Here is a 57,671-nt window from a genome sequence, read left to right on the forward strand (position 1 = left end):
CCCTCGCATACTATCTAAGATAGGTTGTATTAACATATAAATGTAGCGCCGTATACGAGACCCGTACGTACGGTGCAATGAGAGGGGCGAAGATTAATTTCTTCCCTCTACTCTATTTTCTATTAATACATTCCTGGTGCCATTGGAGCAGGAACTGGATTATCTTCTTTAATTTGTGCAACACCTGCTTCAGTTGTAATAAATAAAGCAGAAATACTTGCAGCATTTAATAAAGCACTACGTGTAACTTTTGTTGGGTCAATAATACCTTTATCAAACATTGATACCCATTCACCATCTTTAGCATCAAATCCTTGTCCATCAGCAACTTTCATTTGTTGTTCTACAATTTCATCACTATTGAAACCAGCATTTTCAGCAATTTGTCCCATTGGAGCAAGTAATGCATCTAAGACAACTTTAATACCTTTTTGTTTATCTACGTTAGAATCTTTTAACTGGTCTTTTAAAGCTACATAAGCGTTAACTAATGTAACACCACCACCCATAACGATTCCTTCACTAACAGCAGCTTTTGTGGCATTTAAAGCATCTTCAATTCTTAATTTCTTTTCTTTCAATTCAGATTCAGTAGCTCCACCAACTTTGATAATAGCAACACCATTACTTAATTTACCTAATCTTTCAGCATAATTCTTTTTATCATAATCACTCTTAGAATTATTCATTTGTTCAGTGATTTCTTTAACACGTTGATCAATAGCAGTCTTATCACCACTACCACCAATCATTGTTGTATGATCTTTAGTAATGTGTATTTTCTTAGCAGATCCTAAATCAGTCATTTGCATGTCTTTTAAATTCATATTTAAATCTTTACTATAGAATTTAGCATTTGTTAAAATGGCAATATCTTGTAAGATTTCTTTTTGATTATCACCAAAACCAGGAGCTTTTGTAGCCACAACATTAAATGTTCCTCTTAATTTATTAACAACTAATGTTGAAATAACTTCTTGTTCAAAATCATCAGCAATTAATAATAAAGGTTTATTAGATTGCATAACTTGTTCAAGAATTGGTAAGATTTCTTGAACTGTATTAATTTTTTGATCAGTAACCATGATTAATGGGTTATCTAAATCAACAGTCATTTTTTCTCTATCAGAAACCATATATGGAGAAACATAACCTTTATCATATTGCATACCTTCAGCAACTTCTAATTCTGTATCAAAGCTGTTAGATTCATCAACACTGATGACACCATCTCTACCAACTTTTTCCATGGCTTGAGCAATATATTGACCAATTTCTTTATCTCCAGAAGAGATTGTCGCAACACTTTCAATATCATTGCTTGTTTCTACTTTATGAGATTTATCTAAAATATATTTTGCAACTTCCTTACTTGCATAATCAATACCTTCACGCATTAAAACAGGGTTTGCACCTTTTTCAACAGCTTTTAAACCATTTTGAATCATACTTTGAGCTAAGATTGTTGCTGTAGTTGTTCCATCACCAGCAACATCATTTGTTTTATTGGCTACTTCATATACAAGTTTTGCACCCATGTTTTCAAATGCATCTTCTAGTTCGATTTCTTTAGCAATTGAAACACCATCATTTGTAATTAAAGGTGATCCAAACCCTTTATCTAAAACAACATTACGTCCTTTAGGACCAATAGTGACTTTTACTGCATCTGCAAGAGTATTAACTCCATTTAACATTGCATCTCTGACATCTTTAGAAAAACGAATTTCTTTACTCATTATTTATTCCTCCTATTCAATAATAGCTAAAATATCTTCTTCTTCTAAAATCATATATTCGTCATCATTATCTTTAAATTTTGTTCCTGAATATTCTTTAAAGATAACAGTCATACCTTCTTTTAAGTGTTCATCACATTTAGGCCCAACAGAGACAACAGTCGCTTGATTGCTTGCTTGTTCTTTTGGACTTGTTAAAATGATTCCGCTTGCTGTTTGAGTTTCAGCTTTTTCTTTTTTTAATATCACATAATCATGTAATGGTTTCAACATTTTGTATTCCTCCTTATGTTTTAGCACTCATATATCTTGTTTGCTAACAACTATTATTATAGCATGATATATGAACTGAATATGAACTTTTAGCACTATGATTTTAAAAGTGCTAAAATCCTTAAAATATATGAAAAAATATTTTTATTTAGACTTCTCTTTTGTTATAATTAAAAAAAAGGAGAAGATTATGGCAAAAAAATATGAGAGATTTATAAAAACTTATAGTTCAGAAAAAATACTTCAAACTTCTGAAATATGGGTTGATAAAGAAACAGGTGTGAATTATCTTTTTCATAGTAATTCCGTTGGTGCAGGACTGACAGTATTAGTTGATAGAGAAGGAAGACCTATTATTACAACGGTATTTCCAGATGAAGAATAGGAGGACGACATGAAAGCTGTATTTAATCATTGTAATATTAATGTTACAAACTTAGAAAAAAGTATCGCATTTTATCAAAAAGCATTAGGACTTACTGTTGTCAGAGAAAAGGAAGCATCGGATGGAAGTTTTAAACTTGTTTATCTGACTGATAGTGAAGCCTCTTTTCAATTAGAATTGACATGGCTAAAAGATCATCCACAGGCTTATGAATTAGGTGAAAATGAAAGTCATATTTGTTTTGTTGTTGATGATTATGAAGCATATCATCAATTGCATCAAGACATGGGATGCATATGTTTTGAAAATGAAGCAATGGGACTTTATTTTATTCATGATCCTGATGATTACTGGCTGGAAATTGTACCACAAAAATAAGCAAAGAACCTTTGTGCGAAAGGTTCTTTTTATACGAGAATTTCAAATGTCTGATTTTGATGGGTAACAGGCAGGATTTGAGCATGATAGGGATTGTCTAAATGCTCTTGTAATAGGAGTTTTGTTGTTTCATAGTGTCCAAAATAGTGAATTGGTAAAATGTATTTTGTTGGAACATGTCTTAAAAAAGCATTTAAGCCTAATAAATAGTCTTTTTCTTGACGAATATCCACAACAACACAAGCAAGATCAACTGGTTCTTTGATAGAACAGATTTCTTGGAGGTAAGTCTGTTTTTGATATATATTGTCTTGTTCTGGTTCACCTTCCCAATGCCACCAATGAAGATCACCAGCATGATATATTGTCTGATTTTCCACATGGACAAGAAAAGCACATCCTTCATCGGTTGAAAGAAGCGTTTGAATCGACATGTCATCTATTTGATAAGTTTGGTGTGCATCAACATAATAAGCTTCATATTTATGGCGTAATGTGCTAGATAAAATATAAGTTATATGAGGATGATGAATTTTAAAAATATTGGGATTATAATGATCATAATGACGATGGGAAACAAATACATAAAGTGGTTTGTTATGATTAAGATTGAGCTGACCTTGATAATAATCAAATAGAAGAAGGTGCTCTTCCAACTCTACTAAACATCCACTATGATATAAATGTGTAACTTTCATATAAAAAAAGATAACATGCGAAACATGTTATTCTTCTTCTCCTTCATCATAATTTGAAACATTATGGTAAACTTCATCAACATCATCACAATCATTTAATAATCCCATTAATCTATCAAATAACATCATATCTTCACCTTCAAGTTCTACATAGTCTTGAGGTGTTGTTGTAATATCATCCACATCAAATTCAATATCTTCTTTAACAGCTTCAATAGCTGTTTTGATTTTATTTAAATCTGTTGGTTCACCTGTTATTTTAATACGTCCATCTTCTAATGTTGTAATGTCTTTAGCATCAACATCACCCATAACTAAAGCTTCTAAAACTTCGTCTTCGCTCATACCACTTAAAACAACAGTGCTTTCTACATTATATAAATAAGCGACAGAACCTTCAGCTCCTAATTTAGATTTTGCTTTCGTAAATGCAGGACGGACTTGAGAAATTGTACGATTAATATTATCAGTTAAACATTTTACAATTAATGTTGAGTTTCCTGGTCCAAAACCTTCAAATTGAATAGGTTCATAGTTTTCTGTTACACCACTTTTGACTTTATCAATAGCACGTTTAATAACATCAGCAGGAACTTGTTCTTTTTTTGCTTTATCTACTAAACGTCTTAATGCTAAATTTCCATCTAATTCAGGTCCACCAGCTTTTGCTGTTAAATAAATTTCTTTTCCATAGCGAGAATATAATTTCGCTTTTTTAGCTGCAGTTTTTGCCATTGCAACTTTACGCACTTCATGTGCTCTTCCCATGATAAAATTCCTCCTTTGAAAATTCCTTTAGTATTATAAACATTTTTTAGTGATTTTTCAATAAAAAATGGTATAATCACTATATTTCATATAGAATTGAATGAAGAAAGGAGAAATTATGAGAAAAATAGTGATTGTTGGAGCTGGAGCTTCAGGTGTCTATTTATCTGTTTTATTAAAACAAAAATATCCTCAAGATGATGTTATTGTTTTAGAACAAAATCAATCTCCCTTAAAGAAACTTTTAGCAACTGGAAATGGAAGATGTAATCTTTCTAATCAAAATATGGATCAACAATATTATGATAGTGATAATTTAGATATTGTTCAGTCGATTATTCAAGATTTTGATATGGTTAGTCAAATGAAAGAAATAGGACTATATTGTCTATATCAGGGTCATCTTTTGTATCCTAAAAGCGAGCAGGCTTTATCAGTAAAAAATGTATTGATGCAACGTGCTCAAGAAGCAGGGGTTTTATTTTTTTATGAACAGGAAGTTCATCGCATTGAATGTCAAAATCAATATAGAATTGTAACATCAAAACAAACATTTCATGCTGATATTGTTATTTTGGCCATGGGGAGTGAAGCAGGGAAACTTTCAGGCATGAATGAATCACGTTATCATATTTTAAAGCAGCTTCAATTAAAAGTGATTGAACCATTACCTTCTTTAGTTCAGTTTTATACATCACCTGTTTTAAAAGCTTTAAAAGGTGTAAGAGTGAAGGGGACTTTTTCGTTGATGGAAAATGACAAGTGTATTCATCAGGAAAAAGGTGAATTATTATTTACTGACTATGGTGTGAGTGGTATTGCTGTTATGCAATTGTCATCTTTTTATAAAAAACATCATCAATATCAATTATATATTGATTTTTTTGACGAATTAAGTCACAATCAGTTATGTCAATATTTATCTCAGCAATCTTCATTATTTTTAGAAGGTATGTTAAATCATAAAATTGCATCATATTTTCAAAAATATCAAGATCTTCCTATTCAAAAACTGGCTTTTTTATTAAAACATTATCGTTTAGATATTCAAGGTATCAGAGAAGCGCAGTATGCACAGGTGATGAAAGGAGGATTATCATTAGAAGATGTCACTTATGATTTAGAATTAAAAAGATATCCTAGTATGTTTGCTATAGGAGAAATATTAAATGTAGCAGGAATGTGTGGAGGATATAATTTGCATTTTGCATTGGCAAGTGCTTATCGTGTAGCGCAGGCTATAGAAAGGAATGTATATGTTAAGAATTCATAATGTCAAAGTCAAATTAGGAGAAAAACGTTATGCAAAAGTCATATCACAATATTTGAATGTTCGAGAAAAAGAAATTCGAAATGTAACTTTGGTCAAACAATCTATTGATGCAAGAAGACAAAATGTTCATTTTATATGTAGTTTTGATTTTCAGGTTCATGATGAAGAGCAGTATTTAAGAAAATTTCCACAGCTTCAACGTGTTCAACCATATCAATATCATTATTTACCATCAAATGATCAAAGTGTCATGATTGTAGGAAGTGGGCCAGCTGGTTTATTTTGTGCCTATGTTTTGGCTATGAGTGGTCAGAAAGTGACTGTTATTGAGCGTGGTCAGGAAATTGAAAAAAGAGAAAAAGCAGTGGCTGATTTGTTAGAAAATGGTTGCTTGCATTGTGAAAGTAATATTGCATTTGGTGAAGGTGGAGCTGGAACTTTTTCTGATGGGAAATTAACAACTGGTATAAAAAATGAACGTATTCGTTATGTATTGGAAACTTTTGTTCAATTTGGTGCGCCAGAGGATATTTTATATCTTCATAAACCTCATATTGGTACAGATTATTTACGTCAAGTTATTCAAAATATGCGTCAATTTTTAATTGAAAAAGGAGTCACATTTTTATTTGAAACACAAATGATTGATTTTAAACAGGAATCAGATAGTTATCATGTTACTGTTTTACATCATGGTCAGACTGAAGTGATGAATACTGATTTACTTGTATTGGCTATTGGTCATAGTGCACGTGATACTTATGAATTACTTTATCAAAAAGGTATGACTCTTGAACAAAAAGCTTTTGCAGTAGGCGTACGTATTGAACAATCACAACAAAAAATCAATCAAATTCAATATAAGAAAAGTGCTTCTTCACCATATTTAAAGGCAGCAACATATAAACTTGCTGTACAAAGTGGAAAACGAGGTGTTTATACATTTTGTATGTGTCCTGGTGGTTATGTTGTTCCATCACAACATGAAGATGGAACGCTATGTGTTAATGGGATGAGTTATTATGCACGTGATGGTCAAAATGCGAATAGTGCTATTTTAGTCACTGTTTCCACAGATGATTTTGGTAGTTCACATCCATTGGCAGGAATTGAATTTCAAAGACAATTAGAAAAGAAAGCATTTATGTTAGGTGGTGGGCATTTTCATGCTCCGGTACAAAAAGCTATGGATTATATAAATAATGAAGTCAATCCATTAGGTAAGATTAAGCCAACTTATCAGCCAGGATATCAGCTTTGTGATTTAAATCAGATATTTCCTGATTTCATTAATCATTCTTTAAAAGAAGGTTTGTTATTAATGAATCAAAAGATGCCTGGATTTATTGATGAGGACACAATTTTAACAGGAGTGGAATCAAGAAGTAGTGCACCAGTTAGAATTTTAAGAAATGAAAACTTTCAATCATCAATGAAAGGAATTTACCCAATTGGAGAGGGTGCTGGTTATGCTGGAGGTATTATGTCATCTGCAATTGATGGGATGATGTGTGCGGAACAGATCCTAAAGACATATAAATAGTGGGAGGAATTATGAATATTGTTATTATTGGATTAGGAAAAGTGGGACAGATGCTGACACATTATTTATCAAATGAAGGATATAATATTGTTGTTATTGATCAAAATAGTCAGAAAGTAGAAAATGTTGTTAACCAATATGATGTTTTAGGAATTAGTGGAAATGGGGCCAATTTTCAAGTCTTACAAGAAGCGGGTGTTGATAAAGCCAATGTTGTTATTTCAGTAACGACATCGGATGAATTGAATATTTTATCTTGTTTATTAGCTAAGCAATTAGGAGCTAAGCACATCATTGCGCGTGTTAGAAATCCTGACTATTCTTTACAAAGTGAAATCTTAAAAAATAAATTAGGATTTTCTATGATTATTAATCCTGAGTTGGAAGCTGCAAATGATATCAGAAGAACAATTTTGTTTGCATCAGCCATGCGTATAGATACTTTTGCGAAGGGAAAAGTAGAAATTATTGAATTGCGTATTTGTAATGGAATGAAACTAGATTCTATTGCTTTAAGTCAATTGTCTTCTGTTACAAAATCTCAAGTATTAATTTGTGCGGTGAAACGTAACGATAAGGTTATGATTCCCGATGGAGATTTTATTTTAAAGGGTCAAGATCATATTTATGTTGTTGGTTCACATAAAGATTTAACAAAGTTTTGTTTAGATGCTGGTTTTGTATCAGAAAAAATCAAACATGTTATGATTATTGGTGGAAGTAAAATTACTTATTATTTAGCAAGACAATTAGCTGTACATGGAATTAAGACAAAGATTTTTGAAAGAAATCATGAACGCTGTATTCAATTGTCTGAACAACTGCCATATTCTGTCATTATTGAAGGAGATGGTAGTGATGAAAATATTTTAATGGAAGAAGGCGTCAATAGAAGTGATGCCTTAGTCAGTTTAACGGGATTGGATGAAGAAAATATTGTTTTAGCCCTAGTAGCAAAACAATTGGGTGTAAAGAAATCTATCGCAAAAGTGAATCGTATGAATCTGAATGGTGTTATTGATCAATTAGGTATAGATAGTATTGTTGATCCAAAAGTTTTAGTAACTTCTCAAATTATTCGTTATTTACGTGTCAAAGAAAATCATGATCGTTCTTCTAGTGTTCAGACATTATATAAGATTGTCAATGAAGAAGTGGAAGCCGTTGAATTTATTGTTGATGAAAAAACAAAATATTGCAATATTCCATTAGCTCAAGTGAAAACAAAGAAAGATTTATTGATTGGTGGTATTATTCGTCAAAATCAGACAATTATTCCTAATGGTCAGGATGTTTTAAATGTTGGCGATCGTATTATAGTCATTGCTTACCATACCCCTCTTAAAGATATTAATGATATTTTTGAGGAAATTCACTGATGAATAGACGTATGATTTTTTATACGCTTGGTAAAATGCTCATGATTGAGGGGCTGTTGATGCTTTTACCATGCTTGACTGGTATGATTTATCATGAAAAGGAAGGTTTGGCATATTTTATTATTGCAATTTTATTATGCTTTATAGGAAAGCTTATGAGCTTACATAAACCTCAAAATAAAATCATTTATGCTAAAGAAGGTTTTGTAGTCGTTGCTGCAGCATGGATTTTTTTATCCATTTTTGGAGCTATTCCTTTTTGCTTGACAGGTGAAATTCCTTCTTATGTAGATGCCTTTTTTGAAATAGTTTCAGGTTTTACAACAACGGGTTCATCTATTTTAACAGATGTTGAGGCTTTATCACATGCCAGTCTATTCTGGCATAGCTTTTCACACTGGATTGGTGGTATGGGGATTCTGGTTTTTGTCGTGGCATTTTTACCAGATGCCAATGGTTCTACTTTACATATTTTAAAAGCGGAAATGCCAGGTCCTATTGTAGGAAAGTTAGTTTCTAAAATAACAGTATCTTCACAGATTTTATATCAGCTTTATACAGTTTTAACAATTCTTGAAGTCATACTTTTGATGTTGGGTGGAATGCCTTTCTTTGATAGTTTATTAAATAGTTTTGGAACTGCTGGAACAGGTGGATTTGCAATTAAAAATGCTTCAATAGCTTATTATAATAGTGCTTATTGTGATGGAATTATTACCTTTTTTATGATTTTATTTGGTATTAATTTTAATTTGATATATTTTGTTGCGATTAAGAAATTCAAAGCAGCTTTTAAAAGTGAAGAATTACGCTGGTATCTTATTATTATCTTTGCTTCAGCCATTGCGATATCGTTTAATATTTTACCTTTATATCATTCTATTTTTGAAGCTTTTCGTTATGCTATCTTTCAAGTTGGATCTATTATCACGACGACAGGTTACGTCACTGCTGATTATGGACAATGGCCATTATTTTCACAAACAATTTTAGTCTTGTTGATGTTTGTTGGAGCCTGTGCAGGTTCAACAGGTGGTGGGATGAAAGTTTCACGTATTATTATTGGAGTTAAAAGTGCTATTGCTGAAATGAAGCATATGCTCCATCCACATAGTGTTGTTTCAGTTGTATTTGAAGGGAAACATTTATCGTTATCTACTTTAAATAATATTCATGTTTATTGGGTGCTCTATTTCTTATTATTTGGTTTATCACTTTTATTTGTTTCTTTACAAAATATTGATTTTACATCAGCATTTAGTGCTGTTGCGACATGTTTTAATAATGTTGGGCCTGGTCTTGGTGTTGTTGGACCAACAGGAAATTTTTCTAGTTTAACAGATTTGTCAAAAATTGTTTTATCATTGGATATGCTGGCAGGTCGTTTGGAGATTTTCCCATTGTTAATGTTCTTTTCACGTTCTTTATGGAAAAAGTAAGAGTTGTTTGTAAAAAAAGCGACTCTTTTTTATTATGGAATTTTTTGTTATTCTTCACACCATATTTTTTTTTGTCATAAAATGTGATACACTAATAAAAAAGGTGGTTATAAAAATGAGTGCATTAATTGAATTTAAAAATATAGTTAAGAGCTATACAATGGGGGATATTACAATTAATGCCAGTGATGGTGTTGATTTTACTGTTGAAAAAGGGGAGTTTGTCGTTATTGTTGGTGCTTCGGGAGCCGGGAAAACGACAATTTTAAATTTACTTGGGGGTATGGATTCACCAACCAGTGGTTCGATTATCGTCGATGGTGAAAACATTGCCTTATATGATGAAAAAAAATTGACAGAATACAGACGTAATGATATTGGATTTGTCTTTCAATTTTACAATTTAGTTCAAAATTTAACAGCATTAGAAAATGTTGAATTGGCTTCTCAGATTTGTAAAAATCCATTAGATGCACGAAATGTGTTAGAAAGAGTTGGACTATCAGATCGTATGATGAATTTTCCAGCACAATTATCTGGAGGAGAACAGCAACGTGTGGCTATCGCCAGAGCGATTGCTAAAAATCCAAAACTTTTGTTATGTGATGAACCAACTGGAGCATTGGATTATCAGACGGGGAAGGCAATTTTATCTTTATTAAGGGAAATGTGTGATACTTATCAGATGACAGTCATTGTGATTACTCATAACTCTGCTTTAGCACCGATGGCAGATCGTGTGATTCATTTAAAAAATGGAAAGGTCAATGGGGTTGAAATCAATGAAAACCCACAACCAATCGAGGAAATTGAATGGTAAAAAGAAAGAAAAAAGCTTATTGGAAAAATCTCAGAAAAACAATTTTAACATCTAAAGCAAGATTTTTTTCCATTTTTGCGATTGTATTTTTAGGTGCGGCTTTTTTTGCAGGGTTAAGAAATACACCGGGAACAATGACTCAATCAATGGATCATTACTTGGACAAACACCATTATGCTGATTTAACATATATGGCATCATTAGGTTTTTCCAAAGATGATATTAGTGAAATTCAAAATATATCGGGTATTGAAGATATTCAATATGGTTATCAATTTGATGCTTTGATTCATCATAATGATTCACTGGCAGGAGTTACTGTTTACGCCAGTGAACAATATGATCAAGATATGCTTAATCAACCTTATCTGGTTGATGGGCGTTATCCTCAAAAAGACAATGAATGTGTCATTGATGAAGAAATGCTGGCAGAAGATTATCAGATTGGTGACGAGATTTCTATTCATAATGATCAAGGTGAAAAGACTTTTAAAATCGTTGGTGTTGTGAATGATGTTCGTTATATTGCTATTACGGATCGTGGAACGAATACTTTGGGTGATGGAACGAATGCTGGATATATTGAAATTTTAAATGAAAACAATGATTTTTTAGCTATGCCAGAAGATCTTTATGAATTACGTGATGAAGATATTTTATATAATCAGATTTCTGTCTGTGTAAAGGGAGCTAAAGAATATAATGTTTTCAGTGAGGCATATGATGATTATATTGAAGATGTGAATACAAAAATAAAAAGTACTTTATCATTAAAAATGAGTCGCTTGTATGAAGATTTGACAAGTGATGCCAAAACAAAATTAGATGAAGCCCAAAAAGAATATGATGAAGGTTATCAGACATATAGTGATTCTAAAGATTTGTTTGATGAAAAGATATTAGAGGCTAAAATTCAATTAACGAATGCGAAAATCACATTGGCTACAAAAGAAGCTGAATATTTAAAAGCTCAATCAACAGCATCTTCACAAATTCAAGACATGTTAGAAACAATTGAAAGTACGAGTGAGGAGTTAAAAGGAAATTTAGAAAGTTTACAAAAAGAACTTGAGAATTATCAAAATGAAAATACTGAAAATATTTCTCCAGAAGTGCAAAAATCAATAGCTAGTTTAGAAAAAATGCGAGATATTCTTAAAAATGCACCTTCCTCATTAGATGGATTGACGCAATTGAATGAAGCTTCTATTGCGATTGAAAAGGCTAAGCTTGAAATTCAACAACAAGAAAATCAATTGACTTTAGAAGAACTGAAAACAAATAATGAATTAGAAAAAGCTCAAGACAAATTAGATCAGGCAAAATCGCAGTTAGATGAAGCCAGAGATCAAGTGGATCAGATTCCTAAAGGAAGGCTTTATACTTTAACACGCCATGAAAATTCAGGACTTGTGAATTTTGATTCTAATAAGGATTCTATTTCTTCTATTGCAGATATTTTCCCATTAATGTTCTTCCTTGTATCAGCTTTGGTTTCATTAACAACAATGACGAGAATGGTGGAAGAACAAAGAAGTCAAAGTGGAACATTACGTGCTTTAGGTTATTCTAAATGGGATGTCATGAAGCAATATATCATATATGTTATTTTTGCAACCTTTTTTGCTTGTATTTTAGGAATTGTTTCAGGAACACAATTTTTCCCACGTATTATTTATTATTTATATAATTTAATGTTATTTCAAGTGGATGCACCTATTTCGATTTATGCCAGTACATGGGTTTTGCTGGAAACAGTTTTTATATCGGTATTTGTTATTTTGGCAGTCACACTCTTTGTTTGTATGAGTGAATTGAATTTGATGCCAGCGGTCTTAATGCGACCTAAAGCACCAAAAGTTGGAAAACGTATTCTTTTGGAAAGAATTCATTGGTTATGGCGTCGTTTGTCTTTCAATCAGAAAGTAACAATGCGTAATATTTTTAGGTATAAGAAACGCTTCTTTATGTCTGTGATTGGGATTGCTGGATGTACAGCTTTAATTATTACCGGCTTTGGTGTTAAATCTTCTGTATCACAGGTTGTTGATAAACAATATCAAGATGTTTTTACATATGATTATCTTGTTCGTTTAGAAGATAGTGTTTCAACCAAAACAGCACAGAATTATCAAAAAGATTTATTGAATCGTAGCGAAGTTGCAAATGTGGAATATGTTTTAAATAAGAGTATTAATATCTTAAAAGATAAAGAAGATTTATATGGTTCATTAATTGTTTATCAATCAATGGATAATATGAAGAACTTTGTTCAGTTTAGAAATTATCAGACATATAAAGATTTGGTTCTTGATGATGAAGGTGTTATTTTAACCGCAAAAGCAGCTGAATTGCTTGGTGTGGAAGATAATGATACAATTGATATTGAACTCAATGAAACAAAGTATAGTGTAAAGGTTTCAGGTATCACAGAAAACTATTTTATGAATTATATTTATATGTCCCAGACTTTATATGAATCATTGACATTACAGGATCTGGAAGTGAATAATGCGTTCTTGATTTTACAGGATGATCGTGCTTCGAGTCAAAAAACACTGGAAGCTTATATGCAGGACAAAGGTTATGGAAATTTAAGCAATGTATCATCAATTGGTGAAGAATTTGATAAACAGGTTCAAAGTGTAAATCTGGTTGTTGTTATTTTGATTGTCTGTGCAGGAGCTTTAAATTTCATTGTCCTTTATAACTTGACAAATATTAATATTCAAGAACGTAAAAGTGAGATTGCAACGATTAAAGTTTTAGGTTTTAGACGTAAAGAAGTTTATGACTATATCTTTAGAGAAAATGTTCTTTTATCAGTGATTGGTTCTTTACTGGGAATGATTTTTGGTTATTTCCTTCACAAGTTTATTATTTTGACGGTGGAATTGGATATGACAATGTTTGTTAGACAATTAAATATCAGTAGTTATATATATGCTATTATTATGACTTTAGGTTTTACTTATTTTATTAATTTTACAATGCGACATGTTTTAAATAAGGTTGATATGGTGGAATCTTTAAAGAGTATTGAATAGGGAGTGGAATCATCCACTCCTTGTTTTATAAAATAATATATTTTTTATTAAATAAATAAATATTTTTATGATTTTTAGAATATTTGAAAAAATAAAGTTATTTTTTGTTGACTTGTATCAAATGATAAGTATAATAATGAATATATTTAAAAAAAGGGGAGAGATATATGAATATAAAAAAAGTTATGTCTTTAATGGCTGTGTCAAGTATGTTGGTTGCTTGTGGTGGAGGAACTGGTGGTTCTTCAGCTACAGAATTAAAAGAAGGGGATACAATTAAAATTGGATTTGTTGGTCCATTAACTGGAGAAACATCAACTTATGGAATTCCAGTTAAAAATACTATTGAACTTGCCATAGAAGATTATAATAATTCTGATGATGCAAAATATAAAGTAGAATTACTAGCTGAAGATTCTCAAGGTAAGGAAACAGATGCTGTGAATGCTTATAAAAAATTAGTTGGTGAAAAGGTTGTTGGAATTGTTGGTCCTGTTATTACGGCTGAAGGTTTAGCTTTAGGAGAGGCTTCTAAAGCTGATGGAACACCAATTGTTTCACCAAGTACTTCTGGGGATAGTATTACTTTAAATAATGATGGAAGTACAAGAAGCAATTATTTTAGAACATGTTCTAATGACTCAATGGGTGGTCAGACAATTGCAACAGCTATTGGTGATGGTCGTATTAATGTTAAGAAAGTTGCTATTTTAACAAATAGTGGTAGTGATTATAGTCAGGGATGTACAGATTCATTTGTTGCTCAGGCAAATAAAGATGGCACACAAATTGTATTACAAGAAAAATATCCAAAGGATACAAAAGATTTTGGAAGCTATATTACAAAAGTAAAACAATCAGGAGCAGATGCTGTTTATATTCCAGATTATTATGAAATGATTGCAACTATGGTTGGTCAATTTAAAAATGCTGGTTACAATGGTACATTCTTAGGAACTGATGGTTGGGATGGTGTTTTATCAGTTAAAGATGTTGATAAATCTATTTTCAATGGAGCTTATTATACAAATACATTCGATGACCGAGTAGAAGATGTACAAAATTATGTAGCTAAATATAAAGAAAAATATAACAGTGATACAAACATGTTTGGAACAATGGCTTATGATGCAACTTGGGTATTATTGAAAGCAGTTGAAGCTGCTGGAACAACTGATTATGCTAAAATTTGTGAACAGTTAGAAAAGACAAATTATGATGGTATTACAGGTCATTTTGAATTTGATGATCAACATAATCCAACAAAAGAATTGGTTGTTAAAACTATTAAAAATGGTGAATATAGTTATTTAGATTAGAAGAAAAATAAAGGAGATTTTTCTCCTTTATTTTTTTAAGTCAGGAGGTTTACAAATGGAATTTTTAACGCAAATCATCAATGGATTGAGTACAGGTGGAATGTATGCACTTGTTGCCATTGGTTATACAATGGTATATGGGATTGCTAAAATGATCAATTTTGCTCATGGTGAAATTATTATGGTTGGCGCATATCTGGCTTATGTGATGACAACTATGGTGCAAGCACCCATTATTGTTAGTGTTTTAGTAGCCATTGCTGGATGTGCTTTATTAGGTGTTGTGACAGAAAAAGTGGCTTATAAACCCCTTAGAAATAGTGGGAGTTTAGCTGTTTTAATTACTGCTATTGGTGTCAGTTATCTGTTACAGAACTTATTTTTGATTTTATTTGGCTCTGCTGCCAGAACTTTTCCTCAATATATGCCTAGTGGTACAGTATCTTTTTTTGGCGCTCATATCACGTATGTCGCTTTGCTTTCGCTTATCTTAACTTTTATTTGTACTGGATTATTGCTTTTGTTTATAAACAAAACAAAATTGGGAAAAGCAATGCGTGCTGTCAGTGAAGATCGAGGAGCTGCAGAATTAATGGGAATCAATGTGAATACAACCATTTCTCTAACATTCGCCATTGGTTCTGGTTTAGGAGCTATTGCTGGTATTATTTATGGTATGAGTTATTCTTTGATTAATCCCTATTTAGGTGCCATGTTAGGTATCAAAGCTTTTATAGCAGCTGTTCTTGGTGGAATTGGAAGCATTCCAGGAGCAATGGTAGGTGGATTGATTATTGGTGTTGCTGAAGCATTTACAATTTCATATATTTCATCTGCTTTTTCAGATGCAGTTGTTTTTGGTATTTTAATCTTTATTTTATTAGTTAAACCAGCAGGATTGTTTGGTCAGAATATGAGAGAGAAAGTGTAGGTGATAGGGATGAAAAAGAAACAAATAAAAGATTTGATTATATCCTTTATCATGGCGCTGATTATTTATGGAATCATTATGTTTTTAATGAGTGCTGGAATTGTTGACTATTATTGGTCAGGAATTCTCATTATGGCTTGTATCAATGTTATTTTAGCAACAAGTTTGAATTTGGCGAGTGGTTATTTAGGACAGTTAACTTTAGGACATGCTGGATTTATGTCCGTAGGAGCTTATACATCTGCTTTATGTAGTTTATATCTTCATTTCCCATTTTTATTAAGCTTATTGATTGGTGCTATTGCTGCCTGTCTGATTGGCGTTGTTATTGGTATACCAACATTAAGATTAAAAGGTGATTATCTTTGTATCATTACTTTAGCATTTAATGAAATCATACGTGTTATTATGCTTAATTTAAGTATTACAAATGGTGCCAAAGGATTGATGGGATTTCAAGCAATGAATATTGATTTTTCTGTCTATTTTTTAAGTGCAGTCATTACAATCTATGTCATTTACTGTATTGTTAAATCACGTCATGGGCGTGCTATTATTTCTATTTGTGAAGATGAAACAGCCAGTGAATTATCTGGTATTCCTACATCGTATTATAAGATCTTAGCTTTTGCTATTTCTGCTTTCTTTGCTGGGATTGCAGGTGGATTATATGCTCAATATATGGGAATGCTGGTTCCTTCTACATTTGATTATAATAAATCAGTAGAAATTCTGGTTATGGTTGTATTAGGTGGATTAGGAAATTTAAAAGGTTCTATTATAGCAGCTATTATCATGACGATATTGCCAGAGTATTTAAGAGCATTTGCGGATTATCGTATGTTACTTTATGCAATTGTTTTAATTGCTGCAATGATTATCAAAGAAAAAAATTTAGTGCCTCGTATTAAAGCTAAATTTTTTAAGAATAAGACAGTGGAGGTGGATGACTGATGAGTTTGTTAAAAGCAGAGGGATTAGGAATCCAATTTGGAGGTTTAAAAGCTGTTGATGAGTTTAATTTTGAAATGGATAAAGACCAATTATATGGTTTGATTGGACCAAATGGAGCTGGAAAAACAACTGTATTTAATTTGTTGACAGGTGTTTATAAACCAACGAGTGGACAAATACTTTTTGATGGGAAGTCACTTTTAAAGATGACACCTACGCAAATAACACAATTAGGGATTGCAAGAACATTTCAAAATATTCGTTTGTTCAAAAAAATGAGTGTTATTGATAATGTTAAGGTTGGATTGCATCATTCTCAAAATTATTCATTATTATCATCTGTTCTTCATCTTCCAAGTTATTTTAAAGGTGAAGAGGCTATGCAGGAAATGGCTATGAGCTTACTTCGTGTTTTTGATCTAGAAAAATATGCTGATGTCAAAGCTGGAAATTTACCATATGGAAAACAACGTAAACTAGAAATAGCAAGAGCACTTGCAACGTCACCTAAACTTCTTTTGTTAGATGAACCTGCTGCTGGTATGAATCCTATTGAAACAGAAGAATTAATGGAAACGATAAAGATTGTAAGAGAAAAATTTTCTATTGCGATTTTATTGATTGAACATGATATGAAACTTGTTATGGGGATTTGTGAAAAAATTGCAGTTTTAAATTTTGGTACAGTCTTAGCATTTGGGACTCCAGATGAAATTAAAAATAATCCTGATGTGGTTGCAGCATATTTAGGACATGAAGAATAGGGGGATGACCATGTTAAAAGTTGATCATTTAAATGTTTATTATGGTGTGATTCATGCGATTAAAAATGTAAGTTTTGAAGTGAATCAAGGTGAGATTGTGGCTTTGATTGGAGCTAATGGGGCTGGAAAGACATCTATCATGCATGCTATTAGTGGATTGGTAAAACCTAAAAGTGGTACGATATCTTTTATGGGGGATGAGATTACAAAACTTCCTGCACATAAAATTATTGCCAAAAATTTAGCTCAAGTTCCTGAGGGTAGACGTATTTTTGCTCAATTAACGGTTCAAGATAATTTGGAAATGGGTGCATATTTACGTACGGATAATAAAATAGGACAAGATTTAGAAAAGGTCTATCAAAGATTTCCACGTTTAAAGGAACGTAGAAATCAATTGGCTGGAACACTGTCAGGTGGAGAACAGCAGATGTTAGCAATGGGGCGCGCATTAATGTCAAAACCAACGCTATTATTGTTAGATGAACCATCAATGGGGTTATCACCTATTTTGGTTAATGAAATTTTTGACATTATTAAAAGTATTAACAAAGATGGAGTAACGGTGTTATTAGTTGAACAAAACGCAAATAAAGCACTTTCAATTGCTGATCGTGCTTATGTTCTTGAAACTGGAAATGTTATTGTATCAGGGAAAGCCAATGAAGTTGCAAATAATCCAAAGGTAAGAGAAGCTTATCTTGGTTAAAGAAGATTGAAAAATCTTCTTTTTTTAATGAATATTGAGACCATTTTGTTTTGTTGCTAACAAACGATCACCATATGCTTTTAAAATAAACGAAATGTAAATCAGGCTTATCAGATAACAGGCATCATGACGTAATGATAGTGAGCAAATAAATGGATGAATTATATAAATGAATAAACCACTTAATAAACACCATAAAATAAAATATATCAAACATATTCTCCCTTGATAATTGAAAGCATGATGAGAATAATCCCAACATTGAGTGTGAAAAAATCGCTCAATATAATAACTACTTAATAATTCTAATAAAGTCATACAAATTCCACCAATAAGACATACAAAAAATGGATGAAAATACTGAAGATAGGGTTGGCATAATATAAGGATACAAGCACCAAAACCATATAAGGGAATAAATGGACCATTCAATAAACCTGATGAGATCCATTTTTTGCGAAATAACGAAACATAAATAGATTCAAGCCAATATCCTAAAAAACAATAAATTGAAAAATAGACAATAATCATAGCATTCTCCTTTTCAACTCATTCTATGAAATGAAGATAATAATATGTCTAAAATTGATTAAAAAGTGAATACTTTGTATAGAAAAATGATAAAAAACAAAAAAACGTCAAAAAAAGTTAATTCAAAAAACATTGATATAATCAACAAAATTTTAATTTCTTAAGAATTTCTTAAGAAAATTGTGGACTTTTTGTGAACGTTGTTTTATAATTCTAAGTGGGTATATTATTGAAAGGAGGCAACGAATGGATAGTAATATTAAGACGAATTTATTGGAAATTATGCAAGAGCATGTTTTAAAACGTAAAGCTATGTTCATTCCGATGTTATGTATTTCAACATTTGGTTTGGTTGGTTATGCTGCTGTCGATAAAGAAAAGCCTACAATCGAAGCTAATAAGATTGAAGTTCTTTATGGGACAAAGCTAGATAAGACGATGTTTGCTATTTCTGATAATCGTGATTCCCTAGACGCTATGGATGTAAAAATTGATGATACATCATATGATGCATATCAATTAGGTATATATAACGTCGAAGTAACTGCAACCGATATGTTCTCAAATTTAAGTACAAAGGTTGTTCAAGTAGAAGTTGTTGATAAAACTGCTCCTGAATTGAATCCGGTAGGAGATAGTCAAGGTTATGTTATTGATGTTGAAGCAAATGGTAGTCAAGATATCGCTCAATATGTCAATGCATCTGATAATGTTGATGGAGATGTTACACCATTTATTGAAACAGACAAGAAACTCGATACTTCAAAATTAGGATCTCAAATGATTGAATTGAGTGTTTCAGATAACGCTGGAAATCAAACTCAACAAACATATGAATTCTATGTATCAGATACGACTGCACCTACTATTAGTTACAAGAAGGGATCTACAGTTACAGTAGACTATGGTTCTCAATTTGATTATTTAGATTATATCAAAGTGACTGATAACTTTGATAAGAAGGTGAAATCTATTGAAGTAGATGGAACTGTTGATACTAAGAAAGATGGAGAAACAACTTTAAAAATTACTGCTAAAGATTCTTCTGGTAATGCATCTGAAGAAACATTAAAAGTTAAAGTTGGTGACTTAAGTGCACCTAAGATTAGTTTATCTAAGTCTTCAGTACAAATTACTAAAGGTAAGAACTTTAATGCAAAAAGTTATCTAGAAAGTGCAACTGACAACAAAGATGGAAATGTGACTTCTAAAGTCGAAATCAGCAATCCAGTTAATACAAAAAAAGCAGGAAAATATACTGTTGAATATAGTGTTACGGATAAAGCTGGTAATTCAAGTTCTAAAACTTTGAAAGTTACTGTTGTAAATCCAGATGACATTGCTCCTAATCAAGGAATGGTAGCTACTGCTCAATCACGATTGGGTTGTCCATATCGATGGGGTGCAACTGGACCAAGTTCATTTGACTGTTCAGGATTTACTCAATGGGTATATCGTAAGAACGGCAAGAGTATCCCACGTACATCTGGAGCACAAAAAAGTGGAGGAAGAACAATTTCTTTATCTCGAGTGAAACCAGGTGACATTGTATGGCGACCAGGCCATGTAGGAATCTACGTTGGTGGAGGAAGAGTTATTCATTCACCGACAACAGGATCTGTTGTTAGTTATACAAGTTTAAGTGGATTTACTTGTGGTGTAAGATATTAATGATGAAAAACTGTAATGAATGATTTCATTACAGTTTTTATTTTGTTATAATAGGGCTAAGGTCAGGTGATGAATATGTATATTGGAAGCCATACTTTAATGAAAAGATATGATGAATGTTTATTGAAACACGGTTATACAATTGAACAATTGGTTAATAAAGCAAGTGATTGTTTGTTGAAACATATCCATGGTGAATCATTTAGTATTGTTTGTGGGCCAGGTAATAATGGGGCAGATGGGCTTTCTCTGGCTATTAAACTTTATCAACAGAAAAAGAATGTACAAGTTTTTATATTTGAAAACACGAATCATCTTTCCAAAGCCAATGCTTATTTTTTGCAGAAATGTTATGATTTGTCTCTTCCTGTTTATTTATTTCAACAGGATAATTTAGAAGAGTTGATTGGTTATATGACGGCTTGTGATACAATTGTTGATGCAATATTTGGCTTTGGGTTGAATAGCTCGCCACGAGGTATTTATCAAAGTGTTATTGAAAGTATTAATCAACTCTATGATCAGGAAGTCATTGCTGTAGATATTCCTACAGGTCTTCAATGTGATTCAGGAAAACCATATCAAAGCGTCATTTATGCAACTTCAACAATTACTTTGAGTGCTATAAAAAATGGATTTCTTAATCCTGATAGTTATTTTTTTACGGGAAAAGTTATTGTTGAAAAACTAGATGTTGATGATGTGAGTGAAGAAGCTGGATTGTATCAGATGGCAGATGATAAAATGATGTTTCCACTTTTAAAAGAAAGAATTTTTGATGGATATAAAGGCACATATGGACATACTTGCCTTATTACAGGATGCATGGAATATAAAGGAGCAGCTCTGTTAAGTGCAAAAGGTTGTGTTTATAGTGGTAGTGGAATTACGACAGTTATGAGTGATCAGGAAGTTATACATGCATTAACTCAGTTCTGCCCTGAAGCAACAGCAGTTTTAAGGCCTCCTATTTTACAGAAAGAAGATTTCCTTCGATATGATGCTATATTAATTGGATGTGGACTAGGTCAAAGCTTAGATAGTTATCGTTATGTTATTGATGTTTTAGAAAAAACAAAACAACCTCTCGTTATAGATGGGGATGCTTTAACGATTTTATCAGCACATACTGATTTATTAAAACAGCAAAATCGAGATATTATTTTGACTCCACATTTAGGTGAATTTCAGCGTTTATGTCCATTCGACAGTCAGGATGATATGTTATTGGTTGCTCAAGATTTTGCAAAAGAGCACCATGTTGTTTTGGTATTAAAAGGACCTTATACCATAGTGACAAATGGTCAGGAATCATATCGTATTCGTGCAGGAAATAAAGCTATGGCAACTGGAGGAATGGGCGATGTTTTAGCTGGAATAATTACAAGTCTTGTAGGACAAGGTTATCCTGCCTTACAGGCTGCAATGTTGGGTGTTTTCATACATGGATATACTGGTGATCTTTTGGCTAAAGAAGCCTATACTGTGATTCCTTCAAAGTTAATTGAATTTATTCCAAAAGCTATGAATAATATGATAAAAAGTAACCCGGAGGTTACTTCATAGAAATTAATGTAATATTGCGATGAGGACTTTTATTTCTTCGATAGGAGAAAAAGAGGTCCTCATTTTCAATTGTACAGTATGGAGAAATGGTTATATTTTTTTGAGGCACTTGAAGATTAAGCAATTGTTGTTGAATTAAACCTTTACTATTCAATAAATAAGCTCCATCTTCTTTTTGAATATAAAAATCATGTGTATCAAAAGACATTTGTTTAACCAAATCAATAATATCATCTTTTGCTTCAAAATTTCTTTGTTCAATGGATGGCCCAATATAGGCATAAATCATTTGAGGATTACAATTTTCATGAGTTATTAAATGTTTTGTGACTTTTCCAACTATTTCATTTACGGTTCCTTTCCATCCACTATGAATAGCGGCAACAATTTTCTGATCTCTGCAATATAATAAAACAGGACAGCAATCAGCATGAAAAGACCAAAGCCATAAATGGCGATCACGTGTATACAAAGCATCATAATTGTCAAATGCATCCTCTTGACTCCACATACCTCTACCTCCATCTTGAAGTTGAACTTTTAGAAAGTTTGTGGTATGTCGTTGATGTGTTGCAACCATATGATTTAAATCAGTATGCAAAGTTTGAGCTAATTTTTCTCGATTCTTTAAAACCTGTTGATCATCAATACCATTGAAACTCATATTCATGAGCTCTCCGTTACAATAACTGCATGTTGTATAAGCTTCAATTTCATGAAAACAATCCCATTTGATGAATTTCATTATAAAACTCCTTTCATTTGCCCTACCTCTTTTAAAAATATAACATACATTAAAGTGAAGGAGGGATTAATTATGTTTCAACAATCTTGTGGTTGTCAAAATATGAATTCATGTTCATGTCAAGGACAACAAATGAATTTTGGAAGTGTCAATGGTTGTCCACGTCCACAACCTTTAGTAGCTCCTAGAAGAGTTTGTGTGACAAATCAAATTACACCTGTTGCTCAGCCTGTGATTTGTCCAATTGAATGTCGTCGTGTCAACCATTGCATGTATTATCCAGTATTTTATCCTGTTTATGAGCAAACATTTGTCAATGCTCCAAATATGAACTCTATGAATTCACCTTTCTCATGTCGTTAAAAATAGTTTCATCAGGATCAATGTAAATCGTTGAGTAATGTGAAAGTATCACTTGTCCCGGTTTAGCACCCTGTGGCTTTTTTAGCGTTTTAACCAAGGTATAATTGACAGGAACTGAAGAACTGTGTTTACCTTTGGAAAAGTACGCAGCTATTTGACTTGCTAAACGAATGGTATATTCATCTAGATTCTGACTATGCACAATGACATGGCTTCCAGGCATGTCCTTGACATGAAACCACATATCATTTTTAGAAGCCATCTTAAAGGTAAGATAATCGTTTTGCAGGTTATTCTTACCTACATAGATTTGTATATTGTCTTTAGTAAGATATTGTTCAATATGCAATTTTTTTGGTCGATGCACCTGTTTGGTTTTTTTCTTTTTCAAATAACCTAAATTTTCTAATTCTTCTTTCATTTCTAATGCATCATAATAGGAAGCATTTTCCATCAGTGTGATAAGACTATCAAAATAAAGAATTTCATTTTCGACAATATTTATCTGTTCTTGAAGATGCGTTAAAGCTTTTTTGGCTTTTTGGTATTTTGCATAATACTTATTTGCATTTGTTTTACCATCATATCTTTCATCTAAAGCGATAGTCATCATACTACCATCATAATAATTTTCAACAGTAACTTCTTTTTGTCCTTTAGAAATCAAATGGAGATTAGCAAATAAAAGATCACCTTTAATGCGTAAATCATCACTGTTTTGTGATTCAAAAAGAGTTTGTTTTAATTTATTAAGTTTATTGATGTTTCTTTGATATTCATTTTGAATAAATTTTGCTAAATCTGAAGTCTGCTGCTTGATACGATCTTTTTCATCAATTAAATCATAGTGTTTATCTAAACCATCAAATAGAGGATATATTTCTCCGTTACACTGTAGATGCGCTAAAGGAATAATATGAAAATATTCCTTATCTTGATATTTGTGGATATAGATATTTTGTGAGTGTTGTAATAATTGAATAATGTCTTGAAAAGTTTCTCCATGATGGATACGATAAAGAACTTCTTTTGAGAGTTCAGGGGAAAACCCTTGATAAGTTTTTGTCAGATTATCTGTTTCCATCCATTCACTTGTAAAAGGATTTTTCTTTTCAATTAAAGGGGGTTGATTATAAGTGGCTCCAGGCTGTAAAATACGAGCACTCATAGCGGGAGAAACACGTTTTAAACAATCAATGATTTTATTGTTGTCATATGTCAAGATTGCATTAGAATGTTTACCCATGATTTCTAGATAGAGATGATATTTGACAGTATCTTTGAGTTCATTTACACCAATCAGTTCAATATCTACAATACGATCGAGTTGAATCTGAGAAATCTTTTCAATATAAGCTCCTTCCAGATGCTTTCTCAAAAGCATTGTTAAAGCATTAGGGCTGGCTGGAGTTGGATAAGATAATTGGGTTAATTGAATTCTTGCATATACAGGATGTATTGAAATCAATAATTTGAAATTTTCTCTTTGTGAACGAATATGAAATAAAAGTTCATATTGAGAAATTTGATAGATTTTATTAATTTTTCCTCGTGTTAATTGATTTTGTAGTTGTTCTACAACACGAGATAGCATAATTCCGTCATAAGCCATATTTCATCACCGATAAATAGTATAACATATTTCAAAAAGAATTGACATTAATGTTTCATTCATGTAACATTGTTTCAAAAGGTGGTGGAGAGATTGAAAAAGGGGCTTTTAATCATTCTAAGTGGTCCAAGTGGTGTTGGGAAAGGAACAGTTCGTCAGGAACTTTTTAAAGATGAGAGTTTAAATTTAGCTTATTCTATATCTATGACAACAAGAAAACCTCGTCCAACTGAAAAAGAGGGAATTGATTATTTCTTTGTGAGTGAAGAAGAATTCAAAGAGAAAATTGAAAAAGGTGAATTGCTTGAATATGCTCAGTTTGTTGGAAACTATTATGGAACACCTCAATTTTATGTTGATCAGTTATTAAGTGAAGGGAAAAACGTTGTATTGGAAATTGAAGTTCAGGGTGCTTTGCAGGTGATGGCAAAATGTCCTCATGCTTTAACCATTTTCTTAGTACCCCCATCACTTGAAGAATTGGAACGTCGTATTCGTGGACGTCGTACTGAAGAAGAAAGTATCGTTCAAGAAAGACTTGCAAAAGCAAGAAAAGAAATTGCAACAAAAGACGAATATAAGTATGTTGTTGAAAATGATGATGTTGTTGCTGCAAAAGAAAAAATTGCTAAAATTATTAAAGAAAATTTATAAAGCACCTTATGGTGTTTTTTTGTTTGAGAAAAGAATTGACAGGGTTTTCATTTTTATGACATGATATATTTAAGAATGTATAGGAGGTATCTTATGAAAAAGAATCAATGTTGTCCTAAGTGTCAAAGTCAGGATATTCTTTATGTTCCAGCTAAAGGGGTTTTCAGACGTAATGCTTATCAGGATATTGTTGTTGATGATCGTAAGCTAAAGGTTGAACAATATATTTGTAAAAAATGTGGTTATGTGGAAACATATGTCCATGATGATGATCTCAAAAAGATGGAGGAATTGTAAATTATGGATATCTGGGAAAAAATGTATTTGAAAGCTAAGGAACAATATCAACCTCATGAAGTTTCACCATTTATTTATGCACATCATGTCGTTTGTGCTTTGGAAAGTGAAAATGGTGAAATATATACTGGATTTTGTATAGAAAGCTGTAGTGGAGTGTTAGATTTATGTGCTGAAAGAGTTGCGGCATTGAATATGTATATGCAAAGTCAACAGACTATTGTGAAAAGAATGATTGCTTTTCGTGATCGTCCTCCATATGGAGGCGGGAGTGGGATGCCTTGTGGAGCTTGTCGTGAGTTTTTTATGCAATTGAATGAAAAAAATCAGGATATGGAAATTATGGTCGATTTTGATACGAGAGAAACTGTGACTTTAAAGGAACTTTTGCCTTTATGGTGGGGGGGGAGAAGAGAGATATCAAAATGGAAATCAATAGGACAGTCATGAAGACTGTCCTTTATAAATGAAAAAGGTCTTGGAATTATTTTAAAAAAAGTAAATTTATGATAGAATAGTGCAATAGGCAGGTGAGGATATGTATATTGTCAAAGTGTTAGTTGAACATCCTGTACATGCACTGGATACAACATTTGATTATTTGAGTGAAAAATCATTGCTTGTAGGTGTACGTGTATGGATTCGTTTTGGTTATCAAAAAATTATTGGTTATGTTGAAAATGTTGAAGAAACACATTTTTCAAAATCAGAGTTAGAACAACGTGCTGGTTTTCGCTATCAATATATTTTAGATGTTATTGATAAAGAACCGTTATTAAATGAAGAGTTACAGACATTGGCTAATCAGTTATCACGTATGACATTATCCCCACGTATATCATGTTTGCAGGCGATGTTGCCAACGCAATTAAAACCGAGTACTCACCAAACAGTAGGTATCAAAACACAACAGGTTGTTCACCTTGTTGAAGGAACTTATGCCAAAACAATCAAACAACAGGAATGTATGGCTTTTTTACAAAAACATCCAGATATTCCTGTTAAGGATATTCCATACAGTCGAGCTTTGCTTGATAATTTAAAAAAACAGGGATGTATTGAAATTGTTGAAAAAGAAGTTTATCGTCAGCCATTTTCAATTGAACATCAATCAAAACATATTCAATTAACAACACAGCAACAAAAAGTTGTGGATGGGATTTTGGCTCATCAAGGGAGAGTTGCTTTATTACACGGTGTTACAGGATCTGGGAAAACAGAAGTTTATTTAGCTTTAGCTGCTCATTATATTCAACAAAATAAGTCTGTTATGATGCTGGTTCCAGAAATTTCATTAACGCCTATGATGGTAGAAGTTTTTAGACAACGCTTTGGCAATCAGGTTGCGATTTTGCATTCCCGTTTATCACAAGGTGAAAAATATGATGAGTATCGTCGCATCAAACGTCAGGAAGTTAAAATAGTTGTGGGCGCCAGATCTGCAGTTTTTGCGCCATTAGAAAATATAGGTATAATTATTCTAGATGAAGAGCATGATGCCAGCTATAAACAGGAAGCAAAGCCACGTTATTTAACTTCACAAATTGCTAAAATGCGTGCGAAAACGCATCATGCCAGTGTTGTTTTGGGAAGTGCAACTCCATCCTTGGAAAGCTATGCCAGAGCTTTAAAAGGAGTTTATGATTTATATGAATTACCTGAGCGTATTAATCAAAAACCATTACCACAAGTAGAAATAGTGGATATGATTCAAGAAACACGTCAGCGTAATTATTCATTATTTTCCAGAAAAATGAAACAAAGTATTCAACAGACAATTGATAAAGGTGAACAGGTTATTTTGTTATTAAATAAAAGAGGTTATGCTTCTTATGTACAATGTCAGGATTGTGGAGAAGTATTAAAATGCCCGCACTGTGATGTCACTTTAACTGATCATCGCAGTGAGCATAAATTAAAATGTCATTATTGTGAATATATGATAGATTATCCTCATGTTTGTCCTCACTGTGGTTCAACGCATTTAAAGAGTGTAGGTTATGGAACGCAGAAAATTGAAGAGGAAATAGAGAAGATTTTTTGTGGAGCTAAAGTGATTCGCTATGATGTGGATACAACCCGTCAAAAAAATGGGCATTTGAAATTACTTGAAAGATTTAGAAATAAGGAAGCAAATATTTTATTAGGCACACAAATGATTGCGAAAGGATTGGATTTTGAAGATGTCACATTTGTTGGTGTTTTAAATGCTGATTTGAGTTTAAATATTCCAGATTTTCGTGCCAGTGAGAGAACTTTTCAGCTTTTGTGTCAGGTATCTGGGCGAAGTGGAAGAGGGCAAAAACAAGGACATGTTATTATTCAAACATATAATCCAGAACATTATGCCATTACTTGTGCTGCCAAACATGATTATATTGCTTTCTTTCACCAGGAAATGCAATATCGTCAAAAAGCCAAATATCCGCCATATTGCCATATGGTCAGCATTTTGATTCAATCGCCTCATGAGGAACTTATACATAGTGTTGCGATAGATGTTAAAAATTATTTATTGGCACATAGTCAACAAACCGTTATTTTAGGTCCGGCTAGAAGTGCAATCTATAAAATGCAGGATATTTATCGAGAACGTATACTTGTTAAATTTTTACATTCACAAGATATTTATGAAGCTTTATGCGTTATGAATGATTATTATAATAAACAACAGAAAGGAAAGGTAAGGATCGTTTGTGATTTTAATCCATACTCACAAATATAATTATGGAAAGACAGATAGCATTAGAAATATTATTAAAATTTAAACAAGATAAAAGTTATTTAAATCTAACCATTAATGCCTATTTTAATCGTTATGATTTAACACGACAACAAAAAGATTTTATCACAAGAGTTGTTTATGGAACAGTTCAAAATATGTTGTTATTGGAATATATATTAAAGCCACATCTTCATATGCGTGTTAAAACATATGAAAAGATGCTTTTACTGATGAGTCTTTATCAGCATGAAATGATGGATTCTATTCCAGATTATGCTATTATTAATGAAGCTGTAGAATTAGCCAAAAAGAAAAAAGGAATGAAAACTGCACGTTTTATTCATGCTATTTTACAAAAGACTTTTCAATCATCTTATCAGTTGGATGATTTGCCACCATTAGAAAGAATATCCATTGAAACAAGTCATCCATTATGGCTGGTAAAAATGTTTGATAAACAATATGGCTATGAAGAAACAAAACGTATTTGTCATGCTTTTTTAGAAGTGCCTCATCATTGTGCGAGAGTGAATACATTGCTTACTTCAAAAGAGGCTTTGTTGAAAGATTCAAAGTGGCAAGAAGCAAAACTGTCACCTGATGGTCTTTATTATTCAGGACATCATATTGCTTCTGATGAAGCTTTCATAAAGGGATATGTGACAATCCAGGATGAATCTAGTCAACTTGTAGCCAGGTTATTGAATCCTCAGGCAAGTGATTATGTTTTAGATATGTGTTGTGCGCCTGGCAGCAAGACAACGCATTTAGCGATGCTTATGAATAATCAGGGATCAATTGAAGCTTATGATTTATATGCGCATAAAATAGATCTGGTTCAACAGCAAATACAACGCCTTAAAGTTAAAAATGTGCATACACATGTAGGTGATTCTACTTTGCTTAAAGATGTGTATCCATCTGAGTCTTTTGATAAAATTCTATGTGATGCACCGTGTAGTGGATTGGGAGTTCTTGCCAGAAAACCTGAAATTAAGTATCATGAGAGTTCGGCAATGGATGAAATGATAGCTATACAAGAAAAATTATTAGAAAATGCATATTTTTTATTGAAAAAAGGTGGTAATATTGTATATAGTACATGTACACTCAATAAAAAAGAAAATGAAAAACAAATAGAAAAATTCATGACAAAGTATCCTGATATGAAGAAAAGAAAAGAATTAACAATTTTACCATATCAGTATCATAGTGATGGTTTTTATATGTGTCTATTAGAAAAGGAATGAAAATATGAAATCAATTTATGATTATACACAAGAACAGATGATTGAAGAATTTAAAGAACTTGGAGAAAAGAAATTTAGAGCAACACAAGTCTTTGAGTGGCTATATCGTCAAAATGTACAATCGTTTGAACAGATGAATAACTTATCATTAGATTTAAGAGAAAAATTATCTCAAATCTATCAGATTGGACCAATGAAAATTGAAACAAAACAGGTTTCTCAAGATGGAACAATTAAATATCTTCTTCAACTGGAAGATGGAGGTTTTATTGAAACGGTATTAATGGTTCATGATTATGGAAGAAGTTTATGTGTCACAAGTCAGTTGGGATGCAATATGGGATGCCGTTTTTGTGCCAGTGGTTTATTAAAAAAACAAAGAAACCTGACTGCTGGAGAAATGGTCAATCAAGTACTGACAGTTATGCAAGATACACAGGAAAGAATCAGTCATGTCGTTGTCATGGGAACGGGAGAACCTTTTGATAACTATGATGCTGTCATGGATTTTGTTCGTATTATTAATCATCCTAAAGGTTTGGCTATTGGTGCTAGACATATCACAATTTCTACTTGTGGTTTATGTCATCAGATTGAACGTTATGCCAGTGAAGGAATTCAAACCAATTTAGCTATTTCTTTACATGCACCAAATAATGAAATTAGGGATCAATTAATGCCCATCAATAAGCGTTATCCAATGGAACAGTTACGACAATCTATTGAAAATTATATTCAACAGACGAATCGTCGTGTGACTTTTGAATATATTCTTTTAAAGGGAGTTAATGATGAATTAAAACATGCCAGACAGTTAGCTCATTACATCAGAGGGCTTAATGCCTATGTCAATTTAATTCCTTATAATGCTGTTGATGAACATGGATATCAACAGTCAGATAAAGGAACTGTTGAGGCATTTAAAAGTGAGTTATTGCGTCTAAAAATGAATGTAACTTTACGTAAAGAACATGGACGTGATATAGATGGGGCATGTGGGCAACTGCGTGCCATGAAGGTAGGTGAACAACATGCAAGTCATCATGAAAAGTGATATTGGACGCATGAGAAAAGTGAATCAGGATTATGTCCGTTGCTATCAAAAAAGTGATCATGAATGTTTGGTTGTTTTATGTGATGGAATGGGTGGACATAACGCAGGTGAAATTGCTTCACAAATGGCTTGCGATGATATTATTGAAAATTATCAGCAACAAGAGTCTTTAACTGATACAAGTCAAATTCATGATTGGATTTTATCAGCTATTCAACATGCTCATATGATTGTTGAATCAAAAAGCCATGAATCTCAAGAATTTGAAGGTATGGGAACAACAATAGTTCTTGTTTTATGTATTCATGACAATATTTATATTTCTCATGTTGGTGATTCGAGAGTTTATTGGGTTACTGATGAATTTATTCAATTAACAAGAGATGATACTTTGGTGAATGTTCTTGTTGATTCGGGGACAATTTCACAAGCTGAAGCAAGATTTCATCCTCAAAAGAATATCTTATTACAGGCTGTAGGAGTCAGCGATTCATTGAATCCTTCTTTTCTTGAAAAACAAATCAATGATGGATTTTTATTGGTCTGTTCAGATGGGTTATATAATTCACTGAGTGATGAACAGATGATGAGTATTTTGCATGCTCAGGAAGATATTGAAACGAGGGCTAGTCAGTTGATGGATGCTGCCAATACATATGGTGGGCAAGACAATATCAGTTTTGCACTTATTTTGACAAAAGGAGTTGTTAATTTATGAGTTCAATCAATAAAACGATTGCTGGACGTTATCAATTGAAAAGATTAATTGGACAAGGTGGAATGGCTGATGTTTATGAGGCTGAAGATTTAATTTTAAAAAGAACAGTGGCTGTTAAAATTATGCGTTCATCATTAACTGGGGATCCGGTTTATGTGACACGTTTTCATCGTGAAGCCAGTGCGGCTGCAGCTTTGTCACATAAAAATATTGTTGAAATTTATGATGTTGGTGATGAAAAAGATGACTATTATATTGTCATGGAATATGTACCAGGTCAAACTTTAAAAGAATTGATTCATAAACGTGGAGCTTTACATTATGTAGAAGCTGTTGATGTTATGAAGCAGGTTGTTAGTGCTACTGCTAAAGCACATTCTATTGGTATTATACATCGTGATTTAAAACCTCAAAATATTATGGTTACTGATAGTGGGGTTGTCAAAATTGGTGATTTTGGAATTGCATCTATTCAATCATTATCACAGGTGACACAAACAGATACAATTATGGGTTCTTTACATTATTTGGCACCTGAAATTGCCCGTGGAGAGAAAGCAACTGCACAAAGTGATATTTATGCTTTAGGAATTGTCTTTTATGAGTTGCTTCGCGGTGAAGTTCCATTTAATGGGGAATCTCCAGTTAATATTGCTTTAAAACATATGCGTGATGAAATCCCTTCTGTTTGTGCTTTTAATCCATCTATCCCTCAATCGGTTGAAAATATTATTATTAAGGCAACTGCTAAAAATATAAAAGATCGTTATGCAAGTGCTTCTGAAATGTTGGAAGATTTGAATCATTGTTTGGAAGCAGCCCATATCAATGATGAAAAAATAACATTTGATTATGAGGAAGATGATGAATTAGCAACAATTGTTGCTGAAGATAAAGACTTTTTTACACAATCGCAGACACATTTACCAATTGAAGAAGAAACAGAAGAAGAAACAAAACGTTCACATAAAAAGATGCTGATGATTATTGGTGGTAGTGTTGTCGCAGCATTAGCAATTTTAATTGCAGTCTATTTTCTGCTTTTACGACCTTCACAATCATTTGAAATGCCTGATGTAGTGAATTTGACAGAAGCTGAAGCTATCACTTTGTTAGAAGATAGAGGTTTGGAAGTTAAAGGTCATGTCACTTATGAATTGAGTGATGATGTTGAAGAAGGAAAAGTGATTGAAAGTGATCCTCTTGCAAAAGCAAATGTTAAAAAAGGTGATGAGGTTCATTTGGTTGTTTCTTCTGGACAATATATCGTCATTGAAGATTATGTCGGTAAAGATTATGATACTATTGCAGATCAACTTGAGGAATTAGGCTTTAAAGTCAATAAAGAAGATAGAATTGATGAAGCTTCAAAAGGAACTATTTTAGAACAATCTTTGGATGCAGGAGAGAAAATTGATCCAAATAGTGACAATAAAACAATAACATTGACAGTTTCACAAGGATACAGTGCTGAGGTTCCAAATGTTTATGGTCAAGATATTCAAAAAGCTAAAAGCATTTTGACAGAAGCAGGATTTACTGTAGAGCTAAGTGTATTAGAACCACCAACATCAGTCGAAGAGATTAAAACTATGAAAATCAATGTTGTAGAAGAACAGTCACTTGCTGCTTTTACAACAGTTTATAAAAAAGGTGAAAAAATTGTTTTGTATTATTATGATAAAAAACCAGAAATTCCTGAAACTCCTGAAACTCCTGCAGAAAACGAAAATAATAATACAACGACACCAAGTACTGACACTCCGTCTTCTTCACAAGTAACAGGAACAAATCAGATAACAGGACAACAATGAGGTAGAGAAAAACAATGCAAAAAGGACAAATTATTAAAGCTTTGGCAGGATTTTATTATGTTAAGTCACAGGGACAAGTTTATCAATGTCGTGCCCGTGGAAAATTTAGAAAAGATTCTTTAAAACCATTGGTTGGAGATTATTGTGAATTCTCTATTGAAAATCAAACTGAAGGATACATTTTATCCCTGTTACCAAGAAAGAACAGTCTTATTCGACCTCCAATCTGTAATGTCGATCAGGCTTTACTTGTTTTTTCTGCTAAAGAACCAGATATGAATTTATTACTGTTAGATCGTTTTTTGATTTTAATTGAACATCTTCAGATTCAACCGATTATTTGTATATCAAAAATGGATCTTGTGGATTCAAGTTTGATATATCATCAAATGAAACCTTATGAAGATGCAGGATATCAGGTTCTATATGTGAGTTCTAAACAAGAACAGGGGATAGAGGCTGTTAAGAATATTTTTAAAGATAAAGTAACAGTTGTTACTGGACAAAGTGGTGTTGGAAAATCAAGTTTATTAAATGCTTTGGATATTCATTTGCAGATTGATACAAATGAAATTTCAAAAGCTTTAGGACGTGGAAAACATACAACCAGACATGTTGAACTTATTGAGATGTATGGTGGTTATGTTGCAGATACACCAGGTTTTTCATCGTTGGAATTAAATATTGAACCAGTGGATCTGGCTATAAGTTATCATGATTTTCATGAACTTTCTAAACAATGCAAGTTTAGAGGATGTTTACATGAAAGTGAACCACATTGTGCAGTGAAAAATGCTGTTGAACAAGGGGAAATATCATCTCAAAGATATGAACATTATTTAATGTTTTTAAAAGAAAGCAAGTTATTGAAGGAGAAAAAATATGGTTAAAGTTGCACCGTCAGTTTTATCAGCTAATTTTGCTGAGCTCAAGAAAGATTTGGATTCTATTCGTGAATGTGGGGCAGACTGGATTCATTATGATGTAATGGATGGACATTTTGTACCTAATATTTCATTTGGTTATAGTATTTTAAATGATATTGCAAAAGTGAGTGACTTATATCTTGATGTTCATTTAATGATTGAAAAACCAATGCAATATGTAGATGCATTTATAAAATCACATGCTTCATTAATAACAGCGCATATTGAGGCTTTTCATCACGAACAGGAAGTGAAAACATTTATACAGTATGTTCATGATCAAGGCGTACATGTAGGACTAAGTGTAAAGCCAAACACACCTATTTCATCAATTCAACAATATTTAGATGATCTTGATTTAGTATTAGTTATGAGTGTTGAGCCTGGATTTGGCGGACAAACGTTTCAAGAGCAGGCGCTTTCTAAGATACATGAACTTTGTCAGTTAAAACAGAATCGTCATTATTTGATTGAAGTGGATGGTGGCATTAATGCTACGACAGGTCAATTATGTCGAGAAGCAGGTGTGGATGTGCTGGTTGCTGGAAGTTATGTTTTTAATGCTGAAAATAGAAAGGAAGCTATTGATTCTTTAAAATGAAAATAGGCATTTATAGTGGAATCAATGTTGGATCTGTGAAAGATTCAACAATTGAATATATTGGTGTCGATCAGGGTGTTTATCATTTATACCAGCAGGGAATTACACCTGTGATAGCTATTGGAGATATGGATTCTATTGAAAATGAGCAGATTCTTCAAGATATCAATATTCAGCGTTATTCGAGTATTAAAGATGACACAGATACTGCATTGGCAATACAATATGCTATTCAAAAGGGTTATGATGCCATAGATTTATATGGTGTGACACATCGCCGTATTGATCATTTTATGGCAGTACTATGTTTGTTAGAAAAATATCAGGATATCTCTATCACGATCTATGATGAATGGAACAAGATATTTGTTTTAAAACCAGGTCAACATTATCTTGCTAAAGATCAATATCATTATTTTTCTATATTTGCTTTTGATGAGAGCGTCGTGACATTAAAAGATTGTCATTATCCATTGGATCATTACATCTTAAAAAGAAATGATCCTCTGTGTGTATCCAATCAAACGAATGGAGAATATGCGATTGTGGAAAATTCACGACCTGTACTCTGTATTCAATCAATATCATAATGGAAAGGAGGAATAAGAATGTATCAGATAGTTTCAGATGGTTCATGTGATTTAGATCAGTTATTGATGAATCAGTTTCATATTCATGTTGTTCCATTTTATATAACAACGGATAATGAACACTATCAAAAAGAAAAAGAAGATTTAGAAGTGCATGAATTTTATCAATTTATGGTTGATCATAAAGATGTTTTTCCTAAAACTTCTATGCCTTCTATTGAAGATTATATAAAAACTTTTACACCTATCCTGGAAAATCAGGAAGATATTATATGTATATGTATTACGACTAAATTTTCTGGTTCCTATAACAGTGCTATGAATGCGAAAATGATGTTAGATGAAAAATATCCTGAACGTCAAATTACGATTATTGATGCTACTGTGAATACTGTTTTACAAGGTTTACTGGTTATTGAGGCTGCCCAAATGAAAGAAGCTGGCTATCAATATGACGAAGTGATTCAAAAAATTGAAAATATCAAATCGTCAGGACGTATTTTCTTTACAGTTGGAAATTTTGAATATCTCATTCATGGTGGACGAATTGGTAAAGTTGCTGGAGTTGCAGCGAAAACATTAGGAATTAGACCTTTAATTGTACTTCATGATGGTGAAATATTTGCAATGGGTGTTACACGTGGACGTGAAAAATCTAAAAAGAAAGTTCTTGACCATACTGTAAAATATTTTAAAGATAACCAGCTTTCACCAAATGATTATCGTTTTTGTGTTGGGTATGGCTATGATCAACAAGAAGGAGAAAAGTTTAAAGAAAGCTTGCAAGAGGTGATGTTACAAGCTTATCCAGACTTCCATGAACCTATTTTAATTCAACAAATTGGCGCTACAATTGGTGTGCATACGGGACCATATCCAATTGGTGTGGGTATTTTAAAAAAATATGATCTTTAGGAGAAATCCTAAAGATTTTTTGTTATTAAAAATACCACGTGTTATATGCGTGGTAAAAGAATTAAGCTTAGAGCGTTGAAAGTAAAAAGCCTCCAATGATACAATGAATTTAGCCTGGCAGCTAAGAAACAAAAGAATCAAAGGAGGTTAGTCTATGAAAGACACAAATAGTTTATCACATACATCATATAGATGCAAATATCATATAGTTATCGTACCAAAATATAGAAGGCTCATCATATATAATAAATTAAGAAGAGATATCATAGAGATATTGATACTGTTGATTAACAGATTCAAGGATGTAGAACTTATAGAGGGGCAAGCATGTCCTGACCATATACATATGTTGCTTGAAATTCCACCGAAAAATTCTATATCGGAATTTATGGGACAGTTGAAGTCAAAGTCTACACTGATGATATTTGATTTGAATAAGACAGGTTATTCATTATAAAAAAAGTATTTGAATTTTAATAAACATTTTAGCACTTCGGGGTTGACAGTGCTAAAAAACATGGTATACTATAATTAGCACTTGGATATAATGAGTGCTAAAGGAGTGATGAAGATGAATATAGAAAAATGGACAACAGCTATGCAGGAAGCTATGCAAAAAGCCATGCAACAGACTTTAGGAATGTCTTGTCAGGTTGTTGATGTTGAAGATTTTTTATTAGCATTATTGGAAGATACAAGTGGTATTTTATATCGTGTGCTATCAAAAGCAAATGTCAATATTCAACAGTTAGAAACATTTTTAAGAAATAAACAACAACAAAAACCAAGAGTCAATGGTGTTGATGAAAGTCAATTAAGAATATCATATGATTTGAATCAATTGTTAATAAAAGCTCAAAAAGTGATGAGTGATTATAAAGATGAATATACAAGTGTTGAACATTTGATTATGGCAATGTTTGAAGTGCAATCAACATTTATTCAAGATTTGATTCGACAATATCATTTAAATAAAAAAGAATTAGAAAAGATTATTCAGGAAATGCGAGGTGGAAATATGGTTAATAATCCACAACCAGAAAATCAATATGAAGTTTTAACAAAATATGGTAGAGATCTTATTCAAGATGTTAAGGATGGAAAATTAGATCCTGTTATTGGTCGTGATGAAGAAATTAGACGTGTTATTCAAATCTTATCACGTAAAACAAAAAATAATCCTATTTTGATAGGTGAACCAGGTGTTGGAAAGACTGCTATTGTTGAAGGATTGGCATGGCGTATTTTTAAAAATGACGTGCCTGTCAGCTTACAAAATAAGACTCTTTATGAACTTGATTTAGGAGCTTTGGTAGCAGGTGCTAAATATCGTGGTGAATTTGAAGAAAGATTAAAAGCTGTATTAAATGAAATTAAAAAATCTGAAGGAAATATCATTTTATTCATTGATGAGATTCATCAGCTTGTTGGAGCTGGAAAAACAGATGGTGCTATGGATGCAGCTAACTTATTAAAACCAATGTTAGCACGTGGTGAACTTCACTGTATTGGAGCAACAACGCTAGATGAGTATCGTATGTACATTGAAAAAGATGCTGCTTTAGAAAGACGTTTCCAAAAAGTTCAAGTTGATGAACCAGATAGTGACGATACAATTGCGATTTTACGTGGTTTAAAAGATAGCTTTGAATCTCATCATGGTGTACAGATTACAGATAGTGCCATTGTGGCAGCTGTGAATATGAGTGAACGTTATATTACCGATCGTTTCTTGCCAGATAAGGCTATTGATTTGATTGATGAAGCATGTGCATCTGTACGTATGGAAATTGATTCTTTACCAGAAGAATTAGATGTTATCACAAGAGAAAAGAATCGTTTGGAAATGGAACGTATTTCTATTGAAAAAGAAGATAAAAATGCAGATAACGAAAAACGTCTAGATGAAATTAAGAGTCGTATTGCTTCATTAGATGAACAAGTAACAGGTTTAACAGATAAATGGAAAGAAGAAAAGAAAGCTTTAGATCATATTAAAGAATTAAAAGATCAAAAAGTGAGATATGAAGCCCTTAAAGATAAATATGAAACTGAAGGTAATTTAGAAGAAGCTTCAAAAATCAAGTATGAAACATTACCTCGTATTAATAAAGAAATTGCTGATTATCAATCACAAGAGTCTGATGATGCTTTATTACAGGAAAAAGTAACAGTTGATACAGTCAGTGAAGTTATTGCTAGATGGACAGGTATTCCTATTCATAAATTGATGGAATCTGAAAGAGAAAAATTATTACATCTTGATGATACTTTAAGAAAAAGAGTTATTGGACAGGATGAAGCGATTGAAAAGATCTGTGATGCTATTTTAAGATCACGTGCTGGAATCAATGATGAAAACCGTCCAATTGGTTCATTTATGTTCCTTGGGCCAACTGGAGTAGGAAAAACAGAAGTTGCAAAGAGTTTAGCAGAACAATTATTCGATAGTGAAAAGAATATTGTCCGTATTGACATGAGTGAATATATGGAGAAGTTTAGTGTTTCTCGTTTATTAGGAGCTCCTCCAGGTTATGTTGGATATGAAGAAGGTGGCCAATTAACGGAAGCTGTTAGACGTGCGCCTTATAGTATTGTTTTATTGGATGAAATTGAAAAAGCCCATCCTGAAGTCTTTAATGTTTTGCTTCAAGTCTTAGATGATGGTCGTATTACTGATTCTAAAGGCAATGTTGTTAGCTTCAAAAATACAATCATTATTATGACATCTAATATTGGCTCACAATATTTATTACAAGGTAATAATGAAGAAACAAGACATGAAGTTGAAATGGAATTAAAAACTCATTTTAAACCAGAATTCTTGAATCGTATTGATGAAATTGTCATGTTTAATTCATTAGATAATCAAGTTGTTTATAAGATTATTGATAAATTTATTGCTCAGCTTTCTAAACGTCTAGAACAACAAAATATATCAGTTCAAGTGAGTGACGGGGCTAAAGAAGAAATCGCAAGAGAAGGTTTTGATCCTACTTTTGGAGCGAGACCACTTAAACGTTTCATTCAGGGACATATTGAAACTTTAGTTGCCAAAGAAATGATTAAAGGTTCTATTCAAAAAGATGATAACATTACGATTGATTATCAAAATCAACAATTTATGATTAGAAAGTCATAAGAGTGAGAAGGTTAGTAGAGGATTGACTTTACTAATCTTTTTTTCTTTTTATATTCAACAAAATGTGATAGAATAGCCAAAGGAGGAAGTTATGCAAAGATATTTTATAGATGCTCAAAATATAGAGGGATCATTCATACATATTGACCCTTATAATCATAAACATATGCAACGTGTCATGCGATATCATCAAGGTGATCGAGTGATTTGTATTTTACCAGATCATCATGTTTATATATATGAAATTATAGATATTGAAAAAGGAATACTTCAACAAAAAGAAGAGCTCATAGAAAATAATGAACTGGATGTTGAAGTGACTTTAATCTATGGCTTACCTAAAAATGATAAATTTGAATGGGTTCTTCAAAAGGCTACAGAATTAGGCGTTCGTAGAATTGTTCCTTTTCTATCACAAAGAAGTATTATTAAAACGGATGAAAAATCTTTTGAAAAGAAAAGAGAACGTTATACTCGTATTTTAAAAGAGGCAAGTGAACAATCTTGTCGTCAGACAATACCTGAGTTGACTTCACTTATAAAAATATCACAGTTAGAGAAATATTTAGGCGATGTCAATTTAGTTGCCTATGAAGAAGAAAGCAGAAATGGTGAAAAATCACTTTTAGCAAAAACGCTTCAAAAAGATTATCACACTATAACAATTATTGTAGGACCTGAAGGTGGTTTTGATGAAAGTGAAATTCAAAAGATGAAAGGGCTAGGTGTTCAGGCCTGCTCGTTAGGAAAAAGAATTTTACGTAGCGAAACAGCCCCGTTATATATGTTAAGTGTTATTGGATTTAGTAGGGAGTTGATGTCATCATGGGATTTATAGAAAGTTTAAATAAAATAGGGGTGGAAATTCCTCTTGCTAAAACACAATTATATCAAGAAATAGAAAGTCATCGTTCTTTTTTTGAAAAGATGGGCTTATCTTCAAAGATCAAGACTGATTTTGATTTGTTTTCATATGAAATTATATATCGAGGTCTATTAACGCAAAATCAGATTGAAAATATTTATGAGGGATTTTTAAATCAACATTATGATTTATTCGATTATTTAAATTATGATGAAAAACAAAAGATGTTTAATAATGATATTGCTGGAGTTTTAGAAACGGCTCCTCATTTCCAGGATTTACAGAGTCAAGTCATGATTTATATTCCTTATTTAGAACCATTTGTCAATCAGCGTTATACTCATGATTATCAAATGTTGCTATTAAAACAACATCGTGAATATATACAAAATTTTAAAGTGAATCTTCATACACCAATTGATATGTATGGTTATTCTATCTTTCGTACAGGTTTTTCTTCTTTGGAGAATGTATACGAAGATCAAAGACATATTTGCTTTTATTTTGATCCGCTTAAAACCATTTATATCTTTAAAAAAGATAATCATGAATTTTTGAATAAAGTTATCATTCAAGACGATAAAGCTCAATGTGAAGTTCGTATTGAAGATATTCAAAAGATTGCATATGATATTGAAAATTATTTGTATCTGGATTGTTTAGAAACATTGAAAGATTTGGAATATATTTCTTTAAAGAACTATAAAAAAATTATAAAAAAATATAAATAGAAAGGATTTTTATGAAAAAAGTTGCTTTTTTAACATTGGGTTGTAAAGTGAATACTTATGAATCAGAAGCGATGCTGAAGCTTTTTTGTGATGCAGGATATGAAAGTGTAGATTTTAAAGAACAGGCAGATGTTTATGTCATTAATACATGTACTGTTACAAACACTGGAGATTCTAAATCTCGTCAGATGATTCGTAAAGCTATTCGTCAAAATCCTCAAGCTACAGTATGTGTAGTGGGATGTTATAGTCAGGTTGCAAGCCAAGAAGTTGCAAAAATTGAAGGTGTTGGTGTTGTTTTAGGAACTCAGTTTAGAAATCGAATTGTGGAATTTGTTGAAGAATACCAAAAAACACATCAGACTGTTATTCATGTTGCTGATGTTATGAAACTATCTCATTTTGAAGATCTGGATATTGATGAATTTACGAAAAACACAAGAGCCTTTTTGAAAATTCAGGATGGATGTAATAATTTTTGTACATATTGCATTATCCCATACGCGAGAGGACGTATTCGTTCGAGAGATAAAGATAGCGTTTTAAAACAGGCTCAAAAATTAGTTGATCATGGTTTTGTAGAAATTGTTCTGACAGGAATTCATACGGCTGGATATGGACAAGATTTTGATAATTACAGCTTTTATGACTTATTGGTAGATTTAACAACAAAAGTGAAAGGTTTAAAGCGATTAAGAATTTCTTCAATTGAAATGAGTCAAATCACTCATGAAATCATAGATCTGATTGCTACATCACCTATTATCGTTGATCATCTTCATATTCCTATTCAGTCTGGATGCGATAAAATCTTGAAAAAAATGAATCGTCATTATACGACTGATGAATTTGCATCAAAGATGAAAGAATTAAAAGAAAAATTACCAACCTTGTCTATAACAACTGATGTTATTGTTGGTTTTCCTGGTGAAACTGATGAAGATTTTGAATCCACATATCAGTGGATTAAAGACATGCATTTTAACCAATTACATGTTTTCCCATATTCACCTCGTCAAGGGACACCGGCTGCCAAAATGAAAGATCAGGTAGATGGAAATGTTAAACATCAAAGAGTGAAAGCGTTGATGGATTTATCGCATCAGCTCCTTCATGAGTTTGCCAGCCAACAGATTGGACAGACTTTGAATGTTTTAATTGAAGAAGCTGATGGGGATTATATGATTGGTCATGCTTCTAATTATTTGAAAGTTAAAACGAAGTTACCATTGGATTCAGTAGGACATATCTATCCTGTTTTTATTGAGGAATGTCAAGATACAGAATTGATAGGAAGTGTTGTGAGTGAAGAAAATTAATGAATTATTTGATGTTGAAGAAGATTTTAAGATTCGTTCCATTCATAGTGATTCACGCTATGTAGGAAGAGATTCTATTTTCTTTTGTATTGATGGTTTAAGTGTAGATGGACATAAATATATTGAAGATGCTATATTTCAAGGGGCGAAATGCATTGTTTACTCTAAACCTCTAACATTTAAGCATAAGGATATTTTATATATCAAGGTTGATAATGTTTTAGATGAATTGAACAGAGTTGCTGATTTATTTTATGATCATCCTAGTTATAAAATGACGGTGATTGGTATAACTGGTTCAAGTGGAAAAACAATTGTTGCCTTGATGATTAAAAATGCTTTATCACAATTTTTAAAAATGGGATATATTGGGACAAATAATATTGAATATGCAGGTATTATTGAACAATGCCCATATACAACACCAGAAACTATTTTTTTACAAAGACATTTAAATGATATGGTGAAAAAAGATGTCAAAGGTGTAACATTAGAAGTATCAAGTCATGGTTTGGCTTTGAAAAGAGTTGATAGTGTTCATTTTGATATTGCTGTTTTTACAAATGTTTATGAAGAACATTTGGATTTTCATGGGACGATGGAAAATCTGATGGCTTCTAAAGCTAAGCTTTTTTCCTTGTTAGATGAAAAAGGTTATGCTATTTTAAATACAGATGAAGTTCGCTTTTACACTCTTGTCAAAGACTCTATCAAAAGTCATGTTCTGACTTATGGTATTGAACATAGAGCAGACGTCATGGCTAGAAATATAGAGTTATTTATTGATCATAGTGAATTTGATTTACAGGTTCATGATGAATTACATCATGTCTCAGTTCCTGTTTTAGCTCGTTTTAATATATCGAATATTCTGGCTGTTGTAACATCTTTATTAGCGCTAGAAATGCCGATTATGCAAATTATTGATATGATTGAACATATTCAAGGTGTTGATGGACGTATGGAATTATTAAGTCATCCATATCCTTTCCATGTTATTGTGGACTATTGTCAACATGCGAAAAGTTATGAAAAGGTATTTCAGTTTGCTCAACAAGTGAAGAAAAACGGAAGAATTATTGCTGTTTTTGGAGCACCAGGAAAGAAGAATTATAATAAAAGGCAAAAAATAGGGAAATTAGCGAATCAATATTGTGATCAGGTTATTTTGACGGCTGAAGATAATCGAGATGAAGATATTCAGGATATCTGCTTAGATATTCAAAAATATATTGAAAAACCTGTAAGTGTTATTATTGAAGATCGTCGCATTGCTATTGAACAGGCAATTGAAATTGCAAATCGTGATGATATTATTTTGATTCTAGGGAAAGGACATGAACAATTTATGGCTTCTGCAATTGGAAATGATCCTTATCCTGGAGATAAATATGTTGCTTTAGAGGCAATTCATAAAATCTTTAAAGGAGAAGAAGATGATGGAAAAGAAATGGAACAAATTTATTGATCACACATTATTAAAAGCGAATGCAACAAAAGATGAAATTACGCATTTGTGTGATGAAGCAAAGCAATATGATTTTGCTTCAGTATGTGTTAATCCAGTATGGGTATCTTATTGTGCAAAATACTTAGCAGATTGCGATGTGAAAATCTGTACAGTTATTGGATTTCCACTAGGAGCTAATACTTCAGAAGTGAAAGCATTTGAAGCAAAAAATGCTATTGAAAATGGTAGTGATGAAATTGATATGGTTATTAATATTGGGGCGTTAAAAGCTGGTGATATTGAAACTGTATATAAAGATATTCAGGCTGTTGTTGATGCCAGCCAGGGACGTTGTGTAAAAGTGATTATTGAAACTTGTTTATTAACTGATGAAGAAAAAGTTTTAGCTTGTCAACAGGCTATGAAAGCAAAAGCAACTTTTGTCAAAACATCAACAGGATTCTCAACTGGAGGAGCCACTGTTCATGATGTTGCATTGATGAAACAGACAGTTGGTGAACAATGCGAAGTCAAAGCAAGTGGTGGAGTGAAAACTTATCAGGATATGCAAGATATGATTGATGCTGGAGCAACACGTATTGGAACTTCATCAGGAGTTTCGTTGATGAAACAGTAATAAATGAAAAAAATGAAAATATCAAGTGGGAATTATATAAAAAAACTTGATTTTCTGTTATTATCAATGTATAATAACGCATGTATTTGGTATTAGTAAAGGGGGGAAGTTCAATATGGCAAAAACTGTAGTAAGAGAAAATGAATCATTAGATGATGCATTACGTCGTTTCAAAAGACAAGTTTCTAGAACAGGTACCCTTGCAGAAGCTCGTAAAAGAGAATTTTATGTTAAGCCTGGTTTAAAACGTAAAATGAAATCAGAAGCTGCTAGAAAAAATAAAGGTAAACAAAGATAAGAAGAACTTTTGGTTCTTCTTTTTTGTTTTGTATCATATATTCCACTGAGGTGGTATCATGCTGATGATTGATAAGGAACGTATTTGTATTTATGATTATCATGAAGTTCTGATGATGGATACACATTTTTTTAAAATTCAGATGCCCGATTACAATTTGATTATTAGAGGAGAAAATCTACAGATTGAATATTATGATCAAAAGGAAATTCGACTTCATGGTCATGTGAAAGTGATTGAATATGATGAAAATAGGGTATGATAAATATAGTGTAGATGAGTCATTAATTTATTCATTATTGATTTATGCTAGAGATAGAAAATTAAAATTAATACATTTACAAAAAAAGGACTCTCAATTTCTATTTTATCTTCCTGTTTATCAAAGATATATTTTAAAAAGATGGGATTATCCATATCAGTATATTGAGACCATTGGCTTATTGAAATATATCTTTTTCTTATCACGACAGCATTTAAATTTTATTGGAGTGCTTTTTTTCTTCATCAGTATTTTTGTTTCATCTTATCTTATTTTTGATATTCAAATTGAAGGAACATTACCTGAGGTCAATAAGAGCATGATGAAAACTTTACAAAAAGAAAATATAGATTTGTTAAAACCGCTTCAAAGCTATGAGAAATTAAATGATTTATTGCTGCAATTTAAAGATATATATAAAGAGAAAATTGAATATATGAATATCTATCAGACAGGCAGTGTTTTTCATATTGAATATACGAAACGTCGACAAGAAACAGTCAAAAAAGATGATTATCGTAATTTATATGCCAAAGAAGATGGCATGATTCAATCGTTAGATGTTAAAAGTGGTCATATTCTTGTCAAGAAAAATGATTACGTTAAAAAAGGTGATTTGCTTGTTGAAAACACAATCATTTCAACCCAAAATAAAACAAAGATTATTCCGGTAGAAGGGCATGTTTATGCTTATACTTTTCATCAGTATGAAGCGAGTCTGCCTAATAAAAAACAAGATTACGGAGAAGCCTTTTATCAGCTTTTATTAAATATTCGTGCTCAGATACCAACAGAAGCTGTTATTGATAAAGAAAATGTTTTACAAATGACAAGTACACGTAGTAAAATAACGTTAAAGATGCATTATACTCTTATTGAAGATATTGCAGTCAAAGGAGAAGACAATGAAGAAAATCTTAAAGCTAGAAACATGCACAATGGATGAAATATCAAGACTTTTAGGACAGCAGGAAGAAAATATACATTTATTAGAAGAAGCCATGCAATGTGAAATGATTGTTCGTGGTGATGAGATTGTTTTAAATGATACAGAAATCAAAAATCAGGAAGTTGAAGATATGATTCGTACTTTACTGACTTTAGTTAAGCAAGGAAAAACAATCAGTCAACGTGATATTATCTATTCTTTGAATTTAGCTAAAAATCATCAGTTGAATATGATTGATGAACTTTATCAGACAAAAATAGCAAGGACAACAAATGGAAAATTGATTTATCCAAAAACTTTAGGTCAGAAAGAATATTATAATGCTTTAAAGCGTAATGATGTTGTTTTTGCGATTGGTCCAGCAGGGACAGGAAAAACATATATGGCAGTTGTTTTTGCTGTTCAGGCATTAAAGAATAACGAAGTTCAAAAAATTGTTCTGACAAGACCGGCAGTGGAGGCGGGTGAGAGTCTGGGATTTTTACCAGGGGATTTAAAAGAAAAGGTGGATCCATATTTAAGACCTCTTTACGATGCTTTATATGATATGTTAGGTCGTGAAAAGACAGAACGCTTTATTGAAAAAGGCATTATTGAGATTGCACCACTTGCTTATATGCGTGGACGTACTTTGGAAGATGCCTATGTGATTTTGGATGAAGCACAAAATACGACTGATGCACAGATGAAAATGTTTTTAACTAGACTTGGTTTTCGTTCTAAGATGATCATTACAGGTGATATTACGCAAATAGACTTACCAAAAGGTGTAGGTAGTGGATTGAAAAAAGCTTTGCATATTTTAAAAGATGTCAAAGGTATTCGTTTTGTCTATTTGACAGCCTTAGATGTTGTTAGACATCCTGTTGTGCAGAGAATTATAGAACGTTATGAAGAAGATGAAAAAAGTGAAAATATCAATTAAATACTGATGAAAATCAGTAGTTATCCTATAATAAAAAGTGGTTCACACATTGTACCACTTTTTATTGCTTATTCGATTGTTTTTAAATAATGCTTTAAAACTTTTAAATGTGCCGTTGAAACAGGAAGCTGTGAAATATCATTTAAACTATATAATGATGACAATGGTTTGGAAATTGTAAAATGATAGATATGCATATGCCATGTACGATGCGTAAAAACATGTTTAACCTGACCATGATATGAAACAAGAGATAATGATATATGATACTGTTTTTCAAATTCTTCAATAAAGCGATAGGGGCTTTCCAACTCGTATTGAATAAAACCATATAAATTTTCTAATAATCCGGCAGGATTTTGAATCATGACATATTGATCTTGATAAGTAATAATGCCAGTTATGTAATTGATTTCTTTATGTTTGATATTTTTTATAGAAATAGGTAATACTTTCTGTTGTCCAGATTGTCTGGCTTTACAAAAGGGGGCAATAGGACAAATTTCACATTGTGGATTTAAAGGACGACAAATGGTGGCACCAAGATCCATTAAACCCTGATTAAAGGCAGAAGCATCATAACCAATCAATAAATCGTTCACAATATGAAAAATATTCTTTTGGGCCTTTGGTAAGGCAATATTTTCAGTTAAGGCATATAATCGTGAGATAATTCTTAACACATTGCCGTCAATGGCAGGAGTAGACAATCCATAAGCAATAGAACAAATAGCTCCAGCAGTATAAGGACCAATCCCTTTGAGTTTTAAGATATCTTCATAGGTGTCAGGAAACTGTCCATCATATTTTTCGCAAATCAGTTGTGCAGTTTCATGAATATGTTTAGCTCGACGATAATAACCAAGACCTTCCCATAATTTATAAACTTCTTCTAAAGAGGCACTAGCCAATTTATCAATAGTATCAAACGTTTGAATAAAACGTTTATAATAGGGAATGACTGCTTCGGTTGTTGTTTGTTGTAACATAATTTCACTAATCCATATATAGTAAGGATTTGTGGTTTCTCGCCATGGAAATTGGCGATGGTTGTGGTTATACCATGAAATTAAATTATTTTGTATATTATTTTGCATCAAATCACCATAAGTATTATACTATAAAAAATAAAAAAAGAAAAAGGATGTGATTTCATGAAAGCTCAAGATCAAATTATTCATGATTCTTTAAGAGAAACAAAATTAGCAGATGAAAGATTGTCTCCTTATGCAACATGTAATAGTGATTGTATTAAAGTGAAGAATACAAAAAAGAAAGCCAAAGAATTTGATATTCGCTGGCCTTTTGAAGAAGATATTGATCGTGTTTTATATTCTAAAAGTTATAGCCGTTATGTCGACAAGACACAGGCATTATCCTTTTTTAGTAATGTTCACATTACTAAGCGTTCTTTACATGTCCAGTGGGTATCACGTATAGCAAGACAGATTGGTAGAGGTTTAAATCTGAATTTAGATTTAATTGAAGCTATTGCATTAGGACATGATTTAGGTCATGCGCCATATGGACATGTAGGTGAAAAAGCTATTAATGATTGTTTAGAAGAAAGAGGATTTGGCTATTTTACGCATAATGCGAATAGTGTTAGAAATTTACTGTTTATAGAAAGAAATGGAATCGGATATAATGTATCTTTACAGGTCTTAGATGGAATCTTATGCCATAATGGTGAGATTCTTTCACCTATATATAAACCAGATAGTCATAAAACAATTGAACAGTTTTGGGAAGAATATGAAAAATGTTGGCATGAGAAAGATTATTCTTTTAAGATTTTGCCAATGACATTAGAAGGATGTGTTGTTCGTATTTCTGATGTTATTTCATATGTTGGTAAAGACATTGAAGATGCAATTAAGGTAGGTATTATTTCTATAGATGATTTACCATTAGAAGTGGTTCAAGTATTAGGTAAAGATAATAAAGCCATTATTAATCGTTTGATTGGTGATTTGGTTATTCATAGTTATCATAAACCATATTTAGAATTTTCAAAAGAAGTCTTTCATGCCTTAGAAATTCTCTTTACATTTATTTCAACACATATTCATCATCATACCACAATATTGAAAGAAAACGAAAAATTAACACGAATGGTGAAAGAATTATATGATATTTTATATGATGATTTCATATACCGTCATTATCCTCAAAAGGGTATATGTGCTCATGTTTCAAAAATGGCAGAAACTTATCAGCAATCTCCTGGTGAGTTGATTGTCAGTGATTATTTATCAGGAATGACAGACAGCTATGCTTTGCGTTTTTATGAAGAACGTTTTTTACCACGACAACATGGGGAAATGATAGAAGACTATTAAAAAAATTGTACTTATCTAAAAAAAGTGATAAGATAAAAGAAAGAAAGGAGTCAGACTATGAAACTCATAATTGCAATTGTAAATAATGATGATAGTAATGCTGTTCAGACAGCATTGACTGAAGGTGGTTTCTTTGTTACGAAGTTAGCAACATCTGGTGGTTTTTTAAAGAAAGGAAATACAACTTTCTTTATCGGAACAAATGATGATAAAGTGGATCCAGCACTTGAGATTATAAAAGCTCATGCTAGAAAGCGTGTAGAAAAGGAACCTACGGTTCCACCTACTGAAATGGGAGAATTTTTTACACCTATCATGGTGGATGTCTTAGTTGGTGGAGCAACTGTCTTTGTAGTAGACGTAGATCGTTTTGAAAAAATTTAAAAAACAGCTTAAGCTGTTTTTTCTTTGTAAAGGAGAACATTGTGGAATTAAGAATTTTAAGAGGACATGAAATTAAAGAAGCAGCGCAACTTTTTTATAATGACCAGCAATCCTTATTAGAAATACTCACTCTTTCTCGCCAAAAGAAGCTATTTTTTATTGGAGCTTTTGAAAAGAAACTGGTAGGGGTTATTGGGATTTATGAATTTCAACACATCAAATATTTATGCGTTTTAGAAAGTTATCGTCATCAAGGCATTGCCAGTGATTTGATACGTCAAGCTATACAATTATCTTGTGATGATTTATATGTGACTGTTTCTCAAACATTAGAGCCTTTATATAAACAATTGGGCTTTGAAATTCTCGAAGATCAATTAACAGAACAAAAACTTGTTTATCGCCATCAAATTCAAAAACGTTTTACTCATTATCAGCAAGTTCATGATTTTATTGCCAGTCAAAAGCAACGTGTTTATGCCCTGGATAATTTCAAACGTTTTATGAAAGATATGGGGAATCCTCAAATTTTATTGAAATCTATTCATATTGGTGGAACAAATGGAAAAGGTTCAACAACGAATTATATACGTTCTGTATTACAAAATGCAGGTTATAAAGTGGCAACTTTTACATCACCTGTTTTAGTAACACGTTTAGAAATTATGCGTATTAATAATCAACACATTCAAGAAGATGAAATTATTACCTATGCAAATCGTTATATGGATTTATGTTTGGAATATGAACTTTCTATGTTTGAAATAGAAGTTTTTATTGCGATTATGTTTTTTATTAAACATCGTGTTGATTTTGCAGTTTTTGAAGTTGGATTGGGTGGTGACCTGGATGCAACAAATATTATCTATCCAATGATTTGTGCCAATACCAATATCGGTTTAGACCATGTTGAATATTTAGGAAATACATATGAACAGATTGCACGTACAAAAGCTGGTATTGTTAAAGAAGGGATTCCCTATGTAACAGGTGAAAAGAAGAGTGAATGTTTAAATGTTTTTCAGAATATATGTGACAAATTGCATAGCCCACTTATACAAACAAGACATATAGAAAATATTCAAGATCATGGTCATTATTTAACCTATGATTATCGTCATTATCATGTAAGATTAAATACATCGGCCATTTATCAATGCCAAAATAGTGCATTAGCCATAGAAATATTGGAATATTTAAAAGAGTATGAATATTTAACCTATACTGATGAACAGCTCTTAAATGGCTTGTTAGAAACAACCTGGGCAGGGCGCTTTGAAACTGTATGTCAGCATCCGCTTATTATTATTGATGGAGCTCATAATAAGGAAGGTATAGAAGCTTTTTATCAGTCAGCTAAAAAATATTCGCATATAAAAATTATTTTTAGTGCTTTAAAAGATAAAGATACGCACGCTATGATGGAAATGTTGTTAAAACTAACAGATGATATTACTGTTTGTGAATTTGATTTTTATCGAGCACAAACCGTTGAAAAATTGGCAGAAAACTTTCCTGTTAAAATTGAAAAAGATTGGCATAAAGCCATTGATCAGGCATTTTTACATGAAGGTGTTGTTTTTGTAACGGGATCACTTTATTTTTTAGCACAGGTAAGGCCTTATATTTTAGAACATCAAAAAAATAAATAAAGAGTTGTGTTTTTGTAGAGAGTATGATATTATCGCATAGAAAAGAAAAAAGTAAGTCGGGAAAAATCTTTTCCTGACTTTTATTTTGAATGATTTGTATGACGTTTGCCTTGATTTTGTCGGATACAAGGCGAATGTAGATGAAAGAGAGGTTATATATGCAACAAGTCACTTTTTATGATTTAGGTTTATCAAAACAGGTTTTACAAGGTATTGAAATGATGGGGTATGTGCTCCCTTCTCCTATTCAGGAAAAAGCTATTCCTGTATTATTGGAAGGAAAGGATATTATTGGACAGGCTCAGACTGGAACAGGAAAGACTTTGGCTTTTGGAAGTGTTTTATTGTCTTGCATCAATAAAAAGGATGATGGAGTAAAAGCTTTAGTATTATCACCAACCCGTGAGCTTGCATTACAGATTGATGAAGAACTTCGACGTATTGGTAAGTATACGAGTTTATCTATTGTCAGTGTTTTTGGTGGAAGTGAAATAGAAAAACAGATTCGTTCTTTAAAAAAAGGTGCAGATATTGTTGTTGGAACACCTGGACGCGTTTTAGATTTAATGCGTCGTAAAGCATTAAAATTAGATTGTGTTGAATGGCTCGTTCTTGATGAAGCGGATGAAATGCTGAATATGGGATTTATTGATGATATTGAAACGATTTTACAAACCGTTCCTGAAGACAGACATACAGTTTTATTCTCAGCTACAATGCCAAGTGATATCAAGAAAATAGCAAGTTTTTATATGCATGAAGATTATCAGCATATTCAAATCAAAGCCAAAACAATGACAGCTTCTACGATTTCTCAATATTATTTTGAAACGAAAGTCAATCGTCGTTTTGAAGTTCTATGCCGTATTTTAGATTCTCGAGAAATGGATAATGCGATTATATTCTGTAAAACAAAGCGTTCTGTTGATGAAGTTGTCGCAGCTATGCAACAAAAGCATTATAATGTTGAAGCTATGCATGGAGATTTATCACAAAACCAAAGAATGAATACGTTAAGAAGATTTAAAACTGGACAAATTCAATATCTGGTTGCGACAGATGTTGCAGCAAGAGGAATTGATGTGGACAATATTTCACATGTGATTAATTATGAATTGCCTCAAGATGAAGAATTGTATATTCATCGTATTGGAAGAACTGGTCGTGCCAATAAAAAAGGTGAAGCCTATTCTATTGTGACATCACGTGAGAGAAATTTCTTAAAAGCTATTGAAAAACATACACATAGTCATATTGAAAAATTAGATATTCCGGCTATTGAAGATATCTTTGATCAAAAAGTTAAAGAATTATTGTTTGATGTACAGGAAATCATGCTTAAAGGAAATATGAAACCTTTTCAAAAGATTGTAAAAGATATTCCACAGCATATGAAAAACGATGTGATTGCAGCATTACTTGCTATGTGTTATTCTCAAAGAGTTGGATATGATTATCAAAGTCTTAATGAGATGAATAAAGAAGAACAGCGTATTTTTATGACAGTAGGTTCAATGGATAAAGTTAATGTCAAAGATATTATTGATTTTTTTGTACGCTATGCAGATATTCCAAAAAGAGAAATTGGAGATATCACAATCAAAAGAAAGTTTACTTTTGTTAATCTAAGTCCAGGGGCTGCTCAAAAGGTTCTTGACTATTGTTATAATCAAAAAATTAAAGGAAGACGTGTTCGTATAGAATTGGCACAGGACGAATAAAAAACAACGAATGGCTCAAATAAATTTAAAAGAGAGTGAATGAATTTTGAAAAAAGATTCATTCACTTTTTTTAAATTCCGTCATTTTTTTATTGAATGTAAGCACTCACATAGTGTATAATATGAAAAGTAGTAACAAAGGAGGAAGTTATATGAAAAAATATGTCTACTTATTTAGTGAAGGAAATAAAGACATGCGTAACTTGCTTGGTGGTAAAGGGGCTAACTTAGCTGAAATGACAAATATTGGTTTGCCTGTACCTCAAGGATTTACTGTCACAACTGAAGCCTGCACTAGATATTATGAAGACGGGAAAGTGATTGCTAAAGAAATCGAAGACCAAGTTTATGAAAAACTTGCTGAATTAGAAAAAATTACAGGAAAAACAATGGGGAATGCACATAATCCATTACTTGTTTCTGTACGTTCTGGGGCAAGAGCTTCTATGCCTGGTATGATGGATACAGTTTTAAATTTAGGAATGAACGATGAAGTGGCTAAAGGATTTACTGAAGCGACTCAAAATCCTCGTTTTGTTTATGATAGCTATCGTCGTTTTATTCAAATGTTCGCTGATGTTGTTATGGGATTCCCAAAAAGCTCATTTGAACATATGTTTGATAAAGTTAAAGAAGAAAAAGGTGTTGAATTTGATACAGATTTAACAGCTGATGATTTAAAAGAAGTTGTAGAAATCTATAAAGAAGAATATAAAAAACATGCTGGTGTAGATTTCCCTCAAGATCCTAAAGTACAAATGATGGAAGCTATTAAAGCCGTGTTTAGATCATGGAATAATGATCGTGCAATTACTTATAGACGTTTAAATGATATCCCAGGAAGCTGGGGAACAGCTGTAAACGTTCAAGAAATGGTTTATGGTAACCGTGGTGAAACTTCTGGTACAGGTGTTGCCTTTACAAGAAACCCTGCTACTGGTGAAAAGAAATTATATGGTGAATACTTAATGAACGCTCAAGGTGAAGACGTTGTTGCTGGTATTCGTACACCTCAAACAATTGATACATTAAAAGAAGTTATGCCAGATTGCTATGATCAATTTGTAAAAATCAATAAAATTCTTGAAGATCATTACAAAGATATGCAAGATATGGAATTTACAATTGAAGATGGTAAATTATTCATGCTTCAAACACGTAATGGAAAAAGAACAGCTGCTGCTGCTTTAAAGATTGCTGTTGATCTTGTTAATGAAGGTATGATTACTAAGGAAGAAGCTTTATTAAAAGTTGAACCTAAACAATTAGATCAATTATTACATCCAAACTTTGATGATGTATCATTACGTTGTGCACAAGTTGTAGCTACTGGTTTAGCTGCTTCTCCAGGTGCCGCTACTGGTCGTATCTATTTTACTGCTGAAGATGTTATTGAAGCATCAAAGAATGGTGTTCAAGATATCTTATTAGTTCGTCTTGAAACTTCACCTGAAGATATTGAAGGTATGAATATTGCTCATGGTATCTTGACAATTCGTGGTGGTATGACATCACATGCTGCAGTTGTTGCCAGAGGTATGGGAACTTGCTGCGTTTGTGGATGTGGTTCATTAAAGATTGACGAAGAAAATAAAATTTTAACTACACCTGATGGTAAACAATATCATGAAGGTGATTATATGTCATTAGACGGAAGCACTGGTAATGTTTATGGTGAACAAATTAAAACTGTTGAACCAGAAATTAGTGGTGATTTCGAAACATTCATGGAATGGGCTGACGAAGTACGTAAATTACAAGTTCGTACAAATGCTGATACACCTAGAGATGCTTTACAGGCACGTAAATTTGGTGCAGAAGGTATTGGCCTTTGTAGAACAGAACATATGTTCTTTGAAGAAGAAAGAATTTTCAACTTCAGACGTATGATTACTGCTGAAACTGAAGAAGCAAGAAGAGAAGCACTTGAAAAAATCTTACCTTATCAAAGAAGTGACTTTAAAGAATTGTTTAAAGCTATGGAAATTTATCCAGTAACTATTCGTTTCTTGGATCCACCTTTACATGAATTCTTACCTCATACTGATGAAGAAATTCGTCCACTTGCTGAAAGCTTAGGTATGACTTTTGATGCTTTAAAAGCTCGTGTTGAATCATTAAAAGAATTCAACCCAATGATGGGTCATAGAGGATGCCGTTTGGCAGTGACTTATCCAGAAATTGCTGAAATGCAAACAAGAGCTGTTATTGAAGCAGCTATCGCAGTCAATAGAGAAGGACAAAATGTTGTTCCTGAAATCATGATTCCTCTTGTTGGAGATGTTCATGAATTAAAATATGTTAAGAAAGTTGTTTGTGATACAGCAGATAAGATTATTAAAGAAGCTGGTGTAGAATTACCATATAAAGTTGGTACTATGATTGAAATCCCAAGAGCTGCTTTAACTGCTGATAAAATTGCTGAAGAAGCTGAATTCTTTAGCTTTGGAACAAATGACTTAACTCAGATGACTTATGGATTCAGCCGTGATGATGCTGCTAAATTCTTAGGTGATTACTATGGTAAACAAATCTTTGAATCAGATCCATTTGCTAAAGTAGACCAAGAAGGTGTCGGAGAATTAATGAGAATTGCTATTGAAAAAGGTAAGAAAACTCGTCCTGATATCAAACTTGGAATCTGTGGTGAACATGGTGGAGAAGCAAGCACTGTTGAATTCTGCCATAAATTAGGATTAACATATGTTTCATGTTCTCCATTCCGTGTACCATTAGCACGTTTAGCTGCTGCACAAGCTGCTGTTAAAGAAAAAATGGGAATTGAATAATTGAAATACAAAGGGTATGATTGATTATCATACCTTTTTTTATCGACGGATGTGTTTAACTATGGTATAATATTTTCAAAGTGCAGGTGGTTTTATGAAAATACAGTTGAATTTAGATAGCTTAGCTGTTCTTTTATTTTGTGGAGATTTAGTTGTAGATAATACTGCTGCTTTAACACAGGATGAATGGCTGACTGTTGAACGAAAATTAAAAAGTTCATCAAGAAAAACGCCATCTAAATTATTTGGTATGAATAAAGATACATTGATTGATATATTGGGAATAGAAGAATACATTGCCTATAAAATGATAGCACGTTTAACGACAATTAATGATCTTCTTTTTGCTTTAGCGAATTTAGAAAATGAAGGTATATCTCTCACAACGAAATATGAAGATAATTATCCTAAAATATTAACATCTAAACTCAAAAAAAGAGCACCTTTATATCTTTATTATGTTGGTGATTTATCCATTACAGAAAATCATATGGTATCTGTTGTAGGACCACAGGAACTTGAAAAAAGATTAAATACTTATACAAAGAATATTGTGACAAAGATTTATGATGAAGAAAAAGTTCTGGTTGCTAATGGAACAAAGGGAACAGATGCATATGCATTGAAAACTTTTTTAAATTTAGGTGGAAATGCAATCTGTTTTGTGAGTGATCATATGTTTGATAAAAAGAAAACTTATTCTCGATATATCAAAGATGGACGTATGTTACTCATGAGTGCAGTTGATCCATTTGCATATTTCAATGTAACGAATGCTTTAGATCGAAATATTTACGTTTGTGGTTTAAGTGATATACAAATTATTACAGCTACACATATTAATAGTGGTGCAGTATGGTTTACGACGATTCAAAATTTTCATTATCATTGGACTAAACAAATGGTTCTTGATGATAATCGTTATGGTGGTAATATTCGTTTGTTGGAAATGGGAGCTATTAAAATAAGTTATGATGATATTTTATCATTATTAACACTTGATCAGATTATTGAAAAGAATGAAGTTGTTAAGGAGGAGGAAGAAGTTCTTGTAGATCAAATGTCTATCTATGAGTTCTTGGATGAATAATATGTTAAATAGGTTGATATGGCAATTTAAGAAAGCTCCAATTACAGTTTCTCTGATTGGTATATGTATTATTGTTTATATTTTAAGTTTTTTTCTGTTTGGTGAAGAAATGACAGCTTATGAGGGCCTATTTTTTGGTGGTTATAATCCTGTATATGTAATGGTAACGCATGAATATTATCGTCTTTTTACAGCCAATTTCATTCATTTTGGTTTTCTTCATTTAGCTGTTAACTGTTATTCTCTTTATGGTTTGGGGATGTTTATTGAAAAATCACTGGATTTTAAAAAATATCTTATTTTAATTATTGTCACTGCTTTTATGACAACTGGACTGCCTTATATTTTTTATCTGTTGACTGGATATGGGGCTAATGTTGTAAGTGGTGGAATTAGTGGTGTTATTTTTGGATTGATTGGAGCTTTAGGAGCTTTAGCTTTACATTATCACTATATTTATATGGATATTTTCAAACAATTAGCACCTAATGTTATTTTGATGTTGGTTATTTCATTTGTTATTCCATCCATTTCATTATCAGGACATTTAGCTGGTTTAGCGAGTGGATTTATTTGTACATATATTTTATTGATGTTTAAACATCAAAAACATGTTATTCATTAATTGGAGGTAAGTTATGTCATTTCAGGATAAATACAAAGA

The 57,671-nt window shown here is 32.1% G+C and carries 54 protein-coding genes and 1 pseudogene (1 of these 55 running past the window's edge); 47 read left to right on the forward strand and 8 right to left on the reverse strand.

Annotated features, from left to right (window positions below; genetic code table 11):
- Positions 1 to 122: 122 nt before the first annotated feature.
- Positions 123 to 1,739, reverse strand: coding sequence for a chaperonin GroEL (groL, locus tag B5E48_RS03725; RefSeq protein WP_087304129.1), 1,617 nt, complete (start codon positions 1,737 to 1,739; stop codon positions 123 to 125).
- Between the two features lie 12 nt (positions 1,740 to 1,751).
- Positions 1,752 to 2,012, reverse strand: coding sequence for a GroES family chaperonin (locus B5E48_RS03730; protein ID WP_087245164.1), 261 nt, complete (start codon positions 2,010 to 2,012; stop codon positions 1,752 to 1,754).
- Positions 2,013 to 2,202: 190 nt separating this feature from the next.
- Between B5E48_RS03730 and B5E48_RS03735 the strand changes: the two genes are divergently transcribed.
- Together B5E48_RS03735 and B5E48_RS03740 are read left to right on the forward strand one after the other, a co-directional pair.
- The gene (locus B5E48_RS03735; protein ID WP_087304130.1) at positions 2,203 to 2,397 is read left to right on the forward strand and encodes a DUF6440 family protein; all 195 of its coding nucleotides are present in this window, start codon (positions 2,203 to 2,205) and stop codon (positions 2,395 to 2,397) included.
- 9 nt (positions 2,398 to 2,406) lie between these two features.
- Entirely contained in the window at positions 2,407 to 2,775 is a 369-nt protein-coding gene (locus tag B5E48_RS03740) for a VOC family protein (RefSeq protein WP_087245166.1), read from the forward strand.
- A gap of 29 nt (positions 2,776 to 2,804) precedes the next feature.
- On the opposite strand, the gene B5E48_RS03745 is transcribed toward B5E48_RS03740, so the two are convergent.
- The gene (locus tag B5E48_RS03745) at positions 2,805 to 3,473 is read right to left on the reverse strand and encodes an MBL fold metallo-hydrolase (protein WP_087304131.1); all 669 of its coding nucleotides are present in this window, start codon (positions 3,471 to 3,473) and stop codon (positions 2,805 to 2,807) included.
- A gap of 27 nt (positions 3,474 to 3,500) precedes the next feature.
- Complete coding sequence (locus B5E48_RS03750) at positions 3,501 to 4,241, reverse strand: YebC/PmpR family DNA-binding transcriptional regulator (protein WP_087304132.1); 741 nt, start codon at positions 4,239 to 4,241, stop codon at positions 3,501 to 3,503.
- Positions 4,242 to 4,359: 118 nt separating this feature from the next.
- Between B5E48_RS03750 and B5E48_RS03755 the strand changes: the two genes are divergently transcribed.
- The 11 genes from B5E48_RS03755 (at position 4,360) to B5E48_RS03805 (ending at position 18,419) form a co-directional block, all read left to right on the forward strand.
- Positions 4,360 to 5,514, forward strand: coding sequence for an aminoacetone oxidase family FAD-binding enzyme (locus tag B5E48_RS03755; protein WP_087304133.1), 1,155 nt, complete (start codon positions 4,360 to 4,362; stop codon positions 5,512 to 5,514).
- On the forward strand, positions 5,498 to 7,057 hold the full coding sequence (locus tag B5E48_RS03760; RefSeq protein WP_087304134.1) for an NAD(P)/FAD-dependent oxidoreductase: 1,560 nt from the start codon (positions 5,498 to 5,500) through the stop codon (positions 7,055 to 7,057). The genes B5E48_RS03755 and B5E48_RS03760 overlap by 17 nt, the downstream gene beginning before the upstream one ends.
- An 11-nt stretch (positions 7,058 to 7,068) precedes the next feature.
- Positions 7,069 to 8,436 carry a Trk system potassium transporter TrkA gene (trkA, locus tag B5E48_RS03765; protein WP_087304135.1) on the forward strand — a complete coding sequence of 456 codons (1,368 nt, stop codon included), beginning with the start codon at positions 7,069 to 7,071 and terminating at the stop codon, positions 8,434 to 8,436.
- A complete protein-coding gene (locus tag B5E48_RS03770) occupies positions 8,436 to 9,875 on the forward strand; it encodes a TrkH family potassium uptake protein (RefSeq protein ID WP_087304136.1) in 1,440 nt (479 codons plus the stop codon). The genes trkA and B5E48_RS03770 overlap by 1 nt, the downstream gene beginning before the upstream one ends.
- A 115-nt stretch (positions 9,876 to 9,990) precedes the next feature.
- The gene (locus B5E48_RS03775; protein WP_087304137.1) at positions 9,991 to 10,695 is read left to right on the forward strand and encodes an ABC transporter ATP-binding protein; all 705 of its coding nucleotides are present in this window, start codon (positions 9,991 to 9,993) and stop codon (positions 10,693 to 10,695) included.
- A complete protein-coding gene (locus tag B5E48_RS03780) occupies positions 10,689 to 13,742 on the forward strand; it encodes an ABC transporter permease (protein WP_087304138.1) in 3,054 nt (1,017 codons plus the stop codon). Before B5E48_RS03775 ends, B5E48_RS03780 begins: the two co-directional genes overlap by 7 nt.
- A 167-nt stretch (positions 13,743 to 13,909) precedes the next feature.
- A complete protein-coding gene (locus tag B5E48_RS03785) occupies positions 13,910 to 15,061 on the forward strand; it encodes an ABC transporter substrate-binding protein (protein ID WP_087304139.1) in 1,152 nt (383 codons plus the stop codon).
- A gap of 55 nt (positions 15,062 to 15,116) precedes the next feature.
- Positions 15,117 to 15,992: a branched-chain amino acid ABC transporter permease gene (locus B5E48_RS03790; protein WP_087245177.1), complete on the forward strand. Its 876-nt coding sequence runs from the start codon at positions 15,117 to 15,119 to the stop codon at positions 15,990 to 15,992.
- 9 nt (positions 15,993 to 16,001) lie between these two features.
- Positions 16,002 to 16,946: a branched-chain amino acid ABC transporter permease gene (locus B5E48_RS03795; RefSeq protein ID WP_087296653.1), complete on the forward strand. Its 945-nt coding sequence runs from the start codon at positions 16,002 to 16,004 to the stop codon at positions 16,944 to 16,946.
- Complete coding sequence (locus tag B5E48_RS03800) at positions 16,946 to 17,710, forward strand: ABC transporter ATP-binding protein (RefSeq protein WP_087296652.1); 765 nt, start codon at positions 16,946 to 16,948, stop codon at positions 17,708 to 17,710. The genes B5E48_RS03795 and B5E48_RS03800 overlap by 1 nt, the downstream gene beginning before the upstream one ends.
- A gap of 10 nt (positions 17,711 to 17,720) precedes the next feature.
- The gene (locus tag B5E48_RS03805) at positions 17,721 to 18,419 is read left to right on the forward strand and encodes an ABC transporter ATP-binding protein (RefSeq protein WP_087296651.1); all 699 of its coding nucleotides are present in this window, start codon (positions 17,721 to 17,723) and stop codon (positions 18,417 to 18,419) included.
- A 24-nt stretch (positions 18,420 to 18,443) separates the two neighbouring features.
- Here the strand turns inward: B5E48_RS03805 and B5E48_RS03810 are convergent, their stop codons facing one another.
- Positions 18,444 to 18,950, reverse strand: coding sequence for a putative ABC transporter permease (locus B5E48_RS03810; protein WP_241146913.1), 507 nt, complete (start codon positions 18,948 to 18,950; stop codon positions 18,444 to 18,446).
- A 246-nt stretch (positions 18,951 to 19,196) separates the two neighbouring features.
- Between B5E48_RS03810 and B5E48_RS03815 the strand changes: the two genes are divergently transcribed.
- Both B5E48_RS03815 and B5E48_RS03820 read left to right on the forward strand, forming a co-directional pair.
- Positions 19,197 to 20,621 (forward strand): C40 family peptidase, encoded by a 1,425-nt coding sequence (locus tag B5E48_RS03815; RefSeq protein ID WP_087245185.1) that lies wholly within the window; start codon positions 19,197 to 19,199, stop codon positions 20,619 to 20,621.
- Between the two features lie 75 nt (positions 20,622 to 20,696).
- Positions 20,697 to 22,187, forward strand: coding sequence for an NAD(P)H-hydrate dehydratase (locus tag B5E48_RS03820; RefSeq protein ID WP_087304140.1), 1,491 nt, complete (start codon positions 20,697 to 20,699; stop codon positions 22,185 to 22,187).
- On the opposite strand, the gene pgeF is transcribed toward B5E48_RS03820, so the two are convergent.
- On the reverse strand, positions 22,177 to 22,932 hold the full coding sequence (gene pgeF, locus B5E48_RS03825; RefSeq protein ID WP_087245189.1) for a peptidoglycan editing factor PgeF: 756 nt from the start codon (positions 22,930 to 22,932) through the stop codon (positions 22,177 to 22,179). The genes B5E48_RS03820 and pgeF overlap by 11 nt on opposite strands.
- Positions 22,933 to 23,004: 72 nt before the next feature.
- On the opposite strand from pgeF, the gene B5E48_RS03830 reads away from it, so the two are divergent.
- Entirely contained in the window at positions 23,005 to 23,295 is a 291-nt protein-coding gene (locus B5E48_RS03830; protein WP_087245192.1) for a hypothetical protein, read from the forward strand.
- On the opposite strand, the gene B5E48_RS03835 is transcribed toward B5E48_RS03830, so the two are convergent.
- Entirely contained in the window at positions 23,267 to 24,907 is a 1,641-nt protein-coding gene (locus tag B5E48_RS03835; RefSeq protein ID WP_087304141.1) for an Rqc2 family fibronectin-binding protein, read from the reverse strand. The genes B5E48_RS03830 and B5E48_RS03835 overlap by 29 nt on opposite strands.
- A gap of 93 nt (positions 24,908 to 25,000) precedes the next feature.
- Here B5E48_RS03835 and gmk point away from each other — a divergent pair, with 93 nt between their 5' ends.
- The 23 genes and pseudogenes from gmk (at position 25,001) to B5E48_RS03950 (ending at position 47,029) form a co-directional block, all read left to right on the forward strand.
- The gene (gene gmk / locus B5E48_RS03840) at positions 25,001 to 25,561 is read left to right on the forward strand and encodes a guanylate kinase (RefSeq protein WP_087245196.1); all 561 of its coding nucleotides are present in this window, start codon (positions 25,001 to 25,003) and stop codon (positions 25,559 to 25,561) included.
- A gap of 93 nt (positions 25,562 to 25,654) precedes the next feature.
- The gene (locus B5E48_RS03845; protein ID WP_087304142.1) at positions 25,655 to 25,858 is read left to right on the forward strand and encodes a hypothetical protein; all 204 of its coding nucleotides are present in this window, start codon (positions 25,655 to 25,657) and stop codon (positions 25,856 to 25,858) included.
- Between the two features lie 3 nt (positions 25,859 to 25,861).
- The gene (locus tag B5E48_RS03850; RefSeq protein ID WP_087304143.1) at positions 25,862 to 26,308 is read left to right on the forward strand and encodes a cytidine deaminase family protein; all 447 of its coding nucleotides are present in this window, start codon (positions 25,862 to 25,864) and stop codon (positions 26,306 to 26,308) included.
- An 88-nt stretch (positions 26,309 to 26,396) separates the two neighbouring features.
- Positions 26,397 to 28,583 carry a replication restart helicase PriA gene (gene priA / locus B5E48_RS03855; protein ID WP_087304144.1) on the forward strand — a complete coding sequence of 729 codons (2,187 nt, stop codon included), beginning with the start codon at positions 26,397 to 26,399 and terminating at the stop codon, positions 28,581 to 28,583.
- Between the two features lie 2 nt (positions 28,584 to 28,585).
- Entirely contained in the window at positions 28,586 to 29,833 is a 1,248-nt protein-coding gene (gene rsmB / locus B5E48_RS03860; RefSeq protein ID WP_087304145.1) for a 16S rRNA (cytosine(967)-C(5))-methyltransferase RsmB, read from the forward strand.
- A 4-nt stretch (positions 29,834 to 29,837) separates the two neighbouring features.
- Positions 29,838 to 30,887: a dual-specificity RNA methyltransferase RlmN gene (gene rlmN, locus B5E48_RS03865; RefSeq protein ID WP_087304146.1), complete on the forward strand. Its 1,050-nt coding sequence runs from the start codon at positions 29,838 to 29,840 to the stop codon at positions 30,885 to 30,887.
- Positions 30,865 to 31,605 (forward strand): Stp1/IreP family PP2C-type Ser/Thr phosphatase, encoded by a 741-nt coding sequence (locus tag B5E48_RS03870; protein WP_087304147.1) that lies wholly within the window; start codon positions 30,865 to 30,867, stop codon positions 31,603 to 31,605. Before rlmN ends, B5E48_RS03870 begins: the two co-directional genes overlap by 23 nt.
- Complete coding sequence (pknB, locus tag B5E48_RS03875) at positions 31,602 to 33,419, forward strand: Stk1 family PASTA domain-containing Ser/Thr kinase (protein WP_087304148.1); 1,818 nt, start codon at positions 31,602 to 31,604, stop codon at positions 33,417 to 33,419. The genes B5E48_RS03870 and pknB overlap by 4 nt, the downstream gene beginning before the upstream one ends.
- 14 nt (positions 33,420 to 33,433) lie before the next feature.
- Entirely contained in the window at positions 33,434 to 34,309 is an 876-nt protein-coding gene (gene rsgA / locus B5E48_RS03880) for a ribosome small subunit-dependent GTPase A (RefSeq protein ID WP_087304149.1), read from the forward strand.
- Entirely contained in the window at positions 34,302 to 34,946 is a 645-nt protein-coding gene (gene rpe / locus B5E48_RS03885; protein WP_087304150.1) for a ribulose-phosphate 3-epimerase, read from the forward strand. Before rsgA ends, rpe begins: the two co-directional genes overlap by 8 nt.
- Positions 34,943 to 35,536, forward strand: a complete 594-nt coding sequence (locus tag B5E48_RS03890) for a thiamine diphosphokinase (protein ID WP_087304151.1) — start codon at positions 34,943 to 34,945, stop codon at positions 35,534 to 35,536. The genes rpe and B5E48_RS03890 overlap by 4 nt, the downstream gene beginning before the upstream one ends.
- A gap of 18 nt (positions 35,537 to 35,554) precedes the next feature.
- Positions 35,555 to 36,451, forward strand: coding sequence for a DegV family protein (locus B5E48_RS03895; RefSeq protein WP_087304152.1), 897 nt, complete (start codon positions 35,555 to 35,557; stop codon positions 36,449 to 36,451).
- A gap of 154 nt (positions 36,452 to 36,605) precedes the next feature.
- A pseudogene (gene tnpA / locus B5E48_RS03900) lies at positions 36,606 to 36,881 on the forward strand (IS200/IS605 family transposase); the annotation flags it as partial.
- 141 nt (positions 36,882 to 37,022) lie between these two features.
- Positions 37,023 to 39,593: an ATP-dependent Clp protease ATP-binding subunit gene (locus tag B5E48_RS03905; RefSeq protein WP_087304153.1), complete on the forward strand. Its 2,571-nt coding sequence runs from the start codon at positions 37,023 to 37,025 to the stop codon at positions 39,591 to 39,593.
- 91 nt (positions 39,594 to 39,684) lie between these two features.
- Positions 39,685 to 40,431 (forward strand): RsmE family RNA methyltransferase, encoded by a 747-nt coding sequence (locus tag B5E48_RS03910; protein ID WP_087304154.1) that lies wholly within the window; start codon positions 39,685 to 39,687, stop codon positions 40,429 to 40,431.
- Positions 40,419 to 41,189 carry a hypothetical protein gene (locus B5E48_RS03915; RefSeq protein ID WP_087304155.1) on the forward strand — a complete coding sequence of 257 codons (771 nt, stop codon included), beginning with the start codon at positions 40,419 to 40,421 and terminating at the stop codon, positions 41,187 to 41,189. The genes B5E48_RS03910 and B5E48_RS03915 overlap by 13 nt, the downstream gene beginning before the upstream one ends.
- 11 nt (positions 41,190 to 41,200) lie before the next feature.
- Entirely contained in the window at positions 41,201 to 42,508 is a 1,308-nt protein-coding gene (mtaB, locus tag B5E48_RS03920; RefSeq protein WP_087304156.1) for a tRNA (N(6)-L-threonylcarbamoyladenosine(37)-C(2))-methylthiotransferase MtaB, read from the forward strand.
- Positions 42,495 to 43,976: a UDP-N-acetylmuramoyl-L-alanyl-D-glutamate--2,6-diaminopimelate ligase gene (locus B5E48_RS03925; RefSeq protein WP_087245926.1), complete on the forward strand. Its 1,482-nt coding sequence runs from the start codon at positions 42,495 to 42,497 to the stop codon at positions 43,974 to 43,976. Before mtaB ends, B5E48_RS03925 begins: the two co-directional genes overlap by 14 nt.
- Positions 43,948 to 44,595, forward strand: coding sequence for a deoxyribose-phosphate aldolase (gene deoC, locus B5E48_RS03930; protein ID WP_087245928.1), 648 nt, complete (start codon positions 43,948 to 43,950; stop codon positions 44,593 to 44,595). Before B5E48_RS03925 ends, deoC begins: the two co-directional genes overlap by 29 nt.
- Positions 44,596 to 44,710: 115 nt before the next feature.
- A complete protein-coding gene (rpsU, locus tag B5E48_RS03935; RefSeq protein ID WP_087245930.1) occupies positions 44,711 to 44,893 on the forward strand; it encodes a 30S ribosomal protein S21 in 183 nt (60 codons plus the stop codon).
- A 64-nt stretch (positions 44,894 to 44,957) separates the two neighbouring features.
- Positions 44,958 to 45,155, forward strand: a complete 198-nt coding sequence (locus tag B5E48_RS03940; protein ID WP_224762526.1) for a YabP/YqfC family sporulation protein — start codon at positions 44,958 to 44,960, stop codon at positions 45,153 to 45,155.
- Entirely contained in the window at positions 45,139 to 46,101 is a 963-nt protein-coding gene (locus B5E48_RS03945) for a sporulation protein YqfD (RefSeq protein WP_241146914.1), read from the forward strand. The genes B5E48_RS03940 and B5E48_RS03945 overlap by 17 nt, the downstream gene beginning before the upstream one ends.
- Positions 46,061 to 47,029 carry a PhoH family protein gene (locus B5E48_RS03950; RefSeq protein ID WP_087245937.1) on the forward strand — a complete coding sequence of 323 codons (969 nt, stop codon included), beginning with the start codon at positions 46,061 to 46,063 and terminating at the stop codon, positions 47,027 to 47,029. Before B5E48_RS03945 ends, B5E48_RS03950 begins: the two co-directional genes overlap by 41 nt.
- A gap of 68 nt (positions 47,030 to 47,097) precedes the next feature.
- Here B5E48_RS03950 and mutY read toward each other — a convergent pair whose 3' ends face one another.
- On the reverse strand, positions 47,098 to 48,126 hold the full coding sequence (mutY, locus tag B5E48_RS03955; RefSeq protein WP_087304159.1) for an A/G-specific adenine glycosylase: 1,029 nt from the start codon (positions 48,124 to 48,126) through the stop codon (positions 47,098 to 47,100).
- A 57-nt stretch (positions 48,127 to 48,183) separates the two neighbouring features.
- Here mutY and B5E48_RS03960 point away from each other — a divergent pair, with 57 nt between their 5' ends.
- The 8 genes from B5E48_RS03960 to B5E48_RS03995 all read left to right on the forward strand — a co-directional run.
- A complete protein-coding gene (locus B5E48_RS03960) occupies positions 48,184 to 49,371 on the forward strand; it encodes a deoxyguanosinetriphosphate triphosphohydrolase family protein (protein ID WP_087304160.1) in 1,188 nt (395 codons plus the stop codon).
- Positions 49,372 to 49,428: 57 nt separating this feature from the next.
- Positions 49,429 to 49,755, forward strand: coding sequence for a cyclic-di-AMP receptor (locus tag B5E48_RS03965; RefSeq protein WP_087245748.1), 327 nt, complete (start codon positions 49,429 to 49,431; stop codon positions 49,753 to 49,755).
- Positions 49,756 to 49,796: 41 nt separating this feature from the next.
- Positions 49,797 to 51,407 carry a GNAT family N-acetyltransferase gene (locus B5E48_RS03970; protein WP_087304161.1) on the forward strand — a complete coding sequence of 537 codons (1,611 nt, stop codon included), beginning with the start codon at positions 49,797 to 49,799 and terminating at the stop codon, positions 51,405 to 51,407.
- 140 nt (positions 51,408 to 51,547) lie between these two features.
- Entirely contained in the window at positions 51,548 to 53,128 is a 1,581-nt protein-coding gene (locus tag B5E48_RS03975; protein ID WP_241146915.1) for a DEAD/DEAH box helicase, read from the forward strand.
- A gap of 152 nt (positions 53,129 to 53,280) precedes the next feature.
- Positions 53,281 to 55,917 (forward strand): pyruvate, phosphate dikinase, encoded by a 2,637-nt coding sequence (gene ppdK / locus B5E48_RS03980; protein WP_087304163.1) that lies wholly within the window; start codon positions 53,281 to 53,283, stop codon positions 55,915 to 55,917.
- A 94-nt stretch (positions 55,918 to 56,011) separates the two neighbouring features.
- Positions 56,012 to 57,007, forward strand: a complete 996-nt coding sequence (locus B5E48_RS03985; RefSeq protein WP_087304164.1) for a DNA-processing protein DprA — start codon at positions 56,012 to 56,014, stop codon at positions 57,005 to 57,007.
- Between the two features lies 1 nt (position 57,008).
- Positions 57,009 to 57,632, forward strand: coding sequence for a rhomboid family intramembrane serine protease (locus B5E48_RS03990; RefSeq protein ID WP_241146916.1), 624 nt, complete (start codon positions 57,009 to 57,011; stop codon positions 57,630 to 57,632).
- 13 nt (positions 57,633 to 57,645) lie between these two features.
- Positions 57,646 to 57,671: the start of a hypothetical protein gene (locus B5E48_RS03995; RefSeq protein ID WP_087304165.1), read on the forward strand. 451 nt of this gene lie beyond the right edge of the window; the window shows 26 of its 477 coding nt (coding positions 1-26); its start codon is at positions 57,646 to 57,648; its stop codon lies beyond the right edge, outside the window.

Source organism: Massilimicrobiota sp. An105 (assembly GCF_002161155.1).
Lineage (GTDB): Bacteria > Bacillota_I > Bacilli_A > Erysipelotrichales > Coprobacillaceae > Allocoprobacillus > Allocoprobacillus merdigallinarum.

What these genes read in the sequence shown, in the direction of transcription:
- groL (WP_087304129.1), bottom strand. Translation starts at nt 1,739, where the DNA reads ATGAGTAAAGAAATTCGTTTTTCTAAAGATGTCAGAGATGCAATGTTA.
- B5E48_RS03730 (WP_087245164.1), bottom strand. Translation starts at nt 2,012, where the DNA reads ATGTTGAAACCATTACATGATTATGTGATATTAAAAAAAGAAAAAGCT.
- B5E48_RS03735 (WP_087304130.1), top strand. Translation starts at nt 2,203, where the DNA reads ATGGCAAAAAAATATGAGAGATTTATAAAAACTTATAGTTCAGAAAAA.
- B5E48_RS03740 (WP_087245166.1), top strand. Translation starts at nt 2,407, where the DNA reads ATGAAAGCTGTATTTAATCATTGTAATATTAATGTTACAAACTTAGAA.
- B5E48_RS03745 (WP_087304131.1), bottom strand. Translation starts at nt 3,473, where the DNA reads ATGAAAGTTACACATTTATATCATAGTGGATGTTTAGTAGAGTTGGAA.
- B5E48_RS03750 (WP_087304132.1), bottom strand. Translation starts at nt 4,241, where the DNA reads ATGGGAAGAGCACATGAAGTGCGTAAAGTTGCAATGGCAAAAACTGCA.
- B5E48_RS03755 (WP_087304133.1), top strand. Translation starts at nt 4,360, where the DNA reads ATGAGAAAAATAGTGATTGTTGGAGCTGGAGCTTCAGGTGTCTATTTA.
- B5E48_RS03760 (WP_087304134.1), top strand. Translation starts at nt 5,498, where the DNA reads ATGTTAAGAATTCATAATGTCAAAGTCAAATTAGGAGAAAAACGTTAT.
- trkA (WP_087304135.1), top strand. Translation starts at nt 7,069, where the DNA reads ATGAATATTGTTATTATTGGATTAGGAAAAGTGGGACAGATGCTGACA.
- B5E48_RS03770 (WP_087304136.1), top strand. Translation starts at nt 8,436, where the DNA reads ATGAATAGACGTATGATTTTTTATACGCTTGGTAAAATGCTCATGATT.
- B5E48_RS03775 (WP_087304137.1), top strand. Translation starts at nt 9,991, where the DNA reads ATGAGTGCATTAATTGAATTTAAAAATATAGTTAAGAGCTATACAATG.
- B5E48_RS03780 (WP_087304138.1), top strand. Translation starts at nt 10,689, where the DNA reads ATGGTAAAAAGAAAGAAAAAAGCTTATTGGAAAAATCTCAGAAAAACA.
- B5E48_RS03785 (WP_087304139.1), top strand. Translation starts at nt 13,910, where the DNA reads ATGAATATAAAAAAAGTTATGTCTTTAATGGCTGTGTCAAGTATGTTG.
- B5E48_RS03790 (WP_087245177.1), top strand. Translation starts at nt 15,117, where the DNA reads ATGGAATTTTTAACGCAAATCATCAATGGATTGAGTACAGGTGGAATG.
- B5E48_RS03795 (WP_087296653.1), top strand. Translation starts at nt 16,002, where the DNA reads ATGAAAAAGAAACAAATAAAAGATTTGATTATATCCTTTATCATGGCG.
- B5E48_RS03800 (WP_087296652.1), top strand. Translation starts at nt 16,946, where the DNA reads ATGAGTTTGTTAAAAGCAGAGGGATTAGGAATCCAATTTGGAGGTTTA.
- B5E48_RS03805 (WP_087296651.1), top strand. Translation starts at nt 17,721, where the DNA reads ATGTTAAAAGTTGATCATTTAAATGTTTATTATGGTGTGATTCATGCG.
- B5E48_RS03810 (WP_241146913.1), bottom strand. Translation starts at nt 18,950, where the DNA reads ATGATTATTGTCTATTTTTCAATTTATTGTTTTTTAGGATATTGGCTT.
- B5E48_RS03815 (WP_087245185.1), top strand. Translation starts at nt 19,197, where the DNA reads ATGGATAGTAATATTAAGACGAATTTATTGGAAATTATGCAAGAGCAT.
- B5E48_RS03820 (WP_087304140.1), top strand. Translation starts at nt 20,697, where the DNA reads ATGTATATTGGAAGCCATACTTTAATGAAAAGATATGATGAATGTTTA.
- pgeF (WP_087245189.1), bottom strand. Translation starts at nt 22,932, where the DNA reads ATGAAATTCATCAAATGGGATTGTTTTCATGAAATTGAAGCTTATACA.
- B5E48_RS03830 (WP_087245192.1), top strand. Translation starts at nt 23,005, where the DNA reads ATGTTTCAACAATCTTGTGGTTGTCAAAATATGAATTCATGTTCATGT.
- B5E48_RS03835 (WP_087304141.1), bottom strand. Translation starts at nt 24,907, where the DNA reads ATGGCTTATGACGGAATTATGCTATCTCGTGTTGTAGAACAACTACAA.
- B5E48_RS03845 (WP_087304142.1), top strand. Translation starts at nt 25,655, where the DNA reads ATGAAAAAGAATCAATGTTGTCCTAAGTGTCAAAGTCAGGATATTCTT.
- B5E48_RS03850 (WP_087304143.1), top strand. Translation starts at nt 25,862, where the DNA reads ATGGATATCTGGGAAAAAATGTATTTGAAAGCTAAGGAACAATATCAA.
- priA (WP_087304144.1), top strand. Translation starts at nt 26,397, where the DNA reads ATGTATATTGTCAAAGTGTTAGTTGAACATCCTGTACATGCACTGGAT.
- rsmB (WP_087304145.1), top strand. Translation starts at nt 28,586, where the DNA reads ATGGAAAGACAGATAGCATTAGAAATATTATTAAAATTTAAACAAGAT.
- rlmN (WP_087304146.1), top strand. Translation starts at nt 29,838, where the DNA reads ATGAAATCAATTTATGATTATACACAAGAACAGATGATTGAAGAATTT.
- B5E48_RS03870 (WP_087304147.1), top strand. Translation starts at nt 30,865, where the DNA reads ATGCAAGTCATCATGAAAAGTGATATTGGACGCATGAGAAAAGTGAAT.
- pknB (WP_087304148.1), top strand. Translation starts at nt 31,602, where the DNA reads ATGAGTTCAATCAATAAAACGATTGCTGGACGTTATCAATTGAAAAGA.
- rsgA (WP_087304149.1), top strand. Translation starts at nt 33,434, where the DNA reads ATGCAAAAAGGACAAATTATTAAAGCTTTGGCAGGATTTTATTATGTT.
- rpe (WP_087304150.1), top strand. Translation starts at nt 34,302, where the DNA reads ATGGTTAAAGTTGCACCGTCAGTTTTATCAGCTAATTTTGCTGAGCTC.
- B5E48_RS03890 (WP_087304151.1), top strand. Translation starts at nt 34,943, where the DNA reads ATGAAAATAGGCATTTATAGTGGAATCAATGTTGGATCTGTGAAAGAT.
- B5E48_RS03895 (WP_087304152.1), top strand. Translation starts at nt 35,555, where the DNA reads ATGTATCAGATAGTTTCAGATGGTTCATGTGATTTAGATCAGTTATTG.
- B5E48_RS03905 (WP_087304153.1), top strand. Translation starts at nt 37,023, where the DNA reads ATGAATATAGAAAAATGGACAACAGCTATGCAGGAAGCTATGCAAAAA.
- B5E48_RS03910 (WP_087304154.1), top strand. Translation starts at nt 39,685, where the DNA reads ATGCAAAGATATTTTATAGATGCTCAAAATATAGAGGGATCATTCATA.
- B5E48_RS03915 (WP_087304155.1), top strand. Translation starts at nt 40,419, where the DNA reads ATGGGATTTATAGAAAGTTTAAATAAAATAGGGGTGGAAATTCCTCTT.
- mtaB (WP_087304156.1), top strand. Translation starts at nt 41,201, where the DNA reads ATGAAAAAAGTTGCTTTTTTAACATTGGGTTGTAAAGTGAATACTTAT.
- deoC (WP_087245928.1), top strand. Translation starts at nt 43,948, where the DNA reads ATGGAAAAGAAATGGAACAAATTTATTGATCACACATTATTAAAAGCG.
- rpsU (WP_087245930.1), top strand. Translation starts at nt 44,711, where the DNA reads ATGGCAAAAACTGTAGTAAGAGAAAATGAATCATTAGATGATGCATTA.
- B5E48_RS03940 (WP_224762526.1), top strand. Translation starts at nt 44,958, where the DNA reads ATGATTGATAAGGAACGTATTTGTATTTATGATTATCATGAAGTTCTG.
- B5E48_RS03945 (WP_241146914.1), top strand. Translation starts at nt 45,139, where the DNA reads ATGAAAATAGGGTATGATAAATATAGTGTAGATGAGTCATTAATTTAT.
- B5E48_RS03950 (WP_087245937.1), top strand. Translation starts at nt 46,061, where the DNA reads ATGAAGAAAATCTTAAAGCTAGAAACATGCACAATGGATGAAATATCA.
- mutY (WP_087304159.1), bottom strand. Translation starts at nt 48,126, where the DNA reads ATGCAAAATAATATACAAAATAATTTAATTTCATGGTATAACCACAAC.
- B5E48_RS03960 (WP_087304160.1), top strand. Translation starts at nt 48,184, where the DNA reads ATGAAAGCTCAAGATCAAATTATTCATGATTCTTTAAGAGAAACAAAA.
- B5E48_RS03965 (WP_087245748.1), top strand. Translation starts at nt 49,429, where the DNA reads ATGAAACTCATAATTGCAATTGTAAATAATGATGATAGTAATGCTGTT.
- B5E48_RS03975 (WP_241146915.1), top strand. Translation starts at nt 51,548, where the DNA reads ATGAAAGAGAGGTTATATATGCAACAAGTCACTTTTTATGATTTAGGT.
- ppdK (WP_087304163.1), top strand. Translation starts at nt 53,281, where the DNA reads ATGAAAAAATATGTCTACTTATTTAGTGAAGGAAATAAAGACATGCGT.
- B5E48_RS03985 (WP_087304164.1), top strand. Translation starts at nt 56,012, where the DNA reads ATGAAAATACAGTTGAATTTAGATAGCTTAGCTGTTCTTTTATTTTGT.
- B5E48_RS03990 (WP_241146916.1), top strand. Translation starts at nt 57,009, where the DNA reads ATGTTAAATAGGTTGATATGGCAATTTAAGAAAGCTCCAATTACAGTT.